This is a genomic window from Mycobacterium asiaticum (genome assembly GCF_001673365.1).
In the GTDB taxonomy this organism is placed as follows: domain Bacteria; phylum Actinomycetota; class Actinomycetes; order Mycobacteriales; family Mycobacteriaceae; genus Mycobacterium; species Mycobacterium asiaticum_A.
In genome coordinates this window covers 1-45208 of sequence record NZ_LZLS01000192.1, presented here as the reverse complement: position 1 = coordinate 45208, position 45208 = coordinate 1, and the positions used below count along the sequence as shown (strand labels likewise).

Below are 45208 nucleotides of genomic sequence, written 5' to 3'. Positions count from 1 at the left end.
GCCTGGTCGAGCTACGCAAATACATCACCCGCAGAAACGCCCACGGCCAAACCGAATGGATACCGCCCGAACAGCTCCAACACGGACGCCCACGCGTCAACTGCATGCATCATCCGGAGCGGACCATGAAACCTGATGACGACGAGGGGGATTGAAGTGCGCGCGTTCGGTGCACCTCGTCGACCACGTCCAACAGTCGCTGAGCGGCACGGTCGACCGAGTAGTGCTGCGCGTAGTGCTGCGCCGCAGCGGCCCCACGTCGAGCTGCGATGGCCGGATCGGCTAGCGCGTCGAAAGTGGCTGCCAGCCCGTCGATATCGTCAACTCCCACCGGCGGGCAGATCGGCGGTTGGTATTCGGGGAGACCACCGCTGGTGGAAACGATCGGCATCACGCCCAGCTGCATGGAAAGCACCTGCACCCCGCTCTGCGACGCCCGGGTGTAGTGCGCCACCGAACCCTTGGCCCGGGCCAGAGTGCCTAGCACATCGGCGTAGCGGTAGCGGCCCGCTCGCCACTCGGTGTGCGAGGGTAGATCTGAGATCGATCCGTCGCCGATCAACACCAGTTTGTCACCGCGCCAACCACTTCCGTGCACATGTCGCTGCCATGCCCGCAACACCACATCGACATTCTTGTATGGGTTCAGCCGGCCGATCATCACGAAGTCGCGGCGGCCCTGCGCGCCAACAGGTTCGGGCACCAAGGTCGGGTCGAGGTCACTGGTGAGCGGCACTACGTGAACCGGCGTGCCCGCTACGTCACGTCGCGCCATGACGCCGGCGGCGACGTACTCGCTGTAGGTGACGGTGGCCGCCGAACGGGCGCCCCAACGGTCGAACACGGCCAGTTCGTAGGAGGGCCGCTGCTCGTCGGCGTCATGGGGACGATCGTCGTGCACCAGTTGAATGCGCGGGGCCCCGCCGGCCAGTGCGATCCATCGGGGATCGCGGACCAGTTCGGTGATCACGACGTCGGGGCGATACGCGCGGATACGGCGCCACGCGGACCAACTCGCCGGCCACGTTGCCGCCGTGCGAAACCGGGGATCGAGCACCAACTCGTAATCGCGGGGCGCATCAGACTCCGGATGCTGGTCGGAGGTAACCAACAGCACGTCCGCTCCGTGGCGTCGCAGCGCCTCGGCCTGGACGCGTGCCAACGGCCGCATCCACGGCGAAAGCCACAGTATCCGAGCAGAATTCATGATCGCTACTGGTTCCCCAACGCGCCACGATCGACCCACCAGCGACCCTCGAACTGCGGGTACGTTTTCCGCACCTCGTCATACAGATCCGGCAGTGTCAGCAACACCCGATCGGGATCGGCGGCGATGAGTTGCTCGGGAGAGATGATCGGAACATCCGTGCCGGCAATTCTGCGGCCCTGCTTCGCCGGCGAGCCGTCGGCGATGCCCTTGAGCAGCGCGCTGCTCACCCCGGCGATGTTCAACAATGCTGTCACCCGCGAGCCGGCGCCGTAGCCGTAAACCGTGCGGCCCTCACGCGCTTGCTCCACCAGCCAGTCCCGCAGACCAGAGGCATGCCGGTCGACAGCGTCCTGCAAACGCCCCAGAACGGCGGGATCGGTGACACCGAACTCGCTCTCCCGCTGCAGGATGTCGGCAACCCGCGCGTCGGCATCGGCATGACCGTGCACCGCGGCGGCCAGAAAGGTGCCGCCGTACAGGTCGAACTCCCACACCGTCACCACGCTCATGCCGGCAGCTTCGAGCAGCCCGCGCAACGCGGTCAGCGAGTAATAACCGAAATGACCATGGCGCAACGCATTCCATTGCCCCTGCTCGACCATCGTCATCAGCGACGGGAACTGCACCAGCAAGACCCCGTTCGGTGCGGTCGTTTTCGCGCGCAGCGCGAAGCCCGTCCGCTGATCGGCATCGTGCATAACGCCGAACGAGTCGAGCACCACATCGGCAATGTCAGCCTCCGCGAACCCGCGTTCGGCCAGCAACGGGAGCCACGAACCACCGTGCGGGCTACCGAATTCGCGCACGGTGTAGCCGCGCAGCCAGCCCGCGGCGGCGACCCGCTGTACGGCATCAACGGCTTGTTCGCGCAACGCCTGCGGTTCGATGCCGCGCGGCTCCGAGGTGACCGTGTCGTCGTCGGCGAGTTGGGCCAGCCCGCACGTCGGACATAGACCCATCGCCAGCTCATGTGCCGATTCCTGCGCGCTGATCGGCGCGGACGAAGGCGGAAATAGATCGGCCGCAGGCATATAGCCCAGGTCGAGCACGCGGGTCAGCTCAGCGCCGCCACACCCCCGGCAGCTACTCATCGAAGGCGGCCACGTGCAGGGAGGGCAATGGGTAGACGATCTGGCCACCCCACTCGGTGACGTAGCTGAGTTGTTCGGTGAGTTCGGTCTCCAGGTTCCAGGGCAGCACCAGCACCACGTCTGGGCGGTCTTTGGCGATCATCTCCGGGTCGTGGATCGGAATTCGGGTGCCCGGCGTGAAATGGCCGTGCTTGTAGGGATTCCGGTCGACGGTGTACTCGAGCAGATCGGTGCGGATGCCGCAGTAGTTGAGCAGAGTGTTGCCCTTGCCCGGAGCGCCGTACCCGACGACACGCTTTCCGTCGGCCCGGCACTTGAGCAGAAGACGCAACAGGTCGTGCCGGATCTTTTCGGTGCGGTGCCGCAGCTGCAGGTAACCGTCGGGGCTATGCAGTCCGGCGGCCTCCTCGATGCGCAGGATCTTCTCGACCCGCTCGGTGTGCCCCTGCGCGACCTCGATGGGCCGGGCCCACACGCGGATCGATCCGCCGTGGGTGGACAGCAGTTCGACGTCGACGACGGCCAGGCCGGCGCTGGCGAGTGCGTTGATGGCCGAAAACACGGTGTAGTACTGGAAGTGCTCGTGGTAGATGGTGTCGAACTGACCGAGGGTGACCAGGTTCAGCGCATGGTGCACCTCGATGCTGAGCCAGCCGTCGTCGGCGAGCAGACCGCGCAGCGACCGGGTAAAGCCCCGCAGGTCCGGGATGTGTGCGTAGACGTTATTTGCCACCACCAGGTTTGCCGGCCCGTGTTCGTCGCGGATGCGCCGCGCCACCGCCTCGTCGAGGAATTCTGACACCGTCGGTACCCCGCGCTCGGTGGCGGCGGCCCCCACGTTCAACGAGGGCTCGATCCCCAGGCACGGGATGCCACGAGAGACCGCGTGCTGCAACAGATACCCGTCGTTGCTGGCGACTTCGACGACAAACGAATCCTGCCCCAGCCCGAGACGCTTGGCAGTCTGATCGACGAAGGTCTCGGCGTGCTCGACCCAACTGTCCGAATACGAGGAGTAGTACGCGTACTCGGTGAAGGTCTCTTCCGGGGTGATCAGCGCTGGAATCTGCAGGAGCAGGCAGTCCTCACACAGCCGCAGATGCAGTGGGTAGGTAGCCTCGGGAAGGTCGAGTTCCGCTGCGGCCAAGATCTTTTCGCACGGAGGCGTCGCACCCAGGTCCAACACACTGAGCATGCGTTCGGAGTCGCACAGGCGGCACTTCATTTCACTCTCGATTCTGTAGTTCGGCAGGTCTGGTTGATCGCCTCGAGGTACGCGTCGGCCATCGCCGACACGGTGTAGTGCTTTTGCAGCCGCTCGTAGCCCCGCCGTCCGACTTCAGGCAACGCGTCTGGGGCAGAGAGGATTTCGGCCAGTTGGTCGCGCCATGCCGATACCGATACCGGCTCGACGACGAATCCGGCGTTGCCGAAGTCCAACATTTCCGGTACCGCGCAAACCGCGGAGGCGGCCACCGGCACCCCGCGGGCCATGGCTTCCAGGATCACCAAGGGGAACGCCTCGGAGCGGCTGGGTACGCACAACAGATCGGCGTCGGCCAGCGCCGGCCCGGGTCCGCGCGACCATCCACGCCACTGAACGCGGTCGCGCAGCGCGGCCGGCGTGCGAGACTCCAGCGCCTCGCGGTCGGGTCCGTCCCCGAAAATTGAGAGCCGCCAGGGCAAGTCCGCCAGTTCGCCGAGCGCCTCGATGAGCAGGTGCGGATTCTTGTGCTCGACGATGCGGGACAGCATCACCAGGTGCGGGGGCGCGCCGTCCGCACGCACCCGCAGGGTCGGCGCGGCTACATCTACTCCGTTGGGTGCAACGAACGGGGTGCCGTCTAGCCGGTGGTGGGGTGTGAGCATGTCCCAATGCCGGTGCGCGAGAACGATGAAGCCGTCGGCACGGCGCATCGCGGCGGTCAGCGGCCGGGAGTAGATCGGTCGATCGGCCTCCGGTGGCACGTGCGGGGCCACCAACCAGCGCCGCTGTTTGGCCGCGGCCCGCCACAATGTGGCGAACCCGGTCTCGGTGTTGGTGTCGCCACTGATCAGCACTGCCGGACCCGCGGGGAGGTCGACCATCGGCGCCCACCAAGGCTGGCGCACCACGCGCACACTGTGCGGGATCTCCTTGATCAGTGGACCGAACCGCTGCATGCAGACGATGGTGACCGGGTAACCGCGCCGGTCCAATTCGGCTGCCAACAAGGCTTTTTGACGCTCGGCGCCGCCGTAGACCAGCCGGTTCGTAGTGATCACTATGGCGGGTTTGTCGGTAGCCCGGGAAGCGATGACGCGTTTGCGCACATCGCGTTTGGACCGCTGGAATCGTTCCAGCAACGAGGTGCCGGCCAGGTAGGAATCGGCGTAGTGGACACCGTCCTGGCGTTCGAGTAGCAGTGCGATGTTGGCGCGCAACAGGTCCCGATTTCGGCATCGCTCCACGGTAGAGACCTCCGCGCCGTGCGCAGACCCGGATTCGCGGGGTCCGTCAGCGGCCGCCGGGTTGCCGTGGTCGACGTCGAACTCGTTGGCCAGCAGAATGCGCCAGCCCGCCGCGCTGGCCCGCTCCTGCCAGTCGGTCTCTTCGCCGTAGAGGAAGAACTCCTCGTCGAATCCGCCGATCTGGTTCCAGGCCAACCGGTTGATGGCCAGGCAGATACCGGCCACGTAGCCATCGATGCTTACTGTTTCACTTGGCTGGTGCGGATACAGGTGGGAAAGCGGGGTGCCGCGGAACTTGTCCGAATATCCGGCAGCGGCAACCAGCGCGCGGGTCAGCGTCCGGCGGCGCGTCGCGATGTCCCATCGCTTGGGCCCGGGTGCTCCGGAGTCTTGGATCAGTGGTGACACGGCCGCTACGCCTGGTTGCCGAAGCAGCTTGCGGGTCCGGGTCAGCGGCCCGGTCAGCCGGGTATCGGCGTTGAGTAGCAGCAGATCCGTGCCGTCCGGTGTGTGCTCCACCAGTGCATTGAAGGCACCGCCGAAGCCGAGGTTCACCGGTCCCAGTACCCAGTGCACGTGGGGATGGCGGGCGGCGAGTTCCTCGCGGCCGGGGTAGGTGTCGCCGCTGTTCTCATAGACGTAGACCGGCAGCTCCGGCGCATGTTCGGCGAGGCTGGCCAGGCACTGCTCGACCAGGTCGTGACTCTTGTAGGTCACGATCAGGGCCGAGAGCGGCCGTTCGGATTGCAGCGGAATCGTATTGTGCGCCGGGCGTTTCAGATAGGCGCGATCCGTCGCGGTTGTCATGCGGTTACCTGTTTCTGCAATAGCGAGGTCAACATCGACCACTTGACCGGACCGAACACCAGGTTGATCGAGACGTAAGTGGCCGCGGCGGCACCGAGCACGACCACCGCGTGCTGCCCGGACAGCAGGAGCACCACCGCGACCGTGGGCACCGTCGGGATCAGCAGGCGCACAAGGAAATTTACCGGCATGCGGTACCCGCAGCGGGCACCGAGACGCCAGCTTGCGACCGTCATGCCGAACAGTTCGGTGCACACCAACGCGATACCGGCGCCGATAGCGCCGAATCGCCAGTCCAGGGCGAGGTTCAGAGCCACGTTGACCACCAGCGTCGCGACGAACACTCGGAAGAAGAACTGTTGCTCGTGGCACGCGAATAGCCCCTGGCCCAGCGTTCCGGTGACGAAGCGCAGCGCGGCGGCGATCAGCAACAGCGCGAGGGTAGGAGCCCCGCGGCTGACAAAGGCCTCGTCGCCGAACAGCTCGATCAAGGGCGCGGCCAGCATCGTGCCCACGACCGCGACCGGAACCGCGACGAAGAACATCAATTCGACGCTGCGGCGCAGGAACGCGACGTAGGCGCCCACATCACGCGAGTACAACGCAGTGGCCGTCGACAACGTCGACTTCTGAAAGAACACCGACAAAGCTTCGGTGTTGAACGCGATCGTGTAGGCCAACCCGTACACGCCGATCTCGGCGTGACTGCTCAGCAACGACAGAATGACGCCGTCGGCCCGCCAGTAGAGAATCCCCAGCACGGCTACGCCCATGAGCGGCAGGCTTTCCCGCAACAGGTCGGTGGACTCGCGCGCCGAGAACACCGGCCGCACCGAGATGTGCCGCGCGGCGGCCACACCCTGAATCGCCAGTTGCACAATCGGTGGTATCAGTTGTGCGACCGCGAACCAGATGACGTCTTCGCGGTTTGTCACCAGCCAACTGACCATGGCCAGTGTGCCGATCCGCCCTGCGACGTCGGAGATGGCTACCGCAGAAAAGCGCACGGTGGACAGGAAGACCGGCTCGAAGCGCGTCCGCATCGTCAACAGCAGCAGCTGACCCGAGAGCACCACCAGCATGACGCGCACGTCGGCATCGCGATAGATGAGCCATCCGGTGACCGTCGCGAGCATTGCCAGCGGAACGCAATACATAAGAGACAGACCACTATTGACGCGCACCAAGCGTTCCAGTTCGCCGCGCCCGGAGGTGACGCGGCGTACGATCACGGTGCTGATGCCCAGATCGGTCATGCTCGTCCACATGCCGATGAAGGCCACCGCCACCATCAACTGGCCGTACCGGCCGGGCCCCAGGTAGCGCGCTGTCATCGCCACCGACACCACCGAGGCCATCATGCCCAGCACCCGGCAGATCAGCTGGATCGAGAACGCGTGCGCAATCCGCGACTGGGGCACGTCAGGTGCCGGAGCCGACGGTTCCCGGGGCTCTTGCAAAGCCTCGGAAACCTCAGCCGCCGTCGGCTCGATCACGGTGCCGCCTCTCATCTAATAAGCTCCGTCGCTGGCCAGGACGGCCTTGAGGGTTCGGGCGATGATGACGAGATCGCCTGCCATCGACCAGTTGTCGACGTAGGACAGATCGAGTCGAACCGAGTCCTCCCAGGACAAGTCGGAGCGACCACTCACCTGCCACAGCCCGGTCACGCCGGGCTTCACCAGCAGTCGCCGCTTCACCTCCCCGTCATAGTGCTCCACTTCGCGACGCAGCGGTGGCCGCGGACCGACAACGCTCATATCCCGCTTGAGCACGTTGATGAATTGCGGCAGTTCGTCGATGCTGTAGCGCCGCAGTATCTTTCCGACCTGGGTAACTCGCGGATCCTGGTGGATCTTGAACAGCATGCCGCCGGCGCCCTGGTTCAACGGCAGCAGGTGTTCGATCTGCGTATCGGCACCGTCCACCATGGTGCGGAACTTCAACATCGTGAAGGGCTGACCGTCCAAGCCGATCCGCTCGGCCCGGTAGAAGATGGGCCCCTTACTGGTCAGCTTGATCGCGACGGCGGCGGCCACGAGCAGCGGGGCGGTCATGAGCAGGGCGGCCAGTGCGAAGCAGAAGTCGAACGCACGCTTCTGGATGCGTTGCGTCCCTTCATATTGCGGCTTGTCGACGTGCAGCAATGGAAATCCCGCGATGGGCCGCATCGTCAACCGGGCTCCGGCCACATCCATCACACCGGGGGAGACCACCAGGTCTACGTCCATCGTTTCCAGTTGCCACATCAGTTCGCGGATCCGGTGCACCCCGAAATGTTCGGTGCGTGTCACGGCCACGGTGTCGGCACCGCAGTATCCCAGGGCCGCAAGCGCATTGGATTCGTCCCCGAGGATCGGGATCTCTCGGTCCTGCACTTTCAATGCTTCGCCGCGCTGCGGACCGTAGCCCGGGATGCAAACGCCGACAACGACGTAACCGTCTTTCGGGTTGCGGATCAGTTCGTGGGCAAGGTGTGAAACTCCGGATCGGTCGCCGATGGCCAGGACCATCGTCTGGTACTGCCCCTGGGCGCGCTTGCGCCACACGTACTTGCGCCACAGATTGCGACTTGTGAGCAATCCCAGGGTGCCGACGGGAAGTGCGACGGCCAGGTAGCCGCGGGCCAGTTCGATCTTCGCGAGCAGGGTGACCATGGCGATGATGCCGAACACGGAGAAGGAGGCGCTGGCGATGCGCCGGTATTCGTCGATGCCGGAGCCGATGATTCGCGGGGAACGGGTGTGGAACACCGCGATCGAGGAAAGCCACAGCGCCGCAAACACGCAGGAGAAGCCCGTCATCACCGGACCCGGGTAGCCGGACATGTTGGGCGAGTCGCCGAACCGGACAAACTGCGCGAGCATGACTGCCGTGCAGACGATTAGCGAGTCGGTGATACGCAGCCTGTTCGAATACCGTTGCTGCCAACGGGGAACGGCTGGTGCGGGCAGCGCGACGGGTGCCGGGCGGATGGGCGAAACGCCGGCCTTGGCGTGCAGTGTGGCAGTCATGCTGGCCGCTCCCTCAGTCATGCAGACGCTGCTTCTACAGCGGCACTGCGGGTTTCGACTTGCTCACGGACGGGGAGCCCGGCGTAGTGGATGCCGGGGTAGCAGATCAGTTGGGCGCGGGCGGCACGCAGCAGTGCTATCGGTCCCTGCATCAGGTAGCGGCGGGCCAGGCGGCGCGGTTCGTGAGTCAACCGGTACAGCCATTCCAGCCCGGACCGCTGCATCCAGTCCGGGGCGCGGCGGGTCATGCCGGCGAGAAAGTCGATGGCACCGCCCGACGGCAGGAAAACTTGTGCGCCGGTCGCGTGCCCGTGGCGGTCGACCCACTGTTCCTGGCGCGGCTTGCCCAGGCTGACGACCAGAATGTCGGTGCGTGCCGCGCGGATTGCCGAACACAAAGCGGCCGAACTTGATTCGACGTCGCTCGAGCTCGGCGCCCACATGCCCGAGACGGCCAGCGCGGGGTAGCTTTGCCGCAGGTGCTCGCTCAGCAGCTGGTGGGTGTGATTGCTGCCCCCGAAAAACCCGACTCGGTGGCCGCCGGTTTCGGCGAGCGCCAAGACCGCGGGGAGCAGGTCGGCGCCGGTGACCCGGGGCCACGGCTTGGCGGTCAGCAGTTGACCACGCCAGGCGATCGGCATGCCATCAGCCAGCAGCAGCCATTCCGTCAAGCCGGTGGGCCCGGCCCCGACCGTGCGGAAGTGGTGTAGGTGATCGAGGTTCACCGACCCCACCGCTAAGCCACGATCGGATGGCGCTCCCAGGCGGGCACCGATGATCGACAACACCTCGTCGGTTTCGCAGCGGTCGACGATGCTGCCGCTGACGACCATGCGCACCGGCGCCTCGGAAGCTGCGCTCACCGAACGGACAGTCACGACGCCTCGCTCTGGGGCGGGAAGAGTGGCTTGGCCAAAAGCGGCCAGCTGGCGTCTTTTTCGGAAATCACCGTGACCGGCAACGGCCACTCGATGCCGAATTGCGGCTCATTCCACCGGAAGCTCTCTTCGCCGCCGGGCTGGTAGGGGCCGCTGATCTGGTAAAGGATCTCGGTGTCGTCGGTAAGGGTCTGAAACCCGTGCGCGACATACGGCGGCAGGAACAGCGCACGGTGGTTGGCTGCGCTCAGTTCCACCATGACGTGCTTGCCGTAGGTCGGCGACTCGGGGCGAACGTCCACCGCGACATCGGCAATGGCGCCGCGGATGCAGCGCACCAGCTTGGCCTCGGCGTGCGGTGGCACCTGGCGGTGCAGACCCCGCACCGTGCCGCGGGTTTGGTTGAAGCAGATGCTGGTCTGCGCGACCTCGGGAATCAGTCCCCGCTCGGCGAATTCGTCGGCGCAGAAAATCCTGGTGAAAAACCCGCGGTGGTCGTGATGCGGCTCGATGTCGACGATCGTGACGCCCGCGACGTGGGTGGGTGTGTATTTCATCGGATTCCTGTTGTCCCCTCTGTTGATTCGCACTCGCCGCTCAGGCGGGTGAGCCCCCGACGATCGGATTCAAAACGGCCTTCTCCAGCACGAAGGCCTCGGCGTAGCGGGCACGACTCTGCACGCCGCGCACTCGCATCAAACCCAGGAACGTCTCGTCGTCAAACCAGTCCCGGCCGGTCTGCGACGGGTAGCACTGCGTCAGCAGTTTCGCCTTTTCGTGCGCGACATCGTCCGAAATCGGCACGTACACAGAGGGATTCGGCAGATCCGACTCCCACTTGAGGATTTCGTAACCCAGCACCAGATGCGCGCGAAACTCGGTGGGCATGAGCTTGGCGAGCAGCCGGTGATCCTGGTGGTAGTCGTCGCGCTGCGGCCCGAAAACCAGATCCGGTTCGCAACTGCGGCGGAAGTCGGCCAGTCGCCGCTTGACCAATCCCCAATGCTCCGGCAACAACCCGTCGGGTAGGTCTGCCACCGTGAGCCGGACGTCTGCCTGTGGGAAGAAGGCGGCGAAGGCGTTCTTTTCCTCGATTTCGCGGTCGGTGCCGGCACCGGTGAGTACCAGGGCATGGATGACCAAACCGGGATTGCCGCGCGCAATCTGCATCAGCGTGGCGCCGGCGCCGATGACGATGTCGTCGCAGTGGGCGCCGACAACCGCGATGGAACCGATGCCTGCGTCGAACGTCAGGGGAATCATGCCGACTTTTCCGCCAGGGCAGCCTGGTCCCAAACCGCCCACGGACGGATGCCGCGGTTGTAGTCGGCGTCGAGTTCGGCGCGTTCCTTGAACGTGTCTGCCGGCTTCCAGAACCCGTCGTGCTGATAGCCGAGTAGCTGTCCGGTTCCGGCCAACTGCATGCACGCGTCGCCGACCAGGTCGCCGTTCTCGGGGATCAGGTCGATGACGTCCTGGCGCAGCACGAAGTAGCCGCCGTTCACCCAGATGGGGAACTTTGCGATCGGTGCGATCTCCTTGATATCGCCGTCGGTGCTGACGTCCACGCAGTGGAACGACGACTGCGGCGGTACGACGAGCATCGAAGCGGACGCCGCGCTGGCGTGGAAACGATCGATCATCGTGTCCAGCGGTGCGTCAGTCAGCACGTCGGCGTAGTTGGCGAGGAAGTACTCGTCCTTGCCGAGATACTTGCGCACCCGGCGCAACCGCTCGCCGATCGGCGACTCCAAGCCGGTGTCGACGAAAGTGATGGTCCAGTCCGACATGTCGGAGTCGAGCAGCTCGACCTTGCCGCCGCGCATGACGAAGTCGTTGGATTCGGTTTCGCGGTAGTTGACGAAGAAGTCCTTCACGAGCTGCTGTCCGTAGCCCAGGCACAGGATGAACTCCTTGTGGCCGTAGTGCGCGTAGTAACGCATCACGTGCCACAGCAGCGGCCGCGGCCCGACCATCTGGAGGGGCTTGGGGACGAGGTCGCCGTCCGCGCTTCGCATCCGCATGCCGTAGCCCCCGCAGAAAAGTACGACCTTCATCGCTTTGCCCCCTTCATCCCCGCGCCCTTTCGGGCCGTGCAAACCGCTCGTGGCGGGTACTCAATCGACCGACGGTCGCGGCCGACATACTGCAAGCTTAGTTAGAACCATTATTACAAACTATTAGAATGAAACCAAGCGGAAATAGTGACTGGAAGTTTGTCAGGCGTGGTAGGCGAAGTCGCAACGCGATCCGTGCGACCCCGTGGCAGGTCGGATCCGCGATACTCGGATCGGCGATAGTCGGCGTCCCCATCGTTTCGGCCCCAGACTCAGAGAATGGCGCCGTACCCGGCAGACGGCGGTTGCGCCATCACCGTGGGCACCAAGCCGTAGCGGGGGCCGGCACCTGGGCCCTGGGTCGCAGCGCCTCGGGGCATCCCGCCCAACAAACTCGGTGGCACGGCACCCATGGCACCCGGGCTGCCGCCGGGCAGTGCTGAGCTGACGCCGGCGAGATGGGCCGTCGGGATGACGCTCGTCCAGGCCGGAGGCACCGACAGCGATCCCAAACTGGCTGCTTGGCCCATCGCGCCCAACGCTCCGGCGCCGGCCGCCTCTGCACCCGCGCCAGCCGCCCCGGCCGCGACCTCCGCGGCTTCGGCCGCCACCTGAGCGGCCTGCTGCGCGGCGGTCGCGGCCATGCCCTGCATGGTCTGGGCAATGCCCATCAGGCTGCTCAGCGCGAAGAGAGGCATTACGGCGATGTTCAGATAGTTGGACATGTCGCCGCTGGACGTGCTGAGCGGAATGCCCATTGCAGCGGCCGGCGACGCCGCCGACGTGAGTGAGGCGGGCGTCGCCATCCCCTGCAGCGCGGTCGGCATCGAGGTCACCAGCGACGCCAGCGTGGTCTGCGTCGCCGCTGCCTCGCCGGTGGCGCCCGAGACGGCGGAGGCCTGTGCGGCCGCCGCAGCCGGATTGGCGACCTGCGGCGGCGTCTCGAACGGGGTCAGTGTCGTAGCGGAAGCCGAACCTGCCGCATAGCCGTACATGGCGGCGGCGTCCTGTGCCCACATCTCGCTGTAGTGAGCCTCGGTGAACGCGATCGCGGGGGAGTTCTGACCGAAGAAGTTGGTCGCCACCAGCGTCGCCAGCAGGACCCGGTTCGCCGCGATCACCCCTGGTGGGACTGTTGCCGCATAGGCCGCTTCGTAAGCGGACACCGCAGCCCTGGCTTGGCTGGCAGCGTCCTCGGCCTGTGCGGCCGTCGCGCCCATCCACACCGCGTAGGGCGTGGCGGCGGCTGCCGCGGAAATCGCTGCTGGCCCCAGCCACGGGCCGGCAGTCAGGCCCGTGATCACCGACGAGTAGGCCGAGGCGGCCGACGTCAGTTCGGTGGCCAGCTCGTCCCACGCGATGGAGGCGGTCAGCAACGGTGCCGCTCCTGCGCCGGCGTACATGCGCGCGGAATTGATCTCCGGTGGTAGTGCCCCAAAGTCCATTGCTTCCCCCCGTTTGGTCAGCCGTTGATCAGGACGCGGCCGCGGCGTTTGCGGCTTCGGTGACGGCATACGAGCCGGCACTGGTCCGCAGGACCTCGACGAACATTTCGTGGATTGCGGCAGCCTGCGCGCTCACGGCCTGGTACATCTGGCCGTGGGCGGCGAACTGCACGGCCGTCAGGGCCGATACCTCGTCGGCGGCCGCGGGCGCCACGGCAGTGGTGGGGATGGCGGCGGCAGCACTTCCGCTGCTGACCGCGCAGCCGATGTTTTCCAAGGTCCCGGCCGAGGCTGACAAAACCTCCGGCTGCGTCTTCACGAACGACATGCGTCTCTCCTCACCCGAACGTTCGACCCCTAGGAGGGCTCCGGAATGTAATTGCGCTCAAACCCGGCGGTATAGACCCATTTAGTCCGCCCGGTCAAACCACAATCCATCTAGAACGTCACTATACATACTTTTAGAACGGTGTATAGCCCAGAAAATAACTAGTAGTATTGAAAACTGTCTAATTAGAGCCAGTTGCGCGTGGATCCGCGCAGGTCGGCGGTGACTTGCTAACCTCTCAGGTGGTGCGCGAGGGCCGCGCGACACACCAACTGGCCACCCTGCTCGAGAAGGAAGGCATCGCGACGTGTCGACTGAACCGGCCGACGGACGAGCAGACACCACCCGGCAGCAGATCCTGCGAGCCGCTGCACATCAATTCGCCCGCCGCGCCTACCACGACGTCGGTCTCGACGACATCCTCGCCGAGGCTGAATTGACCAAGGGTGCGATGTACTTCCACTTCCGCTCGAAGCACGCGCTGGCCGTGGCCATCATCGACCAGCACACGGCCGAAGGGCGGGCCGCCGTCGACGACCTGTTGGCCCGGCAGCTTTCGGGCCTGGAAACCCTCATCGACTTCTGCTATCTAGCCGCGGTTCGGGACACCACCAAGGATGTGGCCAGGGCAGCGGCACACCTCCTCGAATCCGTGGGGCGCACCGCGGGTCAGCAGTCGCAGGTGCTGGGCGGCTGGATCGAGATGCTTACCGTCGTTGTCCAGCGCGCAATAGATGAGGGTGACGTCGCGCCGGGATGTGATCCGCGAGACGTCGCGCGGCTGATCGTGTCGATGTACATGGGGCTGCGGCAAACCGGCGATCTGGATGACCCGAAGCAGTACCTGCTCGACCTGGAAAAGAATTGCGGTCTGGTCTTGGCGGCCATCTTGCAGCAGGACCGCATTGACTACTTCAAACAATTCCTGCGGCGGCGTACCGCGCTGGCGGTGAAAGCAGCCCCGGCCGCGGTGACTGCCGGGTGATCCGCCGAGGAACATTCTGGTACGAACGATCGAGAACGCCCGGCCGGCGGCTGCTACGCTTTACCCGCTGACCAGGAAGAACGAGACGCGGAGGTCCGGAGCCTACACCGGATTGAATCACTGGGGAGGGCATTGGCAATGGCGCGCCAAGTTCGATCCGAGGTGACCCGGCGAAAAATTCTGGACGCGGCGATCGATGTTTTCAGCGAGGTCGGTTACGCGGCTGCCGGGTGGGGGACCATTATCGAGCGCACCGGCATGACCAAGGGCGCGCTGTATCACCATTTCGATTCTAAAGAAGCGCTCGCCTCCGACATCATCGACGAAGGCGCCCAGGTTCTCCTCACCGCATTCCGCAGTGTCTGCGGGTCGGCCACGCCGGCGCTGGAAAACATGATCCATGGCACGTTCGCGATCGCTAGCGTGCTCAGCACCGACAAGACAGCGCGCGCGTCCGAGCAACTGATCGCCGCCCTGGCCGGGTTCAACGATGCCGCCGCGCGCTGCTGCAGCGGATGGGTCGCCGAGATGGCGGGCCAGGCCCGCGAGGCGATCGACGAAGGCGACCTACGCGAGGACGTCGACCCGGACCTGCTCAGCGAGTCGATCGTGGGAGCCATGGTCGGGACTCGGTTGCTGTCCATCGCGACGTCGCGAAGCCGCAGCGGTGAAGGCCTGCTCGAAGACCTTGCCGTACGGCTGAGTCAACTATGGATTCTGCTGCTTCCCGGGATCGCGGCCGAAGCGTCGCTGCCTTACTTCAGGCAGTTTCTGGCTCGGGAAACGATGCGCCATTCGCTGCCCAGCGCCTCGGCCGCGGCGGCCGGGACGCCGGAGATCAGCTAGCTGCGACGGGCTGACGGCTGGGACGGCGGTCCCTGATGATGCGGGCGGGAACGCCCGCGACGTCGACGTCGTCGGGCACCGGCTTGGTCACCACCGCTCCCGCGTAAATGCCGACCCGGCTGCCGACGTCGACACCGATCACCATGGCGCCCGGGAAGATGAAGACGTCGTCGCCGATGCTGGGGTACTCACCCGGACGGCCTTCGCCCAGTGTCACGCCCTGATGGATTCGGCAATTCGCACCGACTTTTGCCCGGTGGTGCACGTGTACCCAGCCCACGTGGGCAACCGAGAGACCGGGCCCGAATGCGTTGATGGGGATGCCGAAACCCAGCTTCTCGCCGAGAAACTTCAACCGCAGCCGCAAGTACGCGGCCACCAAATGTCCGAACGGCGTCCGTGCGGTGTTGGTCCAGTACTCCGTCTTGCGCAGCATCCGCTGAAAGTAGGGTGCGCGATGCATGATCCGGTAGCGGTGCCGCCAACGGTCAAGTCCCTGCGCATGCAAATCCGCAGCGAGGTACGACTCCAAATCTTGGCGAGTCTTGATCACCCATAAAACCGTACTACAAGTATCAACAATCGCCTAGAGCGATACTCACGGTCTCTGAAATCTCAGAGCGGGCCCGGTTGCCGGGTCCAACTCGGTCAGCGCTCTTCTTCCCAGAGCTGCTCGGTCAGGTCCTGGAACGCTGCCAGCGCAAACTTGTCGTCCGCGCGCATGACCGCCGACCGACTCATCAGCGCCCGGACCACCGAGCCGTCTTTGTGTGCCAACTCGACCACCATGTTGGCCAACGCGTGCACGAAGGAGAGCAGCGACGAGTCCGACTCGGGGGCTTGATGAAAGATTTCGTGGAAGCGCAGCGTCAGAACCTCTTCCGGTTCGAAGCCCACCATCTGAGCGAACGCCGTATTGGTGAACAGGATGCTGCCGTCGTCGCCGATCGCGAGGACCGGTACCGGAATCCGTTCCAGCACCACCAGCGCAGGCAACTGCTTCAGAGTGGTCATTGGCGATTGGGCGGGTTGCCGATTCCGTCTTCGCTCCACTTTCCGATTATGGCTTATTCGGATTCGGGCACCTGGTAGCGGGGGAACACCCCTGTGGGCGACGGCAATTCCGTACCGGGCGCGAGCCGGGTGCCGACGGCCGCAAATGTCCGCCGCTGCTGGGATTGACCCAGCAGATCCAGCATTTTGCCGGCCGAGTCGGGCATGACCGGGATGACCAGCAGCGCCGCGATGCGGACCACCTCGCAGGTGACGTAGAGCGTAGTTCGGAACCGGTCCTGATCGGCCGGCGACTCGCTCTTGCGCAGCACCCACGGCTGCTGAGCGGAGAAGTACTTGTTCGCATCGCCGAGCATCAGCCAGATCGCTTCCAGCGCCAAATGCAAAGCCTGCCTGTCGAAATGGGCCCGCACCCGGTTCAACAAACCATCGGCGGTAGCGAGCAGTTCGGCGTCGGCGTCGATGAACTCGCCGGGCTCGGGCACCACCCCATCGAGGTTCTTGGCCACCATCGACAACGACCGCTGGGCCAGGTTGCCCAGTTCGTTGGCCAGGTCGGTGTTGATCCGGGTGATGATCGACTCGTCGCTGTAACTGCCGTCCTGACCGAACGGGATCTCGCGCAGCACGAAATAGCGCACCTGGTCCACTCCGAACGTGTCGACCAACGCCACCGGGTCGACGATGTTGCCCACCGACTTGCTCATCTTCTCGCCCCGGTTGTGCAGGAAGCCGTGCGCGAAAACCCTTCGCGGCAAATCGATTCCAGCCGACATCAGGAACGCCGGCCAGTACACGGCGTGGAACCGGATGATGTCCTTGCCGATCATGTGCAGATCGGCCGGCCAGTAATCGCGGAACAGTTCGGAGTCGCTGTCGGGGAAGCCCGCGCCGGTCAGATAGTTGGTCAGCGCGTCGACCCAGACGTACATGATGTGGTCGGGATGTCCGGGCACCTGCACACCCCAGTCGAACGAGGTGCGCGAGATCGACAGGTTGTCCAAACCGCCCGAGACGAAGCTGACGACTTCGTTGCGGCGCGTTTCGGGCGCGATGAAGTCAGGGTTGGCCTGGTAGTGCGCTAGTAGCTTGTCGGCGTATGACGAGAGCCGGAAGAAATAGGTCTGTTCCTCCGTCCAGGTCACCGGCGTTCCGGTTTCCACCGCGATGCGGCTGCCATCTGGGAGGAGTTGGGTTTCCGATTCGACGAAGAATCGCTCGTCTCGCACCGAGTACCAGCCGGCGTAGTTGTCGAGATAGATGTCGCCGGAGGCCTCCATGCGACGCCAGAGTTCCTTCGATGCCACGTGGTGATCGGCGTCGGTGGTGCGGATGAACCGGTCGAAGGAGATGTTGAGCTTTTGCTGCATGCGTTGGAACACATCGGAATTGGCGCGGGCCAGTTGCGCGGTGGGGATTCCGGCGGCCGCGGCGGCCTGCGCCACCTTCAGGCCGTGTTCGTCGGTCCCGGTCAGGAAGCGCACGTCGAAGCCGTCCAGCCGCTTGAATCGTGCAATCGCGTCGGTGGCGATGTACTCGTACGCGTGACCCATGTGCGGCGCGCCGTTGGGATAGGCGATCGCGGTGGTGACGTAGTAAGGCTTCATCGCGACTCACCCTATTGGGTGCACCTATCGTGTGCGCGTGAGCTCCAAACGAGAACCGCCTCCCGCGCCGGAACCCCTGCGACCGCTGATAGATGCCCACACCCACCTGGATGCCTGCGGCGCCGTCGAGGACGCCGATGTGGTCGCGGTCGCCGACCGAGCCGCGGCCGTCGGGGTGGTCGCGATGGTCACCATCGCTGACGATCTGGACTCGGCGCGGTGGGTGACCCGCGCGATCGAGTGGGACCCACGGGTGTACGGGGCGGTGGCACTGCACCCGACCCGAACAGACGCGCTCGACGAGGCCGCGCGCGCCGAGATCAAGCGGCTTGCGGCTCATCCGCGGGTGGTGGCCGTCGGTGAGACGGGCATGGACATGTACTGGCCCGGTCGGCTCGACGGCTGCGCGCAACCGGAAGTGCAACGTGAGGCGTTCGCGTGGCACATCGACCTGGCCAAGCGCACCGGTAAGCCGCTGATGATCCACAATCGCCAGGCCGACCGGGAGGTGCTCGACGTGCTGCGCGCTGAGGGCGCGCCGCCGACTGTGATATTTCACTGCTTTTCTTCAGATAGTGAGATGGCTCGCACCTGCGTGGCCGCCGGATGGTTGCTGAGTCTGTCCGGCACGGTGAGCTTCCGTAACGCGCGTGACCTGCGCGAAGCCGTTCCGTTGATACCGCCGGACCAACTTCTGGTGGAAACTGACGCGCCATTTCTGACTCCGCACCCCTACCGCGGCGCAGCGAACGAACCGTACTGCCTCCCATATACCGTCCGCGCCATTGCTGAGCTGGTAAATCGTGGTCCGGAGGAATTGGCTGAAATCACCACCAGCAATGCCCGTCGGGCTTATGGCCTGGATTCGGGTTCCAGAGTCATAACCCCTAATCGGCCCTAACTTGGGCTGGTTCGGGGCGTGCCCGAGTTGCTCAGCATTGGTCGGTTCGTTACCGTCTTGTGATCGAACGGGTGGGCCTCTGGGCCCATTTTGTCATTTCAGCTGAATATGGTCGGTGGCTCGTCGTTTAGACGTCGTGGAGACGTTGCTGAGTAGTTGCTACGTAAGGCTCGCTGTAGGTCGGAACTAACTGGGATTAGACCGGGAATAGACATTGAATCTGATTACTAAACTTCATCAAACTGAATCCCTCGCGTTGCGCCTGTTGGTTGGCGCCCTGTTGTTGGTCCTCGCTTTCGCCGGCGGTTTCGCCGTGTCCGCGTCGAAGACCGTGACGTTGACCGTGGATGGCACGTCGATCAAGGTCTCGACGATGAAGTCGCGGGTGATCGACATCATCGAAGAGAACGGCTTCTCCGTCGACGAGCGCGACGACCTGTACCCAGCGGGCGATGTGACCGTCGGAGACGCCGACACCATCGTGTTGCGGCGCAGTCGGCCGTTGGAGATCACCCTGGACGGCCAGAACTCGCGGCAGGTGTGGACCACCGCCTCCACCGTGGACGAGGCACTGGCGCAGCTGGCCATGACCGACACCGCGCCGGCTGCCGCTTCCCGTGCCAGCCGCGTTCCGCTGGCGGGCATGGCGCTGCCGGTGGTGAGCGCCAAGACGGTCCAAATCGATGACGGCGGTGTGATCCGCACCGTGCACCTACCGGCGCCCAATGTGGCCGGGCTGCTGGATGCGGCCGGCGCACCGCTGGAGGACAGCGACCAGGTGGTGCCCGCTCCGGCCGCCCCGGTGGTCGACGGAATGCAGATCAGGGTCACCCGCAACCGCATCGAGCGGGTCACCGAGCGCATGCCGCTGCCGCCGCCGGCGCGCCGCATCGAGGACCCGGAGATGAACATGAGCCGCGAGGTCGTTGAAGACCCGGGCGTCCCAGGCACTCAGGACGTCACGTTCGCGGTGGCACAGGTCAACGGTGTGGAGACTGGTCGCCTGCCGATCGCCAACACGGTGGTGACACCCGCCCGTGAAGCCGTGCTGCGGGTCGGCACCAAGCCGGGCACCGAGGTGCCCCCCGTCAGCGACGGAAGCATCTGGGACTCGCTCGCTGGCTGCGAAGCCGGTGGCAACTGGGCGATCAACACCGGAAACGGGTTCTTCGGCGGCGTGCAGTTCGACCAGGGGACCTGGGAAGCCAACGGCGGGTTGCGCTACGCGGCGCGCGCCGACCTGGCCACCCGCGAAGAGCAGATCGCCATCGCCGAAGTGACCCGGCAGCGCCAGGGCTGGGGCGCCTGGCCGGTGTGCAGTGGACGGGTGGGTGCGCGCTGACCGTCCGGCTACTCGGACGCACCGAGATCCGGCGGTTGGCCAGGGAGCTCGACTTCACGCCGCGCAAGTCGTTCGGACAGAACTTCGTGCACGACGCGAACACGGTGCGGCGAATCGTCGCTGCATCCGGTATCGATAAGTCCGATGTGGTTCTCGAGGTCGGACCGGGGCTGGGGTCTCTGACGTTGGCCCTGCTGGACCGGGGCGCATGGGTCGCCGCCGTCGAAATCGACCCGGTGCTGGCGCAGCGACTACCGCAGACCGTCGCCGAGCGCTCCGACAGCGAAGCCCAGCGTCTGAGCGTGCTGCAGCAAGATGTGCTGACGCTGCGCAACGAAGATCTCGCCCGGGCCTTGTCCGCTGCGCCGGCCCCCCAACCCACCTCAGTGGTGGCCAACCTGCCCTACAACGTCGCGGTTCCCGCGCTGCTGCATCTGCTGGCTGAGTTTCCCTCCATCCGCACCGTCACGGTGATGGTGCAGGCCGAGGTCGCCGAACGCCTGGCGGCCGTGCCCGGCGGCAAGGAATACGGCGTGCCCAGCGTCAAAATGAATTTCTACGGCCGGGTGCGTCGGTGCGGCACCGTCTCGCCGACTGTCTTCTGGCCCATTCCCCGCGTCTACTCCGGCCTGGTTCGCATCGACCGCTACGAGTCCTCCCCCTGGCCCACTGACGAGGCCTTCCGCACCGGTGTTTTCCAGTTGGTGGATATCGCTTTCGCCCAGCGCCGCAAGACTTCTCGCAACGCCTTCGTCGAATGGGCCGGTTCGGGCAACGAGTCGGCGAACCGGTTGCTCGCGGCCAGCATCGACCCCGCCCGACGTGGTGAGACGCTGTCCATCGAGGACTTCGTGCGGCTCTACCAGCGCTCGGGCGGGGCGGGCCCAGCCGCGAATACGGCGCAAGCCTCGGCCGGCTAGGGAACGGTTGAGGGCACAGCGAGGGTTGGCACGATAGTCTGCTGCGGTGGTCGAGGATGTCTGACGGCTCCACCGCCGAATTGTGGGTGCCCACCGGGTCGGTCACCGTTCGGGTGCCGGGAAAAGTCAACCTGTACCTGGCTGTCGGTGATCGCCGCGACGACGGGTACCACGAGCTGACGACGGTGTTCCACGCCGTCTCCCTGTTCGACGAAGTCACCGTCCGCAATGCCGACGTGCTCTCGCTGGAAAACGTCGGCGAGGGCGCGGACAAGCTGCCCACCGACAAGCGCAACCTCGCCTGGCGGGCGGCCGAATTGCTGGCCGAACACGTCGGCCGAGCTCCTGACGTCTCGATCCTGGTCGACAAGTCCATTCCGCTGGCCGGCGGCATGGCCGGCGGTAGCGCTGACGCGGCCGCGGTCCTGGTGGCGATGAACTCGCTGTGGGAACTCAACCTCCCTCGTCGCGACTTGCGCGCGATGGCCGCGCAGCTGGGCAGCGACGTGCCGTTCGCGCTGCACGGCGGCACCGCGCTGGGCACCGGCCGCGGCGAGGAACTGGCGACCGTGCTGTCGCGAAACACCTTCCACTGGGTGCTGGCGTTCGCCGACAGCGGGTTGCTGACCCCGGCGGTGTACGCCGAGCTGGACCGGCTCCGCGAGGTAGGGGATCCGCCCCGGCTGGACGAGCCGGGGCCGGTGCTGGCCGCTCTGGCCGCCGGCGATCCGCAGCAGCTGGCGCCGCTGCTGGGCAACGAGATGCAGGCGGCCGCCGTCAGCCTGGATCCGGCGTTGCGCCGGGCGCTGCGTGCGGGAGTGGACGCGGGCGCGCTGGCCGGCATCGTGTCCGGCTCCGGCCCGACCTGTGCGTTTCTGTGCGCCTCGGCCGACTCGGCTGTTGAAGTCGGCACTCAGCTTTCCGGCGCCGGCGTGTGCCGCACCGTGCGCGTCGCGGCTGGACCGGTACCGGGCGCGCGCGTCGTGCCCGCGCCCGCGACGGAGCCGTGACTGGTCTGTTGCGACTGTGACATCGAACTCATATCGTGTCACCGTTTGGCAGTTACTTAAGAGTTGCTTAAGATAATCCGCGGTGGCGAGTAGCGCTAAGAAAAGCTCATCACCAAATCGAGACCTAAACGCTCCCCAACGTGTACGCGCGCCTGCATCGAAGTGAGATCTGGCGGGTGGAACATAAATGCTCGGACCGTGGGGAAAGCGCTGGAACCGAGGAGGTTTGCGTGAGCCGGTTTACCGAGAAGATGTTCCGTAATGCCCGCACGGCGACGACGGGCATGGTCACCGGTGAACCTCACGAACCCGTCCGTCACACCTGGGGCGAAGTGCACGAGCGCGCGCGCTGTATCGCGGGCGGCTTGGCCGCCGCTGGCATCGGCCGCGGCGACGCCGTCGGCGTCCTGGCCGGTTTCCCGGTCGAAATTGCCCCCACCGCACAAGGCCTGTGGATGCGCGGCGCGAGCCTGACCATGCTGCACCAGCCCACCCCGCGTACCGACCTGGCCGTGTGGGCCGAGGACACCATGACCGTCATCGGCATGATCGAGGCCAAGGCCGTCGTGGTCTCCGAGCCGTTCATGGTGGCCATCCCCGTCCTCGAGGAAAAAGGCATCAAGGTTCTGACCGTCGCCGACCTGTTGGCCTCGGAGCCCGTCGACCCGGTCGAGGTCGGCGAGGACGATCTGGCGCTGATGCAGCTGACCTCGGGATCCACGGGTTCACCGAAAGCGGTCCAGATCACCCACCGCAACATCTACTCCAACGCCGAGGCGATGTTCATCGGCGCGGAGTACGACGTCGACAAAGACGTGATGGTCAGCTGGCTGCCCTGCTTCCACGACATGGGCATGGTGGGCTTTTTGACCATTCCGATGTTCTTCGGCGCGGAGCTGGTCAAGGTCACCCCGATGGACTTCCTGCGCGACACGCTGCTGTGGGCCAAGTTGATCGACAAGTACAAGGGCACCATGACCGCGGCGCCCAACTTCGCTTACGCGCTGCTGGCCAAGCGGTTGCGCCGGCAGGCCAAGCCCGGGCAGTTCGACTTGTCGACGCTGCGTTTTGCGCTGTCAGGCGCCGAGCCCGTCGAACCGGCTGACGTCGAGGACCTGCTGGACGCCGGCAAGCCGTTCGGCCTGCGCTCGTCGGCCATCCTGCCCGCTTACGGGATGGCCGAGACAACGCTGGCCGTGTCGTTCTCGAAGTGCAACTCGGGTCTGGTCGTCGACGAGGTCGACGCCGATCTGTTGGCCGCGCTGCGCCGGGCCGTTCCCGCCACCAAGGGCAACACCCGCCGGCTGGCCACCCTCGGGCCCCTGCTGAAGGATCTCGAGGCCCGCGTCGTCGACCAGGACGGCAATCTGATGCCATCCCGCGGCGTCGGGGTCATCGAGCTGCGCGGCGAGTCGCTGACGCCCGGCTACATCACGATGGGCGGTTTCTTGCCGGCTCAGGACGAGCACGGCTGGTATGACACCGGCGACCTCGGTTACCTCACCGACGACGGACACGTCGTGGTGTGTGGCCGCGTCAAGGACGTCATCATCATGGCCGGACGCAACGTCTACCCGACCGACATCGAGCGGGCCGCCGGCCGCGTCGAGGGTGTCCGCCCCGGCTGCGCGGTAGCCGTGCGCCTGGACGCCGGACATTCGCGTGAGTCGTTCGCCGTCGCCGTTGAATCGAATGCTTTCGAGGACCCGGCCGAGGTGCGTCGCATCGAGCACCAGGTGGCCCACGAGGTCGTCAAGGAGGTCGACGTGCGGCCACGCAACGTGGTGGTGCTCGGCCCCGGCACCATTCCGAAGACGCCGTCGGGCAAGCTGCGCCGCGCCAACTCGGTCACGCTCGTCACCTAGTTTCGCGAGCAGACGCAGAATCGCACAATTCCGACGGGATTCACGCGATTCTGCGTCTGCTCGGCGGGGTTAGACGGGCGCGCTACCAGGCGTGCACCTGGTTCTGGGCGGGCTCCAGCCCCAGCTCGATCAGCAATTCCGTTGCGTCAGCTGCTTGTTCACATATCGTGGGCACCTCTGCCCGCTCGGCCGCAGTAAAGGCCTCCAACACGAACGCCGCCGGGTCCTTACGTCCCGGCGGGCGGCCGATCCCGATGCGCACCCGGTGAAAGTCCTTGGTACCCAACGCGGAAGCCACCGAGCGCAGCCCGTTGTGGCCGCCTTCGCCACCGCCGAGCTTGAGCCGGATGCGGCCGAACTCCAGGTCGAGTTCGTCGTGGATGACGACGATGTCGGCCGGCGGCACCGAGTAGAACTTGGCCAGCGGGCCGAGCTGGCGGCCGGACTCGTTCATGTAGCAGCGCGGCTTGGCCAGCACCACCGACCTGCCGGCCAGCAGACCGGTGATCACTTCGGCACCGGAACGCTTGTGCGCCTTGAACTTTCCGCCCAGCCGGGCGGCAAGCACGTCGGCAACCATGAACCCGAGGTTGTGCCGGGTCCGGGCGTAGGTCTCGCCCGGATTGCCCAGGCCGACCACCAAAAGCGGTCCGGCCACGTCGCGCTACTCGGACTCGGTTTCGGCCTCGCCGGCCTCGCCGGTCGCGGCCTCTGCTTCGTCGGCTGCGCCCTCGGCGGCTTCGCCTTCCTCGCCCGCGCCCTCGTCCTCGAGGTCCGCGGCGGTCGGCGCCTGCACCACGTTGACCACCAGCAGCTCCGGGTCGGAGACCAAGCTGACGCCGGCGGGCAGTTCGATCTGCCCGGCGGTGAACTGGGTGCCGGGCTCGGCGCCCTCGACGGAAACCGTCAACTGCTCGGGAATCGACAGGGCCTCGGCCTCGATCTCGATGGCTGTGGCGTCCTGGGTGACCAGGGTGTCGGGCCCGGCCTCGCCCTCGACGATCACGTTGACCTCGACGGTGACCTTCTCGCCGCGCCGCACCACCAGCAGGTCGGCGTGCTGGATCGTGCGTCGGATCGGATGTATGTCGAGCGCCTTGGTCAGCGCGAGCTGCTCTTTGCCGGCGATGTCCAGGGTGAGCACCGCGTTGGTGCCGGAGTGACGCAGCACGGCCGCGAAGTCGTGTGCGGGCAACTCGAGGTGCTGTGGGTCGCTGCCGTGGCCGTAGAGGACGGCGGGAACCTTGCCGTCGCGGCGGGCCCGGCGGGATGCGCCTTTGCCGGTCTCGGTACGCACGGTGACGGTCAATTGGTTAACAGCGGTCTTATTAGCCATGTGTCGCTCCTGTGGTTTAGGCACGGCCAGGATCGCGACAGAATGCCGGTCTCCGTCGATAACGGTGCTGGTCAATGACCAGCCACCCTCGCCGTGACGCCCGGCCAGGTTAGCGCATCAGCGCCGTGGAGCGGAAATTGCGCAGTTCTGGGGGGCCGTTGATTCTGCGGCTATGGCGCAAAAGTTCGAGTGGGCCGCACCGCTGACGCAGGATTGGGCACCGTCAGAGTGGAAATTCGGTGTCGGTGAGCTGCTGCGACAACTCCCAAAGTGCGGCGGCGGTCGCCGGGTCCTGGGCGGCCCGGCTGCGGCCTACCGGTTGGGTGCGGCCGACGTAGCCGAAACGGGGACCGACGAAGGTGTTGCCGGGTAGGTCCTGAGACGCCGCATACAACGTTTGCCGGGCGCCGAAATCGGCGTTGGTGGCGACCAGTCGGGTGGCGGCCGAGACGACGGCGTCGCCGAACTTGCGCCCCGAAGCGCCCTGCAGGTTGGTATGCGAGTAGCCAGGGTGGGCCGCCAACGCCCGCAGCGGAGAACCGGCCGTATCGAGGCGACGCTGCAGTTCACTGGTGAAGAGCAGGTTAGCGAGCTTGGACTGGCTGTAGGCCAGCCACGGCGAGTAGCGGCGCGATGTGTAGCTGAGGTCGGCCAGGTTGATCCGACCGGGCCAGTGCGCCATCGAGGAGACGGTGACGACGCGGTCGCGAAGTTTCGGAAGCAGCAGGTTGGTCAGCGCGAAGTGCCCGAGGTGGTTGGTGCCGATCTGGCTCTCGAATCCTTCGACGGTCAACGAATACGGCGCGGCCATGATGCCGGCGTTGTTGATCAGAATGTCGGCATCCTCGACGCCGGCGGCGAAGCGCCGCACCGACGACAGATCCTGCAGGTCGAGCTGACGGACGTCGATCTCGCCGCTCATCTCTGCGGCAACCGCGGCACCCTTGTCGGTGTTGCGGACGGCCATGATGATCCTGGCGCCCCGCCCGGCCAACTCGCGGGCCGTTATCGCGCCCAGGCCGCCGTTGGCGCCGGTGATGACGACGGTGCGTCCGGCGAAGGAGGGAAGATCTGCTGCTGTCCAGTCGGTCATAGCTCTAGTTTCCGGTGTCGAACTCCAGGGGGACGCTCAGGGGTCCGGCTGATGTCGAGCCGTTCCGGGTCGTCGTACGCCTCCGGGTCGCGATTGGCCGAGGCGGTGTTCGCCAGCACCAGCGTGCCCGCCGGGATGCGGACCTGCTCACGCAGGGGAAGTGCGCGGTTGCGCGGATGTAATCCGCGTTGTTGGCCGCGATGCTGGCTACCATGAGCCAACACGTGGAGCTGAACTGGAGCGAGCTGGGGTTGAGCGAGCTGCTACCGACCGGGACGGTGACGTTGCTGCTAGCCGACGTCGAAGGGTCGACGCGGTTGTGGGAGACCCAGCCCGAGCAGATGACCGCCGCACTGGCCCTGTTGAACCGCACCGTCGACGAGACCGTTGCCGCCTATGGCGGGGTGCGTCCGGTGGAGCAGGGCGAAGGCGACAGCTTCGTGGTCGCGTTCGCTCGGGCCAGCGACGCGGTGGGGTGTGCGCTGACGTTGCAGCGCGCTCCGTTGGCGCCGATCCGGATTCGAATTGGGTTGCATACCGGCGAGATTCAGTTGCGTGATGAGGGCAACTATGCGGGGCCGACGATCAACCGCACCGCGCGGATCAGGGACTTGGCGCATGGTGGTCAGACGGTGCTGTCGGGAGTGACCGAGTCGTTGGTGGCAGATCGGCTCCCCGAGGGGGTGTGGCTGAGCGACTTGGGTAGTTATCCCCTCAAGGGTGTGACGCGTCCGGAGCGGGTGGTGCAGTTGTGCCACCCGGATCTGCGCAACGAGTTCCCGCCGTTGCGGGTGCGCAGTGCTGTTGTCTCACACAATCTTCCGGCACAGCTGACGAGTTTCGTTGGGCGCCAGGCCGAAATGGCTGAGTTGCGTCTGCTGGTGTCCGAGAACCGCTTGGTGACGTTGACGGGTGCGGGGGGAGCTGGTAAGACCCGGCTGGCGGTCGAAGTGGCCGGCCAGTTAACCGCCGAATTCTGCGAGGGGATTTGGTACGTCGATTTGGCGCCGATCACCAATCCCGCGGTCGTCCCGGTGACAGTCGCGCGCACGTTGGGTCTGCCCGATCAGCCTGGTCGCTCCACGATGGATTTACTGCTCTCGTTCTTCGGTGCGAAGAGAATGTTTCTGGTGCTGGACAATTGTGAGCACCTGCTCGATGCCTCGGGGGCCATGGTTGTGGAATTGCTCGGCGCCTGCCCGAATTTGACCATTCTGACGACCAGCCGTGAGCCACTGGGGCTGCCGGGCGAACTGAGCTGGCGAGTCCCGTCATTGCCGGTCGCCGGCGAAGCTGTGGAGTTGTTCGCCGATCGTGCTCGCCGGGCGCGGCCGGAATTTGCTGTAAGCGAAGACAATTCGCCACTAGCTCAGGATATCTGTGAGCGGCTCGATGGCATGCCGTTGGCGATTGAACTGGCCGCAGCGCGGGTGCGGGCGTTGTCGTTGCAGCAGATTCTGGACAGTCTGCACGACCGGTTCCGGTTACTGACCGGGGGAGCGCGGACCGCGGTGCGGCGCCAGCAGACCCTTCGGGCATCGGTGGATTGGTCGCATGCGCTGTTGACCGAGCCCGAACAAGTCTTGTTCCGGCGGCTGGCCGTCTTCGCGGCCGGTTTCGACCTCGACGCCGCCCAAGCCGTCGGGGTCGAGAACGACGTGGAGCTTTACCAACTCGTTGATCAGCTAAGCCTGTTGGTGGACAAATCTTTGGTGGTCGCCACCGAGACCGGCACCGGTATGCGCTATCGCATGTTGGAGACCGTGCGCCAATACGCGCAGGAAAAGCTCGGTGAGTCCGGCGAGGCCGACCAGGTCCGCAACCGTCATCGCGACTACTACACGGCCACGGCCGTCGGCCTGCATGCACAGAGTCCCCGCCTCGATGATCGCTTGGTGCAATGGGCCGGAACCGAAATCGAGAATTTGCGGGCCGCATTCGCCTGGAGTCGGGAGAATGCGGAACCCGGGACAGCCCTTCGGCTACTTTCCTCCTTGCACAGGTTCTGGATAAGAAGTGGGCGAATACGCGAAGCCCTTGCCGGCTTCGACGACGCATTGAAAGAGCAGGCGGCGATCGAACCGGCGGTATGGGTGCATGCGCTGACTGATCGCTGCGACCTGGCCGCCTGGGCCGGACTGCCAACAGATCTGAGCCGAGCGCAGGAGGCATTGAGTCAAGCGCGACAGCTGCGAGATCCAACACTCATCATCCATGCTCTCGTGGCTTGCGGGATGGGAGCTCTCGACAACTCCGAGGTCGGCCAGCCCTACCTCACCGAGGCGATCGAACTCGCTCGCGCCCGCGACGACCGTTGGAGTTTGAGCGTAATTTTCGCTTACCAAGCCGCCATGTACGTATACGCAGGAGAGCCGGTGGCGGCGGTCGCTGTCGCGGAAGAAAGCGCGAATCTCGCTGAGGCGTTAGGTGATTCGTTCGCCTCCTACGGTTCTCGGGTCTGGTTGGGGGCCGCACTGGGGCTGCTCGGGCGCCTGCCTGCCGCGACGGAGCTACTGCGAGGGTTGGTCGACGAGACACGCGCTGCCGAAGCTGTCACCTTGACCGTCTTTGCGCAGGTGACGTACACCAATGTGCTTGCCTACCAGGGCGAGGCAGCTGCGGCCGACAAAGCAGCGCGTTCGGCGCTGGCAGATGCGGAGGCGATAGGCGGGTTTTATGGAGATGCGGTGTACGGAGTGTGGGCGAACGCCGCCCTGGCAGCGGGCGACACCCACGCGGCCGTGCAGGCAGCACAAGAATGCCGGAGCCGTACAGTCCCGGTCCGGGATGCATTTCTGAGGACCTTCAACCCACTAGCCGAGGCCTCGCTGGCATCGGGAGATCTGACTGCCGCCCGTAGCTGGGCCGACGACACCGTTGCGGCGACATTCGGTGGCCACCAGGGCATTGCATTGTCGGCGCGCGCCATGATTGCACTAGCGCAAAACCAGCCGGACCAAGCCGAGCGAGACGGGCATGAAGCCCTCACCATCGCCGCGCGTACTCACACATACTTCCGAGTGCCCGACGTCTTGGAATGTTTGGCTCGGTTGGCGGCCGACCAGGGCAACCACCCATATGCGGCGCGCTTGCTGGGTTGCCCCCACGGCGTGCGGGAACGCACGTGCCAAGCGCGCTTGCCCATGTATCAAGCCGGTTATGAATCGACGGTGACAGGAGTTCGGGAAGTACTGGGTGAGAACGTCTTTGACGCCACATGGGCCGAAGGTGCCGCGTTGTCGACCGAAGACGCGATCGCCTACGCCCAACGCGGTCGAGGCGAACGCAAACGGCCCGCTTCCGGTTGGAGTTCTTTGACCCCGATGGAGCTCGACGTGGTGCGACTAGTTTCAGATGGCCTGGGCAACAGAGAAATTGGTGCGCGGTTGTTCATTTCACCGCGCACCGTGCAAAGCCACCTGACGCACGTGTACGCGAAGCTGGGCCTGACGTCGCGCGTGCAACTGGTGCAGGAGGCCGGTCGCCACTAGTGCTCGCGCCTACTTGCGGGCCACCACGAACCCGCGGATGATCGCCTCGACGTCGTTGCTCTCCGACACGGCCTGATCGGCCAGGCTGGTGATGATCAACTGCACCAGGTAGCGCTGGTTTGCCGGCGGGGCACTAGTCGGCAGCACCACCCGGTTCCAACTGCGCATCCGCGCGCTCTTGAGCTCATAGGTTCCTTGCACCATCGACGAGGGGAAACCATTGAAATCGGCCATGGAGGCGTCGAGTTGGTGAAAGCCTTGCGGCAGATCAGCATTGGCGTGCTTGATCGCTTCGGCCGGCTTGAACTGCCCGCGAAGTCGGAAGACCACCAGCAATGCCGCCGGGTAGTTGTCGCCTTTGGAGATCATGACCGCCTTGGACCCCTTCGGGTCACCGGCGCGCGGTTTCCAGCCCGCAGGGGTTGGGATCGACACCGTCAGGTCGGTCAGCTCGCTCGGCGCCACCGACTCTCCGAGGACCCCTTCGCCTTCCAGGTATTTGGACAGCGGGACGGGTGGCTCGGTCGGTTCCGGTGAAGTGCTGGTTGTCGACGACGTGGTCCAGATCGATTGATAGTCAGCGGTTTTCGGACCGCATGCCACGGAAGACAACGTCAACGCGGCCACCCCGAACGCAGCGGCACAAGCGCGTAGAACTCTGAGCGTCACAGAATTTCGCGCACCGTGTCGATCGGGCGGGCCAACCGGGTGCCCTTCGACGTGACCACGAAAGGCCGCTCGATCAAGATGGGGTGTTGGGCCATCGCGTCCAGCAACTCGTCATCGCTCGCGTCGGCCAGCCCGAGTTCGTCGTACAGGGACTCGCGCTTACGCACGGCGGCACGGACCTCGATGCCGGCGTCGTCGATCATGCGCACCAGTTCGTCACGGGAAGGCGGCGTCTTCAGATATTGAACGACCTCAGGCTCCAAACCGTTGTCCCGCAACAAGTCCAGCGTCTTGCGCGACGTACTGCACTTGGGGTTGTGGTAGATGACCGCGTCCGAAGCCATCTACGCGTCCCCGTCGAATAGCCCTGTGACCGAACCGTTTTCGAAAACCGCACGTATCGTGCTGGCCAACAACGGTGCAATCGACAGGACGGTCAGCTGCGGGAAGCGCTTCTCCTCGCCGATCGGCAACGTGTTGGTCACGATCACTTCGCGCGCACCGCAACCGGCCAGTCGTTCGGCGGCTGGATCGGACAGCACGCCATGGGTGGCGGCGATGATCACGTCCTTGGCGCCGTCGTCGTGCAACAGCTTGACCGCTCCGGCGATGGTGCCGCCGGTGTCGATCATGTCGTCGATCAGCACACAGGTGAGTCCGGCCACCTCGCCGACCACGCGGTTGGACACCACCTGGTTGGGCACCCGCGGGTCCCGGGTTTTGTGGATGAAGGCCAGCGGCACACCGCCGAGGGAGTCCGCCCACTTCTCGGCGATGCGGACCCGCCCGGAGTCGGGGGAGACCACGACCATGTTGCTGTCGGGATAGTTGTCGCGGATGTAGCCGGTCAGCAGGTTCTGGCCGCGCATGTGGTCCACCGGCCCGTCGAAGAAGCCCTGGATCTGATCGGTGTGCAGGTCGACTGTGACGATGCGGTCGGCGCCGGCGGTCTTGAGCAGGTCGGCCACCAGCCGTGCCGAAATGGGTTCGCGGCCGCGGTGCTTCTTGTCCTGACGGGCGTAGGGGTAGAACGGCATGACGGCGGTGATCCGCTTGGCGCTACCACGCTTGAGCGCGTCGATCATGATCAGCTGTTCCATCAGCCAGCGGTTGACCGGCGCCGGCGCCGACTGCAAGACGAACGCATCGCACCCGCGCACCGATTCGTGAAAGCGGACGAAGATCTCGCCGTTGGCGAACTCCCGCGCCGTCTGGGCGGTGACGTGCACGTCGAGCTCTTTGGCTACTTGCTCGGCCAGCTCCGGGTGGGCGCGGCCGCTGAACAGCATCAGATTTTTGCGATTATCGGTCCAGTCGTGGCTCACCGGGCTGCCCTTGCCGTGTCGGGATCTGAAAGGAAGGCACCATCGTACGATGGCGAAGCGCCTGGTTCTGCGTTCGGGTTATACCCAGGTTGTGTCACGGCGTCTGATCTGATTCCGCCGCGGCCTTCTGCGCCGCCTCTGCTGCTGCCGTCTGGGGCCGCTTGCGCTGTACCCAATCTTCGATGTTGCGCTGCGGGCCGGCCGACACGGCCAACGCACCCGGCGGGACGTCCTCGCGAACCACGGTTCCGGCGCCGGTGTACGCGCCGTCGCCCACGGTGACCGGCGCGACGAACATGGTGTCGGAACCGGTGCGCACGTGTGAGCCGATGGTGGTGCGTCGTTTGGTGACGCCGTCGTAGTTGACGAACACGCTGGACGCGCCGATGTTGCTGTGCTCGCCGATATCGGCGTCCCCGACGTAGGTCAGGTGCGGCACTTTGGTCCCGGTGCCGATGTTGGAGTTCTTGGTTTCGACGAACGCGCCCAGCTTGCCGTCGTCGCCCAGCACGGTGCCGGGCCGCAGGAAGGTGAAGGGGCCGACGGTGGCGCCGGCGCCGATGGTCGACGACGTGCCATGGGTGCGGCACACCGTGGCGCTGTCGCCGACGTTGACGTCGGTCAGCGTGGTGTCCGGTCCGACGACACAGCGGCCACCGATCTGGGTGCGTCCTAATAGTTGGGTGCCCGGGTGGATGACGGTGTCGCGGCCGATGGTGACGTCCACGTCGATCCAGGTGCTCGTCGGATCGATCACGGTGACACCGGCCAACTGATGGGCAGCCACGATGCGGCGGTTGAGTTCGGCGCCCAGTTCGGCAAGCTGGACGCGGTTGTTGACGCCCGCTACGACCGCGCTGTCGTCGATGTGGCGGGCGCTGACGGTGTGGCCGTCGCGGCGCAGGATCGAGATGACGTCGGTGAGGTAGAGCTCCTGCTGGGCGTTGTTGGAGCTCAGTCGGCCCAGTGCCGAGCGCAGTGGGGCGATGTCGAATGCGTATACGCCGGTGTTGACCTCGCGGATCCCTCGTTGCGAGGCCGTCGCGTCGGTCTGCTCGACGATCGCCATCACCTCGTCGTCCTGGGTGCGCAGGATGCGGCCGTAGCCGTGTGGGTCGCCCAGCGTGGTGGTCAGCACGGTCACCGCTGCCTCGGTGGTGCTGTGGGTGGCGGTCAGGTCGGCCAGCGTGTCGGCGTCCAGTAGTGGGGTGTCGCCCGCGGCGACTACGACGATGCCCGCGAAATCCTGCGGCAGGGCCGACAGGCCACTGAGTACGGCATGTCCGGTGCCCAGCGGTTGATCCTGCAGGGCGACGTCGATAGTGCGGCCCAGGTCGTTGGCCAACTCGGCGACCAGTGGGGAGATGCGCTCGTGATCATGGCCCAGCACGACGATCAGGTGCTGCGGCGCCAGCTTGGTCATCGCGTGCAGCGAATGCGACAGCATGCTGCGGCCGCCGAGGGTGTGCAGCACCTTGGGGGTGTCGGACCGCATCCGGGTGCCGGGCCCGGCCGCCAAGACCAGGACCGCGGTGTCACCACGAAACGTCATCAACTCCTCCTCTTACCCCGCTGAGCGTGCATGTCTGCACGTCGACACGCCGTCAAGATTGACATTTTGTGGACGCTCGCTGCAAAAAGACCGCCGCTGTAGCTCCGTCGCCAGGACTCGAACCTGAACTATCTGAACCAAAATCAGAGGTGCTGCCGATTACACCACGACGGATCGTTCATCAGCGGCTCGGAAGCCGCCCATGAGACTTTAGTCCGACTCCGCTATCGGCCGCGCGCGGCGGGAGGCGGTCGAGTCCTTTGCCCCGCTATCGGCCGCTTGCGGCGGGAGGCAGTTGAGTGTGCATCGTCGGCTTTCTGTGTGCAACCAGGGTTGGAAAATCGCGAAATTTCCGCCCTGGGCGCACACTCGACGCGGCGGGCGCACACTCGACGCCCTGGACGCACACTCGACGCGGTAAACGCCCACTCGAAGCCGCAAACGCACACTGGCTGCCGATACGCTGAGGGACGTGGCCGCACCGGAGAGAAGCCCGGACAAGGACAGGGATAAGGACAGGGAAGCGCGGACCCCGCGCGCCCGGATGACCGGTAGCGAGCGCAGACATCAGCTCATCGGTATCGCCCGATCGCTATTCGCCGAACGAGGCTACGACGGCACCTCGATCGAAGAGATCGCCCAACGCGCCAACGTGTCCAAGCCCGTCGTCTACGAACATTTCGGCGGGAAAGAGGGTCTCTACGCCGTCGTGGTCGACCGGGAGATGTCGGCGCTGCTCGACGGCATCACGTCCTCGTTGACCAACAATCGGTCCCGGGTCCGCGTCGAACGGGTCGCGCTGGCGTTGCTCACCTACGTCGAAGAACGCACCGACGGCTTCCGCATCATGATTCGTGACTCGCCCGCCGCTATCAGTTCAGGCACCTATTCCAGCCTGCTCAACGATGCCGTCAGCCAGGTCAGCTCCATCCTGGCCGGTGACTTCGCCCGACGCGGCCTGGACCCGGGCCTGGCGCCGCTGTATGCCCAGGCGCTGGTGGGCTCGGTGTCGATGACCGCGCAGTGGTGGCTGGACACCCGGGAACCCAAGAAAGAAGTTGTGGCCGCGCACCTGGTCAACCTGATGTGGAACGGCCTGACTCACTTGGAAGCCGACCCGCAGCTGCAGGACGAATAGCCTCCGGCGCAAGAACTTCGCAAGTGCCCGCTGTTGTGATCGGTAGCAGCATGGGCGCGATCCACTTGCTGGGTGGCGACCCGCACGGGACCAGCCAGGAAAGGAACCACCATGAACCGGTCAATCCCCGCTATCAAGGCAGCAATGCTGGGGTTAGCAACAACAGCCTTGCTGTGGGGCGGCGCCGAACTAGGCGCGCCTATCGCCCAGGCCGAGCAAGGGAACTGCCCGCGTTTGCAAGCCTGCACCACCTGGTGCCCCGGCGATCCCAACCCGGCCGGGCGGCCCGTCCCCTGGGACGGGGGCGTCTGCCACGACTACTACTGGGACTCCTATGGCGTGCATGACGTGGGCACCGGAGCCTTCTACTCCTGGGCCAACATGCCCTGGTAGCTCCCACCGCAGCCATTGACTCTGCGTCTGGGGCGGAAAAGTTCGAGTAGGTCGCGCCCGCAGCGCAGAATCAACGCTCGAACGGCCGCCCCTAGAATGGCGAGATCATGACCGCACCGGGGGCTGCACGCCCAGATTCCCCGATCGCGGGGCTCGTCGAATTGGCGCTGAGCGCACCAACTTTCCAACAGCTCATCGAGCGTGCCTCCGATCGTCCAGACCAATTGCCGCTGGTCGGCCCAGCCAGCGCGCGACTTTTCGTGGCCAGTGCACTGGCCCAGCAGGGCCCGTTACTGGTGGTCACCGCCACCGGTAGAGAAGCTGACGACCTGAGCGCCGAGCTGCGGGGTGTCTACGGCGACGCCGTCGCCGCCTTCCCGTCCTGGGAGACGCTGCCGCACGAGCGGCTCTCGCCCGGCATCGACACCGTCGGCACCCGAATGATGGTGTTGCGCCGGCTGGCCCATCCCGACGACGCCCGCCTGGGTCCGCCGCTGCGGGTGGTGGTGACGGCGGTGCGCTCATTGCTGCAACCGATGGCGCCGCAACTGGGCCTGCTCGAGCCCCTGACGCTGACCGTCGGTGACGAGGCGCCCTTCGAAGAGGTGGTCCAGCGGCTTGTCGAGCTGGCCTACAGCCGAGTAGACATGGTCGGCCGACGTGGCGAGTTCGCCGTACGTGGCGGCATTCTGGACGTCTTCGCCCCGACCGCCGAGCACCCGGTGCGGGTCGAGTTCTGGGGCGACGAGATCACCGAGATGCGGATGTTCTCGGTTGCCGACCAACGGTCCATCCCGGAAATCGACGTCGACACGCTGGTCGCGGTCGCCTGCCGGGAACTGCTGCTCACCCCCGATGTGAGAGCGCGTGCGGGCGTACTCGCAGGACAACACCCAGTCTCCGAGAACACGGTGACCGGCAGCATCGTCGACATGCTGGCCAAGCTGGCCGAGGGGATCCCGGTCGACGGCATGGAAGCGCTGCTACCCGTCTTAAGGCCGGAAGATCACGCTTTGCTGACTGATCAGCTCGCCGACGGAACGCCGGTGCTGGTGTGCGACCCGGAAAAGGTGCGCACCCGCGCCGCCGACCTGATCAAGACCGGCCGGGAGTTCCTGGAGGCGTCGTGGTCGGTGGCGGCCCTGGGTACCGACGCTCCCGTCGACGTCGAGCAGCTGGGCGGTTCGGGCTTCGCCGAACTGGACGAGGTGCGGGCCGCGGCCGCCGCGAGCGGGCATCCGTGCTGGACGCTGAGTCAGCTGTCCGACGAGTCGGCCGTCGAGCTGGACATCCGGTCCGCGCCGTCCGCGCGAGGGCATCAGCACGATATCGACGGCATCTTCGCCATGCTGCGGGCACACGTCGCCACCGGCGGCTACGCCGCAATGGTTGCGCCCGGCACCGGAACCGCACATCGCGTGGTGGAGCGCCTCGCCGAATCCGACATTCCCGCAGGGATGCTCGAACCTGGCCAAGCGCCCAAGGCCGGCGTGGTAGGCGTGCTCAAGGGTCCGCTGCACGACGGGGTCGTGATACCGGGCGCCAACCTGGTCGTGATTACCGAGGCAGACCTAACCGGCAGTCGCGCCACCGCTGTCGAGGGCAAGCGGCTCGCGGCCAAACGGCGCAATACCGTGGACCCGCTGGCGCTGAACGCCGGCGACCTGGTGGTGCACGACCAACACGGCATCGGCCGGTTCGTGGAGATGGTCGAACGCACCGTCGGTGGTGCCCGACGCGAGTACCTGGTGCTCGAGTACGCGTCGAGCAAACGCGGTCAGCAGGCCGACAAGCTTTATGTCCCGATGGACTCGCTGGATCAGCTGTCCAGGTATGTCGGCGGCCAGGCGCCCGCGCTGAGCAAGCTCGGCGGCAGTGACTGGACCAACACCAAGACCAAGGCGCGGCGCGCGGTGCGCGAGATCGCCGGAGAATTGGTGGCGCTATACGCCAAGCGGCAGGCCAGCCCCGGTCACGCGTTCGCGCCCGACACGCCCTGGCAGGCCGAAATGGAGGACGCGTTCGGCTTCACCGAGACAATGGACCAGCTCACCGCGATCACCGAGGTCAAGTCGGACATGGAGAAGCCGATCCCGATGGACCGGGTGATCTGCGGCGATGTCGGCTATGGCAAGACCGAGATTGCGGTGCGGGCGGCTTTCAAGGCTGTCCAGGACGGCAAACAGGTCGCTGTGCTGGTGCCCACAACCCTGCTTGCCGACCAGCATCTGCAGACCTTCACCGACCGGATGGCCGGGTTCCCGGTGACGGTGAAGGGACTGTCCCGGTTCACCGACCCGGCCGAATCACGCGCGGTGGTCGACGGCATGGCCGACGGTTCGGTGGACGTGGTGATCGGTACGCACCGGCTGCTGCAGACCGGGGTGCGTTGGAAGGATCTGGGGCTCGTCGTCATCGACGAGGAGCAACGGTTCGGCGTCGAGCACAAAGAACACATCAAGGCGTTGCGCACCCACGTCGACGTATTAACCATGAGCGCCACTCCGATTCCGCGAACCCTGGAGATGAGCCTGGCCGGCATCCGGGAGATGTCGACCATCCTGACCCCGCCCGAAGAGCGCTATCCGGTGCTGACCTACGTCGGCCCGCACGACGATAAGCAAATTGCGGCAGCGCTGCGCCGGGAGCTGATGCGCGACGGGCAGGCCTTCTATGTGCATAACCGGGTCAGTTCGATCGACCAGGCTGCCGCGCGGGTGAAAGTGCTGGTGCCCGAGGCGCGAGTGGTCGTCGCGCACGGGCAGATGCCCGAGGACCTGCTGGAGACCACCGTCCAAGGTTTCTGGAACCGCGAATACGACATCCTGGTGTGCACCACGATTGTGGAAACCGGTCTGGACATCTCCAACGCCAACACGCTGATCGTCGAGCGTGCCGACACGTTCGGTCTCTCCCAGCTGCATCAGTTGCGCGGGCGGGTGGGCCGTAGTCGAGAACGCGGCTACGCGTACTTCCTGTATCCGCCGCAGACGCCGCTGACCGAGACTGCCTATGACCGCTTGGCGACCATCGCGCAGAACAACGAGCTGGGCGCGGGCATGGCGGTCGCGATGAAGGACCTCGAGATTCGCGGCGCCGGCAACGTGCTGGGCGTCGAACAATCCGGGCACGTCGCCGGCGTCGGCTTTGACCTGTATGTGCGGCTGGTCGGCGAGGCCGTCGAGGCCTACCGGGCGGCGGCTGACGGTCAGACGGTGACCACGCCTGAGGAGTCGAAGGACGTGCGCATCGACCTCCCGGTCGATGCGCACCTGCCGCCGGACTACATCGCTAGTGACCGGCTGCGATTGGAGGGCTATCGGCGGTTGGCCGCCGCGACGGGCGACAGCGACATCGCGGCCGTGGTCGAGGAGCTGATCGACCGTTATGGGCCGCTACCCGAGCCCGCCGAGCGGCTGGTGGCGGTGGCGCGGCTACGACTGTTGTGCCGAGCTTCCGGGATTACCGAGGTCAGTGCCGTGTCGGCGACGACGGTTCGGCTTTCGCCGTTGACGTTGCCCGATTCCGCGCAGGTACGCCTTGCGCGGATGTATCCCGGCGGAAGGTACCGCGCGACGACGTCGACGGTGCAGGTGCCCATTCCGCGGGCCGGCGGCATCGGCGCCGGACACATCCGCGACGTCGAGTTGGTGCAGATGGTGGCTGATCTGGTGACTGCGCTCGCTGGTAAACCGCAGCAAGATATTGGTATACAGAGCCCCGACGACGCGGCCAGGCCCACGTCGAGTAAGGAGCGGCAAGCTTGATGATTGTCGTCCTCGTCGACCCCCGCCGCCCGGCACTGGTGCCCATCGAAGCGATCGAGCTGCTCAGCGGCCGTGTGCAATACACCGAGGAGATGCCGATCGCGGTGCCCTGGTCGCTGCCCGACGCGCATCCGGCGCACACGGGGGAGGACGCTCCGGTTTTGCTGTCGTCGGATCCCAACCACCCGGCCGTCACCGCACGGTTGGCCGCTGGGGCGCGCCTGATCTCGGCGCCCGCGGGTCAGCGTGGGGAGCGATTGATCGATGCGGTGGCAATGATGGACAAACTTCGCACCGCGGGACCGTGGGAGAGCGAGCAGACCCACGACTCGCTGCGCAGATACCTGCTGGAAGAGACCTACGAGTTGCTGGATGCCGTGCACAGCGGCAACGTCGACCAACTGCGTGAAGAACTCGGCGACTTGCTGCTGCAGGTGCTTTTCCACGCGCGTATCGCCGAAGACGCGGCGCTGCTTCCGTTCACCATCGACGACGTCGCCGACACCCTGATCCGCAAACTCGGCAACCGAGTGCCCGGAGTTCTTGCGGGCCAATCGATTTCGCTGGAAGATCAGTTAGCTCAGTGGGAGGAAGCCAAGGCCGCGGAGAGGTTGGCGAAGGCCCGGGGATCGGTCCTGGACGACGTTCATACCGGACAGCCCGCACTGGCGTTGGCGCAGAAGGTGATTCAACGTGTCCAGCACGCTGGGCTGCCCGCGGAGCTGATACCCGTCGAACTCAGCACGATCACGCTTTCAGCGGAAGTCGATGCGGAAAACACGTTACGCGCAGCAGTTTTGGACTTCGTGGAGACGGTTCGGGGGGTGGAGAAAGCGATCGCTGCCACGCGTCGAGGCGACAGAGTCGCCGAGGAGCTTGATGTGACGCCGCTCGGGTTCGTCACCGAGGACGAGTGGCGCGCTCACTGGCCGCTTGGTGAGCTGGCCACCAATGAGCAGCCCGAACCGCAGCAGCCGGAAGCCGCAGCCGAGCCGGTTGAGGTTCCCAAGGAGTCCCGGCCGAAGAAACGCAAGGGCCGACGCTAGCGGCGATGTTTGCGGTGACTCAGGGGTTTTCCACATACATGCTGTTGAGACGCCATTAAGAAGCTGTAATCGATCTCAAATATATGTGCTGGAAGGCGCACTCGAGGGGCCACTCATCAAACACATGGGACGATGTTTGAGGCCGAACGGGATTAGAGGCCGCATGGGGAGACCAACAGGGAGAGTTTGTGTCGCCGAGACGCTGGTTGCGCGCGGTCGCCGTGATAGGGGCGACCGCGATGCTGTTGGCGTCAAGTTGCACCTGGCAACTCAGTCTTTTCATTCCTGAGGGGGTGCCGCCGCCGGCGGGGGATCCGGTGCCTCCGGTGGACACGCACGCGGTGGGTCGGCCCGCTGACCAGTTGCGCGAGTGGGCCGAGCAGCGCGCCCCTAAGTTGGAGATGCCCGTCATCGCATTGGAGGCCTACGCCTACGCCGCTCGCGTCGCCGAGGTGGAAAACCCGAAGTGCAATATCGCGTGGACGACGCTGGCGGGTATCGGGCAGGTCGAGAGCCATAACGGCACTTACCGTGGCGCGACAATAGAGGCCAACGGGGATGTGCGGCCCCCCATCCGCGGTGTTCGACTCGACGGAACCGGTGACACGCTGCGCATCGTGGACACAGACGCGGGTGTGCTGGACGGCGACGACGGCGTCGAGCGGGCGATGGGGCCCATGCAGTTCATTTCGGAGACCTGGCGTTTGTATGGTGTCGACGCCAACAACGACGGCGTCGCCAGCCCGGACAACATCGATGATGCAGCGCTCTCGGCCGCAGGTTATTTGTGCTGGCGTGGAAAGGATCTCGCGACGCCGCGTGGCTGGATCACGGCGCTGCGTGCCTACAACAACTCCGGCGTCTACGCGCGGGCGGTTCGGGACTGGGCGACCGCCTACGCGGCGGGTCATCCGCTGTAGCAGGATGATCCGGAAGCCCAGGCTTTAGGCTGAAGGCTGCCAGGACACGAAGGAGAATCCAGTGCCGATTATCGAGCAGGTCGGAGCCCGCGAGATCCTCGACTCCCGCGGCAACCCGACCGTCGAAGTCGAAGTTGCCCTGATCGACGGGACATTCGCCCGCGCGGCGGTACCGTCCGGCGCTTCGACCGGCGAGCACGAAGCGGTCGAACTGCGCGACGGTGGGGATCGTTACGGCGGCAAAGGGGTCAAGAAGGCCGTTCAGGCCGTGCTGGACGAGATCGGCCCGGCGGTCATCGGGCTCAACGCTGACGACCAGCGTCTGGTCGACCAGGCGCTGGTAGACCTTGACGGCACGCCCGACAAATCGCGACTCGGAGCCAACGCCATCCTGGGCGTCTCGCTGGCGGTCGCGAAGGCGGCCGCGGACTCGGCGGCGCTGCCACTGTTCCGTTACCTCGGCGGACCCAACGCGCACATCCTGCCGGTGCCGATGCTGAACATCCTCAACGGTGGCGCGCACGCCGACACCGGTGTTGATGTCCAGGAATTCATGGTGGCTCCGATTGGTGCGCCGAGCTTCAGCGAGTCGTTGCGCTGGGGCGCCGAGGTCTACCACGCGCTGAAGTCGGTATTGAAGAAGCAGGGGCTGTCCACCGGCTTGGGCGACGAGGGCGGTTTTGCCCCGGATGTCGCCGGAACCACCGCCGCGCTGGATTTGATCGGCCGCGCCATCGAGTCGGCTGGCCTTCGGCTGGGCGCCGACGTCGCGCTGGCCCTGGACGTCGCCGCGACCGAGTTCTACACCGACGGGACGGGATACAGCTTCGAGGGCTCGACGCGCACCGCCGAGCAGATGGCTGAGTTCTACGCTGGGTTGCTCGGCTCCTACCCGCTGGTCTCCATCGAAGACCCGCTATCCGAGGACGATTGGGACGGCTGGTCCGCGTTGACCGCAGCGATCGGTGACCGGGTGCAGATCGTGGGTGACGATCTGTTCGTCACCAATCCTGAACGCCTCGAAGAAGGTATCGAGCGTGGTGCGGCAAATGCGTTGCTGGTCAAGGTGAATCAGATCGGCACGTTGACCGAGACGCTCGACGCGGTTGCGCTGGCGCACCACAGTGGATATCGCACGATGATGAGCCACCGCAGTGGGGAGACCGAAGACACGACGATCGCCGATCTGGCGGTGGCGGTGGGTAGCGGTCAGATCAAGACCGGCGCCCCGGCGCGCAGTGAACGCGTCGCCAAGTACAACCAACTGCTGCGGATTGAAGAGGCGCTGGGAGATGCGGCCCGGTACGCCGGTGATCTGGCGTTCCCACGGTTTGCGGTGGACGCGAAGTAGCTTGCCCGCCAAGCCCGATCCGAAGCGTCGCTCCCCGGCCTCACGGCCGGGGAAGCCCGGCGATTCGGCTCGGGGCCGTCGCGGAAGCGGTTCGGCGCAGTCACATTTCAAGCCGCTTTCCAAACCCGCGTCCAAGCCGCACTCCAAGCCTGCGCAGACCGCGCCCGATGATTCGCGTCACACGAACTCGCTGCAGGAACATGTCGTCGAACCGATCAAGCGGTCGTTCACGGAGTCTGTTGAGCAGCGGTCCGATCAGCGGCTGGGCTTTACCGCGCGACGCGCAGCCATTCTGGCCGCGGTGGTATGCGTGCTGACGTTGACCATTGCCGGGCCGGTGCGTACTTACTTTGCCCAGCGCACTGAGATGGCCCAGTTGTCCGCGACGGAGGCCGCCCTGCGCCACCAGATCGGGGAACTGGAACAGCGCAAGGGACAACTGGCCGATCCGGCGTACATCGCTGCCCAGGCGCGCGAGCGGCTCGGCTTTGTTAAGCCCGGGGACATTCCGTTCCAGGTGCAGCTGCCCCCGTCGGCTGCGGTGGCTCCGCAACCCGGCAGTGAGGCGGCAACCCAGGGCAAGAACGAACCCTGGTACACGTCGCTGTGGCACACCATCGCCGATGCGCCGCACCTGCCGCCAGCAGCGACACCCGCACCGGCGCCGCCGAGTCCGACGGCTCCCGGTGGTTGATCGCGTCGACTTGGAGGCGGTGGCGCGCCAGCTTGGCCGTGAACCACGCGGGGTGCTCGAAATCGCCTACCGATGTCCCAACGGGGAACCCGCGGTCGTGAAGACCGCGCCGAAACTCCCTGACGGAACGCCCTTTCCGACGTTGTACTACCTGACGCATCCGGTGCTCACCGCTGCTGCAAGCAGACTGGAGACCACCGGGCTGATGCGTGAGATGACCGAAAGGTTGGGTTACGAACCGGATTTGGCCGACGCCTATCGGCGGGCGCATGAGTCGTATCTGGCCGAGCGTGATTCGATCGAGCCGTTGGGGACCACGTTTTCTGGTGGCGGGATGCCGGACCGGGTCAAATGCCTGCATGTGCTGATCGCCCATTCGTTGGCCAAGGGCCCGGGAGTGAACCCGTTCGGGGACGAGGCGTTGGCATTGTTGGCAGACGAACCGGGTACGGCCCCTTTGGTTGGGGGTGGATGGGTGTGAGTCGGCTGGCCGGAATTGACTGCGGTACCAACTCAATTCGCTTGTTGATCGCTGACGTCGTCGATGGCCGGTTGCATGATGTGCACCGGGAGATGCGGATCGTGCGGTTGGGTCAGGGCGTCGACGCCACGGGACAATTCGCTGTCGACGCGATTGCCCGTACCCGGGTTGCGTTGCTCGACTACGCCGAACTGCTTCGCGCGCACGGCGTCGAGCGGGTGCGGATGGTCGCCACCTCCGCGACTCGCGACGCGGCCAACCGTGATGTTTTCTTTGCGATGACCGCAGAGGTGTTGGGGTCGGTTATTGCCGGGTCGGTTGCCGGGGTGATCAGCGGCGCGGAGGAGGCTGAGCTTTCGTTCCGGGGGTCTGTTGGTGAATTGGGTAGTGCCGGTGCGCCTTTCGTCGTGGTAGACCTGGGTGGTGGTTCGACGGAGATCGTGTTGGGCAAGGCCGGCGACGAGGTGGTGGCGAGTTTCTCGGCCGATATCGGTTGCGTCAGGTTGACCGAGCGTTGCCTGCACTCGGATCCGCCGACGACGTCGGAGATCGACGCGGCGCGCGCAGTGGTGCGAGAGCGACTCGGGGAGGCGCTGCGGGTGGTGCCTGTAGAGGGGGCTCGGACCTGGGTCGGGCTGGCTGGGACGATGACCACGCTGTCGGCGTTGGCGCACAATATGACGACGTATGATGCTGGGGTTATTCATCTTTCACGTGTGCCGCGTAATGAGTTGTCGGTGGTGTGCGATCGACTGATCGGCATGACCCGAGCCCAGCGTGCGGCATTGGGTCCAATGCATGAGGGCCGCGTCGATGTCATTGCCGGTGGGGCGATCGTGGTGCAAGAGTTGGCGCGTGAACTGTATGACCGTGCCGGAATATCGGAGCTGATCGTTAGCGAGCACGACATCCTGGATGGGATTGTGTTGTCAATTGCGCAGTGACTGACGGTGGTTGAGCGCCTCGAGTCTCGCCGCCCGATGCCTACGCCGCCCGATGCCGCCGCGCCCCCGCTGAGGTGTGTGTGCAGTTGCCCGGCTCTGCGCGACAACTTGGGCTTGCAGCGTGTGGTTGGTCGCGTGGGCTGCGGTGGCCGGTGGGGGACATATACATTTTTGCCCGGCTCTGCGCGACAACTCGATGCCCACCGCAATCTGCCCCACGACACCAGACCTGGCGCCCGTCGCACCACCGGAGGGAGGGAGGCATATACATTTTTGCCCGGCTCTGCGCGACAAGCTAATCCCAACTGCCTTTGAGGTCAGTCCTATTCAGAGCTCGCGCCGCTGCGCGCAACGCCAACACACGGTCGCGGATTCGGTACTCGGTACCGCGCGGCATGTAACCCGGTCCGTACCGGCCTCGCCCGATATGACATACGCGCCCTCGGGCAACCTCCCAACGAAGCGCATCAGAGATAGCCTTCGATACCCTTCCTTTGACGCAAAAGCCGTGATAGTCAAGGGTTTCGATCAGATCGTTGATGGTCGCCGGACCGTGCAGCGCCATGTGCCAGGTGAGCACGTATCGAAGCTCGGTTCCACGTAATCGCAGACTCATGGCCGAACCATGGCACGGCACCGGAGTGCCCGCCAGTCACTTGTTAGTTACCGCTGGAAGTTGTCGCGCAGAGCCGGGCAAAAATGTATATGTCCCCCACCGGCCACCGCAGCCCACGCGACCAACCACACGCCGCAACCCCAAGTTGTCGCGCAGAGCCGGGCAAAAATGTATATGTCCCCCACCGGCCACCGCAGCCCACGCGACCAACCACACGCCGCAACCCCAAGTTGTCGCGCAGAGCCGGGCAAAAGTGTATATGTCCCCCACCGGCCACCGCAGCCCACGCGACCAACCACACGCCGCAACCCCAAGTTGTCGCGCAGAGCCGGGCAAAAATGTATATGTCCCCCACCGGCCACCGCAGCCCACGCGACCAACCTCACGCCGCATCCCCAAGTTGTCGCGCAGAGCCGGGCAAATATGTATATGTCCCCCACCGGCCACCGCAGCCCACGCGACCAACCACACGCCGCAACCCCAAGTTGTCGCGCAGAGCCGGGCAAAAATGTATATGCCTCCCTCCGGTGGTGCGACGGGCGCCGGGTCTGGTGTCGTGGGGCAGATTGCGGTGGGCATCGAGTTGTCGCGCAGAGCCGGGCAAAAATGTATATGTCCCCC

40 protein-coding genes and 1 tRNA gene are annotated in these 45208 nt (G+C 65.5%); 17 read left to right on the top strand and 24 right to left on the bottom strand.

Annotated features, from left to right (window positions below):
• Positions 1-109 precede the first annotated feature (109 nt).
• The 12 genes from A5634_RS22260 to A5634_RS22205 form a co-directional block, all read right to left on the bottom strand.
• Complete coding sequence (locus A5634_RS22260; RefSeq protein ID WP_081290589.1) at positions 110-1207, bottom strand: glycosyltransferase; 1098 nt, start codon at positions 1205-1207, stop codon at positions 110-112.
• 5 nt (positions 1208-1212) lie between these two features.
• Positions 1213-2301, bottom strand: coding sequence for a class I SAM-dependent methyltransferase (locus A5634_RS22255; RefSeq protein ID WP_065146194.1), 1089 nt, complete (start codon positions 2299-2301; stop codon positions 1213-1215).
• Complete coding sequence (locus A5634_RS22250; RefSeq protein WP_065146193.1) at positions 2294-3526, bottom strand: class I SAM-dependent methyltransferase; 1233 nt, start codon at positions 3524-3526, stop codon at positions 2294-2296. The genes A5634_RS22255 and A5634_RS22250 overlap by 8 nt, the downstream gene beginning before the upstream one ends.
• On the bottom strand, positions 3523-5559 hold the full coding sequence (locus A5634_RS22245; protein WP_065146192.1) for a glycosyltransferase: 2037 nt from the start codon (positions 5557-5559) through the stop codon (positions 3523-3525). Before A5634_RS22245 ends, A5634_RS22250 begins: the two co-directional genes overlap by 4 nt.
• Positions 5556-7019, bottom strand: a complete 1464-nt coding sequence (locus tag A5634_RS22240; RefSeq protein WP_065146198.1) for an oligosaccharide flippase family protein — start codon at positions 7017-7019, stop codon at positions 5556-5558. The genes A5634_RS22245 and A5634_RS22240 overlap by 4 nt, the downstream gene beginning before the upstream one ends.
• Positions 7020-7070: 51 nt before the next feature.
• Entirely contained in the window at positions 7071-8573 is a 1503-nt protein-coding gene (locus tag A5634_RS22235) for a sugar transferase (protein WP_065146197.1), read from the bottom strand.
• 17 nt (positions 8574-8590) lie between these two features.
• Positions 8591-9436 carry a WecB/TagA/CpsF family glycosyltransferase gene (locus A5634_RS22230; protein ID WP_253861821.1) on the bottom strand — a complete coding sequence of 282 codons (846 nt, stop codon included), beginning with the start codon at positions 9434-9436 and terminating at the stop codon, positions 8591-8593.
• 11 nt (positions 9437-9447) lie between these two features.
• A complete protein-coding gene (gene rfbC, locus A5634_RS22225; protein WP_065146191.1) occupies positions 9448-10008 on the bottom strand; it encodes a dTDP-4-dehydrorhamnose 3,5-epimerase in 561 nt (186 codons plus the stop codon).
• A gap of 40 nt (positions 10009-10048) precedes the next feature.
• A complete protein-coding gene (locus tag A5634_RS22220; RefSeq protein WP_065146190.1) occupies positions 10049-10714 on the bottom strand; it encodes a PIG-L deacetylase family protein in 666 nt (221 codons plus the stop codon).
• A complete protein-coding gene (locus A5634_RS22215; protein WP_065146189.1) occupies positions 10711-11508 on the bottom strand; it encodes a glucose-1-phosphate cytidylyltransferase in 798 nt (265 codons plus the stop codon). The genes A5634_RS22220 and A5634_RS22215 overlap by 4 nt, the downstream gene beginning before the upstream one ends.
• 272 nt (positions 11509-11780) lie before the next feature.
• Positions 11781-12953: a PPE family protein gene (locus A5634_RS22210; protein ID WP_065146188.1), complete on the bottom strand. Its 1173-nt coding sequence runs from the start codon at positions 12951-12953 to the stop codon at positions 11781-11783.
• A 28-nt stretch (positions 12954-12981) separates the two neighbouring features.
• Positions 12982-13281, bottom strand: a complete 300-nt coding sequence (locus A5634_RS22205) for a PE family protein (RefSeq protein WP_065146187.1) — start codon at positions 13279-13281, stop codon at positions 12982-12984.
• A 307-nt stretch (positions 13282-13588) separates the two neighbouring features.
• Here A5634_RS22205 and A5634_RS22200 point away from each other — a divergent pair, with 307 nt between their 5' ends.
• Positions 13589-14266, top strand: a complete 678-nt coding sequence (locus A5634_RS22200) for a TetR/AcrR family transcriptional regulator (RefSeq protein WP_065146186.1) — start codon at positions 13589-13591, stop codon at positions 14264-14266.
• A 138-nt stretch (positions 14267-14404) separates the two neighbouring features.
• Entirely contained in the window at positions 14405-15112 is a 708-nt protein-coding gene (locus A5634_RS22195; RefSeq protein WP_065146185.1) for a TetR/AcrR family transcriptional regulator, read from the top strand.
• On the opposite strand, the gene A5634_RS22190 is transcribed toward A5634_RS22195, so the two are convergent.
• The 3 genes from A5634_RS22190 to metG form a co-directional block, all read right to left on the bottom strand.
• The gene (locus A5634_RS22190) at positions 15105-15665 is read right to left on the bottom strand and encodes a serine acetyltransferase (protein WP_065146184.1); all 561 of its coding nucleotides are present in this window, start codon (positions 15663-15665) and stop codon (positions 15105-15107) included. The genes A5634_RS22195 and A5634_RS22190 overlap by 8 nt on opposite strands.
• A gap of 95 nt (positions 15666-15760) precedes the next feature.
• Positions 15761-16126 carry a PAS domain S-box protein gene (locus A5634_RS22185; protein WP_065146183.1) on the bottom strand — a complete coding sequence of 122 codons (366 nt, stop codon included), beginning with the start codon at positions 16124-16126 and terminating at the stop codon, positions 15761-15763.
• 53 nt (positions 16127-16179) lie between these two features.
• On the bottom strand, positions 16180-17733 hold the full coding sequence (metG, locus tag A5634_RS22180; protein ID WP_065146182.1) for a methionine--tRNA ligase: 1554 nt from the start codon (positions 17731-17733) through the stop codon (positions 16180-16182).
• 31 nt (positions 17734-17764) lie between these two features.
• On the opposite strand from metG, the gene A5634_RS22175 reads away from it, so the two are divergent.
• From A5634_RS22175 to A5634_RS22155, 5 genes are all read left to right on the top strand, one after another.
• Positions 17765-18634 carry a TatD family hydrolase gene (locus tag A5634_RS22175; protein WP_065146181.1) on the top strand — a complete coding sequence of 290 codons (870 nt, stop codon included), beginning with the start codon at positions 17765-17767 and terminating at the stop codon, positions 18632-18634.
• A 214-nt stretch (positions 18635-18848) separates the two neighbouring features.
• Positions 18849-19976 carry a resuscitation-promoting factor gene (locus A5634_RS22170; protein WP_065146180.1) on the top strand — a complete coding sequence of 376 codons (1128 nt, stop codon included), beginning with the start codon at positions 18849-18851 and terminating at the stop codon, positions 19974-19976.
• Positions 19949-20896, top strand: a complete 948-nt coding sequence (gene rsmA, locus A5634_RS22165; protein ID WP_155769659.1) for a 16S rRNA (adenine(1518)-N(6)/adenine(1519)-N(6))-dimethyltransferase RsmA — start codon at positions 19949-19951, stop codon at positions 20894-20896. Before A5634_RS22170 ends, rsmA begins: the two co-directional genes overlap by 28 nt.
• A 56-nt stretch (positions 20897-20952) precedes the next feature.
• Positions 20953-21906, top strand: coding sequence for a 4-(cytidine 5'-diphospho)-2-C-methyl-D-erythritol kinase (locus A5634_RS22160; protein ID WP_065146178.1), 954 nt, complete (start codon positions 20953-20955; stop codon positions 21904-21906).
• Positions 21907-22136: 230 nt separating this feature from the next.
• Positions 22137-23771 (top strand): fatty acyl-AMP ligase, encoded by a 1635-nt coding sequence (locus A5634_RS22155; RefSeq protein WP_065146195.1) that lies wholly within the window; start codon positions 22137-22139, stop codon positions 23769-23771.
• 82 nt (positions 23772-23853) lie between these two features.
• Here the strand turns inward: A5634_RS22155 and pth are convergent, their stop codons facing one another.
• From pth to A5634_RS22140, 3 genes are all read right to left on the bottom strand, one after another.
• A complete protein-coding gene (pth, locus tag A5634_RS22150) occupies positions 23854-24429 on the bottom strand; it encodes an aminoacyl-tRNA hydrolase (protein WP_065146177.1) in 576 nt (191 codons plus the stop codon).
• Positions 24430-24435: 6 nt separating this feature from the next.
• On the bottom strand, positions 24436-25107 hold the full coding sequence (locus tag A5634_RS22145; protein WP_065146176.1) for a 50S ribosomal protein L25/general stress protein Ctc: 672 nt from the start codon (positions 25105-25107) through the stop codon (positions 24436-24438).
• Positions 25108-25330: 223 nt separating this feature from the next.
• A complete protein-coding gene (locus tag A5634_RS22140; protein ID WP_065146175.1) occupies positions 25331-26200 on the bottom strand; it encodes an oxidoreductase in 870 nt (289 codons plus the stop codon).
• 212 nt (positions 26201-26412) lie between these two features.
• Here A5634_RS22140 and A5634_RS22135 point away from each other — a divergent pair, with 212 nt between their 5' ends.
• Positions 26413-29691 carry a helix-turn-helix transcriptional regulator gene (locus tag A5634_RS22135; protein WP_155769657.1) on the top strand — a complete coding sequence of 1093 codons (3279 nt, stop codon included), beginning with the start codon at positions 26413-26415 and terminating at the stop codon, positions 29689-29691.
• 9 nt (positions 29692-29700) lie between these two features.
• Here A5634_RS22135 and A5634_RS22130 read toward each other — a convergent pair whose 3' ends face one another.
• From A5634_RS22130 to A5634_RS22110, 5 genes are all read right to left on the bottom strand, one after another.
• Positions 29701-30360, bottom strand: a complete 660-nt coding sequence (locus A5634_RS22130) for an LpqN/LpqT family lipoprotein (RefSeq protein ID WP_065146173.1) — start codon at positions 30358-30360, stop codon at positions 29701-29703.
• Positions 30357-30704, bottom strand: a complete 348-nt coding sequence (gene arsC, locus A5634_RS22125; RefSeq protein ID WP_065146172.1) for an arsenate reductase (glutaredoxin) — start codon at positions 30702-30704, stop codon at positions 30357-30359. The genes A5634_RS22130 and arsC overlap by 4 nt, the downstream gene beginning before the upstream one ends.
• Positions 30705-31685, bottom strand: coding sequence for a ribose-phosphate diphosphokinase (locus A5634_RS22120; protein WP_065146171.1), 981 nt, complete (start codon positions 31683-31685; stop codon positions 30705-30707). It lies immediately after the preceding gene.
• Between the two features lie 94 nt (positions 31686-31779).
• Positions 31780-33237 (bottom strand): bifunctional UDP-N-acetylglucosamine diphosphorylase/glucosamine-1-phosphate N-acetyltransferase GlmU, encoded by a 1458-nt coding sequence (gene glmU / locus A5634_RS22115; RefSeq protein ID WP_065146170.1) that lies wholly within the window; start codon positions 33235-33237, stop codon positions 31780-31782.
• 102 nt (positions 33238-33339) lie between these two features.
• Positions 33340-33411 (bottom strand) — tRNA-Gln (locus A5634_RS22110).
• A gap of 370 nt (positions 33412-33781) precedes the next feature.
• On the opposite strand from A5634_RS22110, the gene A5634_RS22105 reads away from it, so the two are divergent.
• The 9 genes from A5634_RS22105 to A5634_RS22065 all read left to right on the top strand — a co-directional run bounded on the left by A5634_RS22105 (position 33782) and on the right by A5634_RS22065 (position 43971).
• A complete protein-coding gene (locus tag A5634_RS22105; RefSeq protein ID WP_065146169.1) occupies positions 33782-34375 on the top strand; it encodes a TetR/AcrR family transcriptional regulator in 594 nt (197 codons plus the stop codon).
• Positions 34376-34486: 111 nt separating this feature from the next.
• Positions 34487-34768 (top strand): hypothetical protein, encoded by a 282-nt coding sequence (locus A5634_RS22100; protein WP_155769656.1) that lies wholly within the window; start codon positions 34487-34489, stop codon positions 34766-34768.
• A 107-nt stretch (positions 34769-34875) separates the two neighbouring features.
• Complete coding sequence (gene mfd / locus A5634_RS22095; RefSeq protein ID WP_065146167.1) at positions 34876-38535, top strand: transcription-repair coupling factor; 3660 nt, start codon at positions 34876-34878, stop codon at positions 38533-38535.
• A complete protein-coding gene (locus A5634_RS22090; RefSeq protein WP_065146166.1) occupies positions 38535-39581 on the top strand; it encodes a nucleoside triphosphate pyrophosphohydrolase in 1047 nt (348 codons plus the stop codon). The genes mfd and A5634_RS22090 overlap by 1 nt, the downstream gene beginning before the upstream one ends.
• A 188-nt stretch (positions 39582-39769) precedes the next feature.
• A complete protein-coding gene (locus A5634_RS22085; protein WP_065146165.1) occupies positions 39770-40501 on the top strand; it encodes a lytic transglycosylase domain-containing protein in 732 nt (243 codons plus the stop codon).
• A 61-nt stretch (positions 40502-40562) separates the two neighbouring features.
• Positions 40563-41852 carry a phosphopyruvate hydratase gene (gene eno, locus A5634_RS22080; RefSeq protein ID WP_065146164.1) on the top strand — a complete coding sequence of 430 codons (1290 nt, stop codon included), beginning with the start codon at positions 40563-40565 and terminating at the stop codon, positions 41850-41852.
• Between the two features lies 1 nt (position 41853).
• Positions 41854-42546: an FtsB family cell division protein gene (locus tag A5634_RS22075; RefSeq protein ID WP_065146163.1), complete on the top strand. Its 693-nt coding sequence runs from the start codon at positions 41854-41856 to the stop codon at positions 42544-42546.
• The gene (locus tag A5634_RS22070; RefSeq protein ID WP_065146162.1) at positions 42539-43027 is read left to right on the top strand and encodes a DUF501 domain-containing protein; all 489 of its coding nucleotides are present in this window, start codon (positions 42539-42541) and stop codon (positions 43025-43027) included. Before A5634_RS22075 ends, A5634_RS22070 begins: the two co-directional genes overlap by 8 nt.
• A complete protein-coding gene (locus A5634_RS22065; RefSeq protein ID WP_065146161.1) occupies positions 43018-43971 on the top strand; it encodes a Ppx/GppA phosphatase family protein in 954 nt (317 codons plus the stop codon). Before A5634_RS22070 ends, A5634_RS22065 begins: the two co-directional genes overlap by 10 nt.
• A gap of 295 nt (positions 43972-44266) precedes the next feature.
• Here A5634_RS22065 and A5634_RS27645 read toward each other — a convergent pair whose 3' ends face one another.
• A complete protein-coding gene (locus A5634_RS27645; protein WP_081290586.1) occupies positions 44267-44587 on the bottom strand; it encodes a hypothetical protein in 321 nt (106 codons plus the stop codon).
• Between the last annotated feature and the right edge of the window lie 621 nt (positions 44588-45208).

What these genes read in the sequence shown, in the direction of transcription:
- A5634_RS22105 (WP_065146169.1), top strand. Translation starts at nt 33,782, where the DNA reads ATGACCGGTAGCGAGCGCAGACATCAGCTCATCGGTATCGCCCGATCG.
- rfbC (WP_065146191.1), bottom strand. Translation starts at nt 10,008, where the DNA reads ATGAAATACACACCCACCCACGTCGCGGGCGTCACGATCGTCGACATC.
- A5634_RS22260 (WP_081290589.1), bottom strand. Translation starts at nt 1,207, where the DNA reads ATGAATTCTGCTCGGATACTGTGGCTTTCGCCGTGGATGCGGCCGTTG.
- arsC (WP_065146172.1), bottom strand. Translation starts at nt 30,704, where the DNA reads ATGGCTTCGGACGCGGTCATCTACCACAACCCCAAGTGCAGTACGTCG.
- A5634_RS22235 (WP_065146197.1), bottom strand. Translation starts at nt 8,573, where the DNA reads ATGACTGCCACACTGCACGCCAAGGCCGGCGTTTCGCCCATCCGCCCG.
- A5634_RS22195 (WP_065146185.1), top strand. Translation starts at nt 14,405, where the DNA reads ATGGCGCGCCAAGTTCGATCCGAGGTGACCCGGCGAAAAATTCTGGAC.
- A5634_RS22210 (WP_065146188.1), bottom strand. Translation starts at nt 12,953, where the DNA reads ATGGACTTTGGGGCACTACCACCGGAGATCAATTCCGCGCGCATGTAC.
- A5634_RS22255 (WP_065146194.1), bottom strand. Translation starts at nt 2,301, where the DNA reads ATGAGTAGCTGCCGGGGGTGTGGCGGCGCTGAGCTGACCCGCGTGCTC.
- A5634_RS22140 (WP_065146175.1), bottom strand. Translation starts at nt 26,200, where the DNA reads ATGACCGACTGGACAGCAGCAGATCTTCCCTCCTTCGCCGGACGCACC.
- A5634_RS22145 (WP_065146176.1), bottom strand. Translation starts at nt 25,107, where the DNA reads ATGGCTAATAAGACCGCTGTTAACCAATTGACCGTCACCGTGCGTACC.
- A5634_RS22065 (WP_065146161.1), top strand. Translation starts at nt 43,018, where the DNA reads ATGGGTGTGAGTCGGCTGGCCGGAATTGACTGCGGTACCAACTCAATT.
- A5634_RS22185 (WP_065146183.1), bottom strand. Translation starts at nt 16,126, where the DNA reads ATGACCACTCTGAAGCAGTTGCCTGCGCTGGTGGTGCTGGAACGGATT.
- metG (WP_065146182.1), bottom strand. Translation starts at nt 17,733, where the DNA reads ATGAAGCCTTACTACGTCACCACCGCGATCGCCTATCCCAACGGCGCG.
- A5634_RS22090 (WP_065146166.1), top strand. Translation starts at nt 38,535, where the DNA reads ATGATTGTCGTCCTCGTCGACCCCCGCCGCCCGGCACTGGTGCCCATC.
- A5634_RS22245 (WP_065146192.1), bottom strand. Translation starts at nt 5,559, where the DNA reads ATGACAACCGCGACGGATCGCGCCTATCTGAAACGCCCGGCGCACAAT.
- A5634_RS27645 (WP_081290586.1), bottom strand. Translation starts at nt 44,587, where the DNA reads ATGAGTCTGCGATTACGTGGAACCGAGCTTCGATACGTGCTCACCTGG.
- A5634_RS22100 (WP_155769656.1), top strand. Translation starts at nt 34,487, where the DNA reads ATGAACCGGTCAATCCCCGCTATCAAGGCAGCAATGCTGGGGTTAGCA.
- A5634_RS22220 (WP_065146190.1), bottom strand. Translation starts at nt 10,714, where the DNA reads ATGATTCCCCTGACGTTCGACGCAGGCATCGGTTCCATCGCGGTTGTC.
- mfd (WP_065146167.1), top strand. Translation starts at nt 34,876, where the DNA reads ATGACCGCACCGGGGGCTGCACGCCCAGATTCCCCGATCGCGGGGCTC.
- A5634_RS22215 (WP_065146189.1), bottom strand. Translation starts at nt 11,508, where the DNA reads ATGAAGGTCGTACTTTTCTGCGGGGGCTACGGCATGCGGATGCGAAGC.
- A5634_RS22205 (WP_065146187.1), bottom strand. Translation starts at nt 13,281, where the DNA reads ATGTCGTTCGTGAAGACGCAGCCGGAGGTTTTGTCAGCCTCGGCCGGG.
- A5634_RS22135 (WP_155769657.1), top strand. Translation starts at nt 26,413, where the DNA reads ATGAGCCAACACGTGGAGCTGAACTGGAGCGAGCTGGGGTTGAGCGAG.
- glmU (WP_065146170.1), bottom strand. Translation starts at nt 33,237, where the DNA reads ATGACGTTTCGTGGTGACACCGCGGTCCTGGTCTTGGCGGCCGGGCCC.
- A5634_RS22250 (WP_065146193.1), bottom strand. Translation starts at nt 3,526, where the DNA reads ATGAAGTGCCGCCTGTGCGACTCCGAACGCATGCTCAGTGTGTTGGAC.
- A5634_RS22160 (WP_065146178.1), top strand. Translation starts at nt 20,953, where the DNA reads ATGTCTGACGGCTCCACCGCCGAATTGTGGGTGCCCACCGGGTCGGTC.